The organism is Desulfatitalea alkaliphila (assembly GCF_022968795.1).
GTDB classification, from domain to species: Bacteria; Desulfobacterota; Desulfobacteria; order Desulfobacterales; family Desulfosarcinaceae; genus Desulfatitalea; species Desulfatitalea alkaliphila.
Genome location: NZ_JALJRB010000001.1, coordinates 345,244 through 400,147 on the forward strand (window position 1 = coordinate 345,244; position 54,904 = coordinate 400,147).

57 protein-coding genes and 1 riboswitch (2 of these 58 running past the window's edge) are annotated in these 54,904 nt (G+C 63.0%); of the genes, 30 read left to right on the forward strand and 27 right to left on the reverse strand.

The window, feature by feature from the left end; translation table 11 throughout:
• Positions 1-733 carry the 3' portion of an NADH:flavin oxidoreductase gene (locus tag MRX98_RS01470; protein WP_246902388.1) on the forward strand. It extends 374 nt beyond the left edge of the window, so 733 of the gene's 1,107 nt are visible here — the last part of the coding sequence; its start codon lies beyond the left edge, outside the window; its stop codon occupies positions 731-733.
• Between the two features lie 14 nt (positions 734-747).
• Positions 748-1,614: an SMP-30/gluconolactonase/LRE family protein gene (locus MRX98_RS01475; RefSeq protein ID WP_246902389.1), complete on the forward strand. Its 867-nt coding sequence runs from the start codon at positions 748-750 to the stop codon at positions 1,612-1,614.
• A gap of 40 nt (positions 1,615-1,654) precedes the next feature.
• Here the strand turns inward: MRX98_RS01475 and MRX98_RS01480 are convergent, their stop codons facing one another.
• Positions 1,655-2,740: a patatin-like phospholipase family protein gene (locus MRX98_RS01480; RefSeq protein ID WP_246902391.1), complete on the reverse strand. Its 1,086-nt coding sequence runs from the start codon at positions 2,738-2,740 to the stop codon at positions 1,655-1,657.
• Positions 2,741-2,968: 228 nt separating this feature from the next.
• On the opposite strand from MRX98_RS01480, the gene MRX98_RS01485 reads away from it, so the two are divergent.
• Positions 2,969-3,724, forward strand: coding sequence for a DUF6125 family protein (locus tag MRX98_RS01485; RefSeq protein ID WP_246902393.1), 756 nt, complete (start codon positions 2,969-2,971; stop codon positions 3,722-3,724).
• Positions 3,725-3,778: 54 nt separating this feature from the next.
• Here the strand turns inward: MRX98_RS01485 and MRX98_RS01490 are convergent, their stop codons facing one another.
• Together MRX98_RS01490 and MRX98_RS01495 are read right to left on the reverse strand one after the other, a co-directional pair.
• The gene (locus MRX98_RS01490; RefSeq protein ID WP_246902394.1) at positions 3,779-7,816 is read right to left on the reverse strand and encodes a nitric oxide reductase activation protein NorD; all 4,038 of its coding nucleotides are present in this window, start codon (positions 7,814-7,816) and stop codon (positions 3,779-3,781) included.
• 42 nt (positions 7,817-7,858) lie between these two features.
• Positions 7,859-8,692, reverse strand: a complete 834-nt coding sequence (locus MRX98_RS01495; protein ID WP_246902395.1) for a CbbQ/NirQ/NorQ/GpvN family protein — start codon at positions 8,690-8,692, stop codon at positions 7,859-7,861.
• 233 nt (positions 8,693-8,925) lie between these two features.
• Here MRX98_RS01495 and rpiB point away from each other — a divergent pair, with 233 nt between their 5' ends.
• The 10 genes from rpiB (at position 8,926) to MRX98_RS01545 (ending at position 16,600) form a co-directional block, all read left to right on the forward strand.
• Positions 8,926-9,357, forward strand: a complete 432-nt coding sequence (rpiB, locus tag MRX98_RS01500) for a ribose 5-phosphate isomerase B (RefSeq protein WP_246902396.1) — start codon at positions 8,926-8,928, stop codon at positions 9,355-9,357.
• Positions 9,358-9,440: 83 nt separating this feature from the next.
• Entirely contained in the window at positions 9,441-10,682 is a 1,242-nt protein-coding gene (locus MRX98_RS01505; RefSeq protein WP_246902397.1) for a serine hydroxymethyltransferase, read from the forward strand.
• Positions 10,683-10,710: 28 nt separating this feature from the next.
• Positions 10,711-11,190 carry a deoxycytidylate deaminase gene (locus MRX98_RS01510; RefSeq protein ID WP_246902398.1) on the forward strand — a complete coding sequence of 160 codons (480 nt, stop codon included), beginning with the start codon at positions 10,711-10,713 and terminating at the stop codon, positions 11,188-11,190.
• Entirely contained in the window at positions 11,187-11,642 is a 456-nt protein-coding gene (nrdR, locus tag MRX98_RS01515; protein ID WP_246902399.1) for a transcriptional regulator NrdR, read from the forward strand. The genes MRX98_RS01510 and nrdR overlap by 4 nt, the downstream gene beginning before the upstream one ends.
• Positions 11,642-12,733 carry a bifunctional diaminohydroxyphosphoribosylaminopyrimidine deaminase/5-amino-6-(5-phosphoribosylamino)uracil reductase RibD gene (gene ribD, locus MRX98_RS01520; RefSeq protein ID WP_246902400.1) on the forward strand — a complete coding sequence of 364 codons (1,092 nt, stop codon included), beginning with the start codon at positions 11,642-11,644 and terminating at the stop codon, positions 12,731-12,733. The genes nrdR and ribD overlap by 1 nt, the downstream gene beginning before the upstream one ends.
• Positions 12,734-12,955: 222 nt before the next feature.
• Positions 12,956-13,615 (forward strand): riboflavin synthase, encoded by a 660-nt coding sequence (locus tag MRX98_RS01525; protein WP_246902402.1) that lies wholly within the window; start codon positions 12,956-12,958, stop codon positions 13,613-13,615.
• A 99-nt stretch (positions 13,616-13,714) separates the two neighbouring features.
• Entirely contained in the window at positions 13,715-14,935 is a 1,221-nt protein-coding gene (locus MRX98_RS01530) for a bifunctional 3,4-dihydroxy-2-butanone-4-phosphate synthase/GTP cyclohydrolase II (protein ID WP_246902403.1), read from the forward strand.
• Between the two features lie 58 nt (positions 14,936-14,993).
• Positions 14,994-15,467, forward strand: a complete 474-nt coding sequence (gene ribH / locus MRX98_RS01535; protein ID WP_246902405.1) for a 6,7-dimethyl-8-ribityllumazine synthase — start codon at positions 14,994-14,996, stop codon at positions 15,465-15,467.
• A gap of 2 nt (positions 15,468-15,469) precedes the next feature.
• On the forward strand, positions 15,470-15,946 hold the full coding sequence (gene nusB / locus MRX98_RS01540) for a transcription antitermination factor NusB (RefSeq protein WP_246902407.1): 477 nt from the start codon (positions 15,470-15,472) through the stop codon (positions 15,944-15,946).
• A 27-nt stretch (positions 15,947-15,973) separates the two neighbouring features.
• Entirely contained in the window at positions 15,974-16,600 is a 627-nt protein-coding gene (locus tag MRX98_RS01545) for an MBL fold metallo-hydrolase (RefSeq protein ID WP_246902409.1), read from the forward strand.
• A 31-nt stretch (positions 16,601-16,631) separates the two neighbouring features.
• On the opposite strand, the gene MRX98_RS01550 is transcribed toward MRX98_RS01545, so the two are convergent.
• Both MRX98_RS01550 and MRX98_RS01555 read right to left on the reverse strand, forming a co-directional pair.
• On the reverse strand, positions 16,632-18,329 hold the full coding sequence (locus MRX98_RS01550) for an ABC1 kinase family protein (RefSeq protein WP_246902411.1): 1,698 nt from the start codon (positions 18,327-18,329) through the stop codon (positions 16,632-16,634).
• 117 nt (positions 18,330-18,446) lie between these two features.
• Positions 18,447-18,767 carry a phasin family protein gene (locus MRX98_RS01555; protein WP_246902413.1) on the reverse strand — a complete coding sequence of 107 codons (321 nt, stop codon included), beginning with the start codon at positions 18,765-18,767 and terminating at the stop codon, positions 18,447-18,449.
• A gap of 278 nt (positions 18,768-19,045) precedes the next feature.
• Between MRX98_RS01555 and MRX98_RS01560 the strand changes: the two genes are divergently transcribed.
• From MRX98_RS01560 to MRX98_RS01585, 6 genes are all read left to right on the forward strand, one after another.
• The gene (locus MRX98_RS01560; RefSeq protein WP_246902415.1) at positions 19,046-19,795 is read left to right on the forward strand and encodes an ATP-binding protein; all 750 of its coding nucleotides are present in this window, start codon (positions 19,046-19,048) and stop codon (positions 19,793-19,795) included.
• 162 nt (positions 19,796-19,957) lie between these two features.
• Positions 19,958-20,935 (forward strand): histone deacetylase family protein, encoded by a 978-nt coding sequence (locus tag MRX98_RS01565; protein ID WP_246902417.1) that lies wholly within the window; start codon positions 19,958-19,960, stop codon positions 20,933-20,935.
• An 18-nt stretch (positions 20,936-20,953) separates the two neighbouring features.
• Positions 20,954-21,631: a CBS and ACT domain-containing protein gene (locus MRX98_RS01570; RefSeq protein ID WP_246902419.1), complete on the forward strand. Its 678-nt coding sequence runs from the start codon at positions 20,954-20,956 to the stop codon at positions 21,629-21,631.
• Positions 21,631-22,521, forward strand: coding sequence for a 50S ribosomal protein L11 methyltransferase (locus MRX98_RS01575; RefSeq protein WP_246902421.1), 891 nt, complete (start codon positions 21,631-21,633; stop codon positions 22,519-22,521). Before MRX98_RS01570 ends, MRX98_RS01575 begins: the two co-directional genes overlap by 1 nt.
• Before the next feature lie 51 nt (positions 22,522-22,572).
• A complete protein-coding gene (locus tag MRX98_RS01580; protein WP_246902423.1) occupies positions 22,573-23,373 on the forward strand; it encodes an MBL fold metallo-hydrolase in 801 nt (266 codons plus the stop codon).
• A 17-nt stretch (positions 23,374-23,390) separates the two neighbouring features.
• The gene (locus MRX98_RS01585) at positions 23,391-24,158 is read left to right on the forward strand and encodes an SIR2 family NAD-dependent protein deacylase (RefSeq protein WP_246902425.1); all 768 of its coding nucleotides are present in this window, start codon (positions 23,391-23,393) and stop codon (positions 24,156-24,158) included.
• Between the two features lie 94 nt (positions 24,159-24,252).
• Here MRX98_RS01585 and MRX98_RS01590 read toward each other — a convergent pair whose 3' ends face one another.
• From MRX98_RS01590 to yedE, 8 genes are all read right to left on the reverse strand, one after another.
• Entirely contained in the window at positions 24,253-25,029 is a 777-nt protein-coding gene (locus MRX98_RS01590) for a phosphate ABC transporter ATP-binding protein (protein ID WP_246902427.1), read from the reverse strand.
• A complete protein-coding gene (locus tag MRX98_RS01595) occupies positions 25,017-25,907 on the reverse strand; it encodes a PstA family ABC transporter permease (RefSeq protein WP_246902429.1) in 891 nt (296 codons plus the stop codon). The genes MRX98_RS01590 and MRX98_RS01595 overlap by 13 nt, the downstream gene beginning before the upstream one ends.
• The gene (locus tag MRX98_RS01600) at positions 25,904-26,734 is read right to left on the reverse strand and encodes a PstC family ABC transporter permease (RefSeq protein ID WP_246902431.1); all 831 of its coding nucleotides are present in this window, start codon (positions 26,732-26,734) and stop codon (positions 25,904-25,906) included. Before MRX98_RS01600 ends, MRX98_RS01595 begins: the two co-directional genes overlap by 4 nt.
• Positions 26,735-26,771: 37 nt before the next feature.
• Entirely contained in the window at positions 26,772-27,605 is an 834-nt protein-coding gene (locus tag MRX98_RS01605) for a phosphate ABC transporter substrate-binding protein (RefSeq protein WP_246902433.1), read from the reverse strand.
• Between the two features lie 96 nt (positions 27,606-27,701).
• The gene (locus MRX98_RS01610; RefSeq protein ID WP_246902435.1) at positions 27,702-28,565 is read right to left on the reverse strand and encodes an NAD(P)H-hydrate dehydratase; all 864 of its coding nucleotides are present in this window, start codon (positions 28,563-28,565) and stop codon (positions 27,702-27,704) included.
• The gene (locus MRX98_RS01615; RefSeq protein WP_343217721.1) at positions 28,550-29,116 is read right to left on the reverse strand and encodes a putative Se/S carrier protein; all 567 of its coding nucleotides are present in this window, start codon (positions 29,114-29,116) and stop codon (positions 28,550-28,552) included. Before MRX98_RS01615 ends, MRX98_RS01610 begins: the two co-directional genes overlap by 16 nt.
• Positions 29,117-29,118: 2 nt before the next feature.
• Entirely contained in the window at positions 29,119-29,337 is a 219-nt protein-coding gene (locus tag MRX98_RS01620; protein ID WP_246902437.1) for a sulfurtransferase TusA family protein, read from the reverse strand.
• Positions 29,338-29,349: 12 nt separating this feature from the next.
• Positions 29,350-30,444, reverse strand: coding sequence for a YedE family putative selenium transporter (gene yedE / locus MRX98_RS01625; protein WP_246902439.1), 1,095 nt, complete (start codon positions 30,442-30,444; stop codon positions 29,350-29,352).
• A 298-nt stretch (positions 30,445-30,742) separates the two neighbouring features.
• On the opposite strand from yedE, the gene MRX98_RS01630 reads away from it, so the two are divergent.
• Positions 30,743-31,153 (forward strand): PA2779 family protein, encoded by a 411-nt coding sequence (locus MRX98_RS01630; protein ID WP_246902441.1) that lies wholly within the window; start codon positions 30,743-30,745, stop codon positions 31,151-31,153.
• 7 nt (positions 31,154-31,160) lie between these two features.
• Positions 31,161-32,123: a PA2778 family cysteine peptidase gene (locus MRX98_RS01635; protein WP_246902443.1), complete on the forward strand. Its 963-nt coding sequence runs from the start codon at positions 31,161-31,163 to the stop codon at positions 32,121-32,123.
• A 15-nt stretch (positions 32,124-32,138) separates the two neighbouring features.
• On the opposite strand, the gene MRX98_RS01640 is transcribed toward MRX98_RS01635, so the two are convergent.
• Positions 32,139-32,903 carry an SDR family NAD(P)-dependent oxidoreductase gene (locus tag MRX98_RS01640; protein ID WP_246902445.1) on the reverse strand — a complete coding sequence of 255 codons (765 nt, stop codon included), beginning with the start codon at positions 32,901-32,903 and terminating at the stop codon, positions 32,139-32,141.
• Positions 32,904-32,944: 41 nt separating this feature from the next.
• Positions 32,945-33,046 carry a 30S ribosomal protein THX gene (locus MRX98_RS01645; protein WP_246902447.1) on the reverse strand — a complete coding sequence of 34 codons (102 nt, stop codon included), beginning with the start codon at positions 33,044-33,046 and terminating at the stop codon, positions 32,945-32,947.
• A 136-nt stretch (positions 33,047-33,182) separates the two neighbouring features.
• Positions 33,183-33,394: riboswitch (cobalamin riboswitch) on the forward strand.
• Between the two features lie 96 nt (positions 33,395-33,490).
• On the opposite strand from MRX98_RS01645, the gene cobT reads away from it, so the two are divergent.
• Positions 33,491-34,564, forward strand: a complete 1,074-nt coding sequence (gene cobT / locus MRX98_RS01650; protein ID WP_246902449.1) for a nicotinate-nucleotide--dimethylbenzimidazole phosphoribosyltransferase — start codon at positions 33,491-33,493, stop codon at positions 34,562-34,564.
• 9 nt (positions 34,565-34,573) lie between these two features.
• Here the strand turns inward: cobT and MRX98_RS01655 are convergent, their stop codons facing one another.
• Positions 34,574-35,704, reverse strand: coding sequence for an NADH:flavin oxidoreductase (locus MRX98_RS01655; protein ID WP_246902450.1), 1,131 nt, complete (start codon positions 35,702-35,704; stop codon positions 34,574-34,576).
• A gap of 288 nt (positions 35,705-35,992) precedes the next feature.
• Between MRX98_RS01655 and MRX98_RS01660 the strand changes: the two genes are divergently transcribed.
• From MRX98_RS01660 to MRX98_RS01680, 5 genes are all read left to right on the forward strand, one after another.
• Entirely contained in the window at positions 35,993-36,493 is a 501-nt protein-coding gene (locus tag MRX98_RS01660) for a Spy/CpxP family protein refolding chaperone (protein WP_246902451.1), read from the forward strand.
• 113 nt (positions 36,494-36,606) lie between these two features.
• Entirely contained in the window at positions 36,607-36,951 is a 345-nt protein-coding gene (locus MRX98_RS01665) for an SHOCT domain-containing protein (RefSeq protein ID WP_246902453.1), read from the forward strand.
• Between the two features lie 40 nt (positions 36,952-36,991).
• Positions 36,992-39,445 carry a heavy metal translocating P-type ATPase gene (locus MRX98_RS01670; RefSeq protein ID WP_246902455.1) on the forward strand — a complete coding sequence of 818 codons (2,454 nt, stop codon included), beginning with the start codon at positions 36,992-36,994 and terminating at the stop codon, positions 39,443-39,445.
• A gap of 459 nt (positions 39,446-39,904) precedes the next feature.
• Positions 39,905-40,327 carry a four helix bundle protein gene (locus tag MRX98_RS01675; RefSeq protein ID WP_246902456.1) on the forward strand — a complete coding sequence of 141 codons (423 nt, stop codon included), beginning with the start codon at positions 39,905-39,907 and terminating at the stop codon, positions 40,325-40,327.
• 182 nt (positions 40,328-40,509) lie between these two features.
• On the forward strand, positions 40,510-41,451 hold the full coding sequence (locus MRX98_RS01680; protein WP_246902457.1) for an L-lactate dehydrogenase: 942 nt from the start codon (positions 40,510-40,512) through the stop codon (positions 41,449-41,451).
• Here MRX98_RS01680 and MRX98_RS01685 read toward each other — a convergent pair.
• Positions 41,443-42,210, reverse strand: coding sequence for a hypothetical protein (locus MRX98_RS01685; protein ID WP_246902458.1), 768 nt, complete (start codon positions 42,208-42,210; stop codon positions 41,443-41,445). The genes MRX98_RS01680 and MRX98_RS01685 overlap by 9 nt on opposite strands.
• Before the next feature lie 133 nt (positions 42,211-42,343).
• Complete coding sequence (locus tag MRX98_RS01690) at positions 42,344-43,885, reverse strand: RsmG family class I SAM-dependent methyltransferase (RefSeq protein ID WP_246902459.1); 1,542 nt, start codon at positions 43,883-43,885, stop codon at positions 42,344-42,346.
• On the opposite strand from MRX98_RS01690, the gene MRX98_RS01695 reads away from it, so the two are divergent.
• Positions 43,871-44,653, forward strand: a complete 783-nt coding sequence (locus MRX98_RS01695) for an RluA family pseudouridine synthase (protein WP_246902460.1) — start codon at positions 43,871-43,873, stop codon at positions 44,651-44,653. The genes MRX98_RS01690 and MRX98_RS01695 overlap by 15 nt on opposite strands.
• Positions 44,654-44,726: 73 nt before the next feature.
• Here the strand turns inward: MRX98_RS01695 and MRX98_RS01700 are convergent, their stop codons facing one another.
• The 5 genes from MRX98_RS01700 to yihA form a co-directional block, all read right to left on the reverse strand.
• Positions 44,727-46,226 carry an ATP-binding response regulator gene (locus tag MRX98_RS01700; protein WP_246902461.1) on the reverse strand — a complete coding sequence of 500 codons (1,500 nt, stop codon included), beginning with the start codon at positions 46,224-46,226 and terminating at the stop codon, positions 44,727-44,729.
• Positions 46,210-46,554, reverse strand: a complete 345-nt coding sequence (locus MRX98_RS01705; RefSeq protein ID WP_246902462.1) for an HNH endonuclease — start codon at positions 46,552-46,554, stop codon at positions 46,210-46,212. Before MRX98_RS01705 ends, MRX98_RS01700 begins: the two co-directional genes overlap by 17 nt.
• A 74-nt stretch (positions 46,555-46,628) precedes the next feature.
• Positions 46,629-47,483 carry an ATP-grasp domain-containing protein gene (locus tag MRX98_RS01710; RefSeq protein WP_246902463.1) on the reverse strand — a complete coding sequence of 285 codons (855 nt, stop codon included), beginning with the start codon at positions 47,481-47,483 and terminating at the stop codon, positions 46,629-46,631.
• Positions 47,484-47,505: 22 nt separating this feature from the next.
• Positions 47,506-48,420 (reverse strand): GTPase Era, encoded by a 915-nt coding sequence (era, locus tag MRX98_RS01715; protein WP_246902464.1) that lies wholly within the window; start codon positions 48,418-48,420, stop codon positions 47,506-47,508.
• Positions 48,410-49,006: a ribosome biogenesis GTP-binding protein YihA/YsxC gene (gene yihA, locus MRX98_RS01720; RefSeq protein WP_246902466.1), complete on the reverse strand. Its 597-nt coding sequence runs from the start codon at positions 49,004-49,006 to the stop codon at positions 48,410-48,412. Before yihA ends, era begins: the two co-directional genes overlap by 11 nt.
• 99 nt (positions 49,007-49,105) lie before the next feature.
• Between yihA and MRX98_RS01725 the strand changes: the two genes are divergently transcribed.
• Positions 49,106-49,846, forward strand: a complete 741-nt coding sequence (locus MRX98_RS01725) for an HAD family hydrolase (protein WP_246902467.1) — start codon at positions 49,106-49,108, stop codon at positions 49,844-49,846.
• Between the two features lie 73 nt (positions 49,847-49,919).
• Here MRX98_RS01725 and MRX98_RS01730 read toward each other — a convergent pair whose 3' ends face one another.
• From MRX98_RS01730 to MRX98_RS01745, 4 genes are all read right to left on the reverse strand, one after another.
• Positions 49,920-50,285: a cytoplasmic protein gene (locus MRX98_RS01730; protein WP_246902468.1), complete on the reverse strand. Its 366-nt coding sequence runs from the start codon at positions 50,283-50,285 to the stop codon at positions 49,920-49,922.
• Between the two features lie 123 nt (positions 50,286-50,408).
• Positions 50,409-51,278: a deoxyribonuclease IV gene (nfo, locus tag MRX98_RS01735; protein WP_246902469.1), complete on the reverse strand. Its 870-nt coding sequence runs from the start codon at positions 51,276-51,278 to the stop codon at positions 50,409-50,411.
• Positions 51,275-52,666: an MFS transporter gene (locus tag MRX98_RS01740; RefSeq protein WP_246902470.1), complete on the reverse strand. Its 1,392-nt coding sequence runs from the start codon at positions 52,664-52,666 to the stop codon at positions 51,275-51,277. Before MRX98_RS01740 ends, nfo begins: the two co-directional genes overlap by 4 nt.
• Before the next feature lie 3 nt (positions 52,667-52,669).
• Positions 52,670-54,379, reverse strand: coding sequence for a glutamine--tRNA ligase/YqeY domain fusion protein (locus MRX98_RS01745; protein WP_246902471.1), 1,710 nt, complete (start codon positions 54,377-54,379; stop codon positions 52,670-52,672).
• A 245-nt stretch (positions 54,380-54,624) separates the two neighbouring features.
• Here MRX98_RS01745 and MRX98_RS01750 point away from each other — a divergent pair, with 245 nt between their 5' ends.
• Positions 54,625-54,904 carry the start of an OmpA family protein gene (locus tag MRX98_RS01750; RefSeq protein ID WP_246902472.1) on the forward strand. 899 nt of this gene lie beyond the right edge of the window, so only the first 280 of its 1,179 coding nucleotides appear in the window; the start codon lies at positions 54,625-54,627; the stop codon falls past the right edge of the window.

Below are 54,904 nucleotides of genomic sequence, written 5' to 3' on the forward strand. Positions count from 1 at the left end.
GGCGCTGACCACGGGTGAAATCGAAGCCATCGTCGACAAATTCGGCCAGGCGGCGGAAACGGCGCGCACCGCCGGCTTCGACTTCGTCGAAGTCCACGGCGCCCACGGCTACCTGGTCTGCCAATTCTTTTCGAGTGCCGACAACCGGCGCAAGGACCGTTATGGCGGCAACCTGGACAATCGAATGCGCTTCGGCCTGGAGATCGTGGAGACCATGCGGCGCACCGCCGGTGACGATTTTCCGATTTTCTACCGCCTGGGCGCCGAAGAGCGGCGGCCGGGGGGCATCACCCTGCGCCAGAGCAAAGCCTTCGCCGCGGCCCTGGCCAAGGCGGGGGTGGACGCCTTCGACGTCTCCATCGGCATGCCCGTGGGCCGCAAGCCATCTCCCGGCCGCAAAGCCCGCCCGGGCACCTATGTTCCCCTGGCCGCGGCGATCAAGCAGGCCGTCGGCGTACCGGTCATGGCCGTGGGACGCATTCATACCGCCGCGCTGGCCGAATCGATTCTCAATGAGGGCCGGGCCGACCTGGTGGGCGTCGGGCGCCAATTGATCGCCGACCCCCGGTGGCCGCGCAAGATTATCGCGGGACGTGAAGACGACATCGTGGCATGCCTCTCGTGCAACACCTGTTTCAATCCGTTGCGCAACGACCAGTGGCGCCCGGGCGATCCCATCTGCCAGGTCAACCCCCGCGCAGGGCGGGAAGCTGATGAAGGGCAAAACCAATGAGCCCCGGGAGCCCAATGAAAATCGACACAATTCAAACCATCGGCAGCGGCATCATCCGTCCCGAAGGGGTGATGGCACTGGATGACGGCACCCTTTGGACGGCGGACGCCAGGGGCTGCTGCGCGCAAGTCGCACCCGACGGTCGCACCACCTTCTTCGGCGATCTGGGCGGCGTTCCCAACGGCATCTGCGTGGATACCCACGGCCGTTGCATCGTGGCCAACATCGGCAACGGCCAGGTCCAGGCCCTGCGTCCCGACGGCCGCCACGAGGTGCTGCTGACCCACGCCGACGGGCGCCGCATGCGGGCGCCCAACTTTCCCTTTGTGGACCAGCGGGGCCGCTTGTGGGTATCCAACAGCACCGAACGCGAAAACCTGGAATCGGCCTTGTGGGATCCCACGCCGGATGGGTGCGTGGTGTGCATTGCCGACGGCGTCGCCCGCATCGTGGCCGACGGCATCTACTTTGCCAACGGGCTGACCCTGGATCGCAACGAAACCCACCTCTATGTGGCCCAGACCATGCGGCGCAACATCCTGCGTTATTCCATCGGCGACGACGGTCGGCTCGGGCCCGCCGAGGTGTTCGGCCCCGACCCCCTGGCCGAGGCGGGTATTCCCGACGGCATCGCCTTTGACGAGGGGGACAATCTGTGGATCACCTTTCCCAGGTGGAACGCCGTCGGCTTTCTGACCCCCGCCGGCGAGTTGCGCATGGTTCTGGAAGATCCGGCCCACCGGGTGCTGCAACGCCCGGCCAACATCTGTTTCGGCGGCCCGCGGCGCAAAACCGCTTTCATCGGCAGCCTGGACGGCACCACGATTCCCTTTTTCCCGGTCCCTTACCCCGGTATGCGGCTGGTGCACCAGAAGCGATAGCCCACGTCAATCCCTCAACAAGGCGCCGGCCGAGCCGTCGTCAGCAGGGCAGCGGCTTGGCCAGCGCCCCGATCCGCCCGGATGCCGTTGCCTCGTGAAACGCTTCGGCCAGAAGCCGGCTTTTTTCCACCACATGGCGCCAATAGGCCAGTCTTTGACCGTCGTGGCCGAAAAAACGCTGAAAATCGCTCCGATCGGGAATCTTGCCCAAAGGCAAGCCGGCGACGAAATCGGCCGAAGGCGCCAGCACCACCAACCGATCGCGTGCCGGTGACCTCGGCTTGCGCCAGGTCAGGGTTTTATCCAGCCAGCCGGGAATGATGCGGTCGGTAAAGTGGGGATAGAGCACCAGGGCATCTGCATCACCCCCCAGATAATCCACATCGATGTGGTAATCCACAATTCCGCCGTCCCAATAAGTGCCCACCGGCGCGCCGGGAATGTCGGAGACACCGTCCATCAACAACGGAATGGCGCCCGATGCGGCGGTGGCCGGCAACAGGTTGGCGTCGCAGAGGGCCACGCGGCGGCACGGCATGTCGTCCATGGCCCAAAAGGGCGGCGTGTCCCGCGGATCATGAAACAGGGTGCGTTCGAAAAAATATTGCAGCGCCGAACGCTTGGCCAGATTGGCCACCACCGCGCCACCGAGGCCCATGGTCAGCACCGGTTTGCGCCGGTCGCCGACCAGATGCCGCCCCCGCACCGCCAGCAGACTCAATCGATAATAAGGATGGGACAATGCCTCGGCCGGTGCATGGTGCCCCATCAAACCGGACAGAATCCGCCGACTCTGGGCCGACACCTCTTGCGGCGTGGGCGGACGCGAATAGAACTGCTCGGTATAGGCAGCCGTAAAACGTTGCAGGGCGGCGGCACCCAAAATGGTAGACAGAAAGCGCCAGGCGCCGATGGAGGCCCCCAGCAGGAAGAGCGGCGCCGTGCGTCCGGCGAAAAAATCCAACAAATATAGATCCAGACCGTGCAGCACCAATCCCTTGGGGCCGCCGGCCGCGCCGGCCACCACCTTGATGCGATCCGGACGAAGCCCTTCGTCCCGCAGGAGGGTCAATGCTTTGGGTCCGGCATAGAAGTCGAGTACGGACGCGGATGCGTGGATGGCCATGGTATCGCCTGCTCCTTTGCGCTTGGTGATTGCAAAACGCTTCATATCAAAGCCGAAGCCATCGGGCCAGCGCAAAGCCGCTATTACACTGAACCGTGTTCAGTTAAAGAAGACACCCGCGCCTTTGTGTGGTATGAAAAAGACAATGCAGTGATCCATCAGACCTTGCGCCTGATCGTCTTGCGCGCGGGGCCGCTTTGCAACCCTCACCCGGTGAAAGGAGCCTGTATGACGTCGGATGACACCCCCTCCCGCATCGATGATTTGAGCCCTCCAGAAATGCAAAAGCTGTTGATCGATTTTTTCCACCGCATCGTGGTCCACTACGGCATGTGGTTCGCCGAGGTGCGCCACCAGATGGGCATGCCCGTGGCCTTGCAGATGATGGACCGGGCCTTCGAGCGCAGTCTGGGCATTCAGATGGGCCGGCTGGCGCAGACCTTCGGCTTCGAAATGGTGGACGGCGTGCCGGCGGCCCTGGCCGGCATGGACAAACCGGAGCTGTTGGCGGCCCTGGATGCGGTGGCCAAGAACTGGCTGGTCAACGACGGGGTGTGGTTTCAGGCAGTGGAGTTCAAGGAAGGCATGAACGACGCCAAACGCTGCAACGACAGCTGCTGGGCCCACTTCAGTCCCTTTGAAGCCTGGCGCATCGCCCGTCTGTTGGATCTGGGGCCGGCGCCGGGCCTGGAGGGTTTGGCGCGGGCCCTGCAATTCCGGGTGTACGCACGGCTCAATGTGCAATCCATCGAATGGGAAGCGGACGGTGCCCTGGTGTTCCGCATGAACCAATGCCGGGTGCAGGGCGCACGCCAGCGCAAGGGCCTGGATGACTATCCGTGCAAATCGGGGGGACTGGTGGAATACACCTATTTCGCCCGTACCGTGGACCCCCGCATCCAAACCGAATGCATCGGCTGCCCGCCCGATCCCCATCCCGAGGAGTGGTTCTGCGCCTGGCGCTTCCGCCTGGCGGATCAGTGATGGCCCGGCCGTCCGGCCATCCTTCCCTGTGGATCATGTGAACCGGGCAAGGCTTCAGGTGGTCAGACGGGCGAAAATGGGCGAAATCTTCTCCGGCAGCCGGGCCACCTCGTCGATGACCACCCAGCTGCTGTGGCTGTACATGCGGGGCAGGTAGTCGGGGGCCGTGCGGTCCACGGTGATGCAAAACGTCCGCACCCCCGCCTGCCGCGCTTCGAGCAGCGCCCTGCGGGTGTCCTCGATGGCGTGGCGGCCGGCGTAGGCCTTGTCCACCGGTTTGCCGTCACTGAGCAGAATGATCAGCTTGGTCTGCTCTTCGCGTCCCTTGAGAATGGCGGTGGTGTGGCGCAAGGCGGCGCCGTCACGGTTCTCCAGACCGCAGGCGATGCCGGCGATACGCTGTCGGAGCCGCATGCCGGGGGCCGTTTCGAAATCCTTGATGCGGAAAAAATCCACATTGTCCCGGTTGTCCCCGGAAAAACCGTAGATGGCATAGGCGTCGCCAACGGCTTGCAGCGCTTCGGAGAGGATGATCAGCGCTTGCTTTTCAAAGCCCAGGGTGTCGCCCTTGGTGCTTTTGCTCATGTCCACCAGGATGGCCACGGCCATGTCGCGCTGCTGTTTTTCGGTCCGCTGATAGCAGTTTTCCGAAGGCGAGAGCCCCACCCGCCGATCGATGAGGCTTTCGATGGCGGCGTCCAGATCGATCTCCTCGCCGTCGGGTTGGCGGGTGTGCCGGGCCAGGGCCTCGGGCCGCATGCGCTGAAATTCGCGGCGCACCCGCTTGAGCAGGCCCGCGTGTTGGGTCAAGGTCCGGGCATAGAAGTCCGGATCACCGTCCGGCACCGAACGCTCCCGAACGCGGCACCAGTTCTCCCGGTAACCGTTGCGGCCATCGTCCCACTCGGGGTAGCGGCGGGTTCCCTTTTCGGCTTCCAGCGGACCGGCGTCGCCCTCCGTGTCGTTGCCGCGCAGCAGCGCCGTAATTTGCTCCGGCGCCATGGACCGGATGCGCTTGGCCACCTCATCGGGCGTGCGCCCGGTTTCTTTAAAAAGGCGTCGCAGTGCGGCTTCGATCTGCCGCGCGGACATGGTCATGCCCGTATTGGGTTCGGCGTCCCCCCGGGGATCGGCGGCGCCCCCGGTGTGGCGCTGATCTTCGGCCTCGGCGGTGTTCTCCAAGGGATTGGCGCGGCCATCGGCGCTGCGGCGGGCATGGGGCACCCGGCTCTGGCGCGGTGCTTGGCGGGCTCGGGTGGGATTGTCCCGCGTCGCTTCACCCCGGGTTTCGGCGCCGGCCGCCGTGGCCTGCTGCTGCCCCTCCTGGCGGTGCATGCGGTCGGAAATATCCCGTGCCGTGCGCGCGAAACTGCCGATGGCCTGCTGCATCCGGTGGGGGTCGATGCGTTGCGGGGTTCGCTGCACCGGCCGATAGGGATCGCTGAAAGCCGCGTCGACGGCCTTGTAGAGCGCCATGGCCGCTCTCAAGGTGGCGTGGAAATCGGCTTGCGGGCGCTCCAGCACAGCGGCCCGGGAACGGGCCAGGGCCAGGATGGCCGTCTCGTCGGCCGGCAGATCGGCGGTCGAGGGCGTATCCCCCAGGCAGCGGGCGATGCGTTCCATCACCCGCTGCTTGCCGTTGCGCATCCGGTCGGGCGCACCCCGCTTTTTCAAGTCGTGCCGGCGCACCATGCGGATGGCATTTTGCAAACCGGGATATTCCCGTTGCAGACGACGGGCGATGCGATGATCTTCCAGCAAATGCACCAGATCGTCGGCCAACGACGGTTCCGGAAACAACTGCAGGAACCGGGCAAGCAGATCGGCGGAGGCATCCGCCTCGGTCGACATCCGCCCACCGTAGCGCCGTGCCAGACGATCCAGCAAGGGTTGCAAACGGTGGGGATCGGGATCGAAACTGCCGAACTCCAGGTAGGCTTCCAAATGGGTGGCCATCACCTTGTAATAGGTGAAATTGTGCCCATCGTCATCGAATTCGCGCACCTTGGCGGGCAGTACGATGCGGCGGGCATCGATGTCGGGCCGTTCTCCGGCTTCGATGGACAGACGATAGCCGAGCAGGGCCGCCAGGTAGTTGAACAACACCGGTTGGACCTGCGCCAACTGCAATCCCCGGGGCAGCGTGGCCATGAAATCGGCAAATGTCAGCCCTTCACCGGCGGCGAAACGGGCCGCTTTGTCGCGGTCGATGTTGGCCAGCAGCAAGGCTTCGGCCGCGATACGGTGCAACCCGTCAAGCCCCGCCGCGCCTAAATGGACGGCCGCCTGCTCCACCAGGCGCCGGGCGATGGTTGGATCCTGTTGCGCCACATCGGCGGCCAGGGCATACACCTTGGCCGGCATTTCCGGGCCGCCCAGGGCGCTCAGGGCATCCATCTGCGCGGGGCACGCCTTGATCCCCGCAATCGCCCCGGGCCCGTCGGTCTCGCCCACCGCCGCCCAGAAGGACGCCGCCGCCTGCAAGGTGGACAAACCGGCGCCGGCCAGCACCGATGGGCCGGCATCCAGCAACGCCACGGCCTGCGAGGGGTCGCGCCGCGCCAGGGTCAGCAGTTGGGGGGCCAGGGCCGTCAATGCATCCTGGCCGCCACCTTCGATGAGCACCGGTGCCTTTTCCAACAACCGCACCGCCACGGACCAGTGGATCACCGCCGCCCGGCCGACCAGCGCCAGCACCTGCTCCATCAACGGCCGCCCCCCCAGAGCCAGCAGACGGTCCATGACGGCGGGCGCCTTTTCCAGCAGGCCGACGGCGCCGTAGACATTCTGCCCGGCAATGGTCGCCCCCAGCGCCGCCATACGCGCCACCCCCTCTTCTCCCGCACGGTCGATCAGGTCGGGAGCCGCCTTGATCAGGGCATCGGCGGTGGTCCAACTGTGTTGCGCAAGGGCCAGCACCGCCCTGCCGAAGCGTTCCAGACCGGACGCGCCGATACGCGCCAGCAGGTCGGGACTGGCTTCCAACAGTTTGTGGGCGATCATGGGGTTGCTGCCCGCGGTGCGCTGCGCCAGATCGTAGATGGCCGCCACCCGCTGCGCATCGCCGCCGGCCAGCAGCCGATCCAGCAGCGCCAGGCTCTGTTCCGGAAAACGAACCGCCACACCGGAGCCGTTGCGGGCCATGACGACGCAGAACCGCCCGAAGGCCCACAACCCATCGATGCCCAGCCGATCGTACAGGGCCGCGCTGCGTTGCACAAAACCGGCGGCGGTCTGGGGACAATGGGCGGCGATGACGCGCGCCAAACGAACGGTACGTGCCATCCGTGCCATGCCGATACGCGGCACCAGATCGCAGGCGACACCCAGCAAGGCGAAGGCCGGCGGCCACCCCTCACGGCCCATGGCCAGACCCGAGCGCGCCACCCCTTGCAGCCCGGCCATGCCGATGGCGCTCACCAGGCAGGGGCTTTGCCGAAACACCTGCTCGGCCAGCGCCACATTGACCGGAAAAATGGCGACCACCAGCCGGTACAGCGCTTGCCGCTGCGCCCGACCGGTAACCGGCGGCAGGCCGTCAAGCACTTTGGGCGCCATATCCAAAAGGCGGATGGCGGCCGCTTGGTCCGTTGCGGCGGCGGTAAAGAGGGCCTGCATCAGGGAGTCGGTTTCGGCGGTGCTCAAGCGGACCAGGAGGTCCGGCGCGGCGCGGAACAACCTTGCGACCAGGAGGGGCGCCCGTTGGGCCGCAGGCAGCAACTGCGCCAACAAGGCGCCCGCCTTCTCGCCCGGACCTTCGATTGGCAGCCGGGCCAACGTTTCCGGAGCGCTCTCCAGCAGCTGCACTGCCGCGCCTGGATCGGCGGCGCCGATTCGTCCGGCCAGCCGATACAGGTCCAATGCGGTCTCCCGCCCCGTTTCGGCCACCAGGCGGTCGAGCAGCGCAGCGCTGGCTTGCATCAGGCCCACATAGGTGGGCAGATGGTCACCAGCGATGCGCAAAACGGCGGCGGCCACGGTTTCCACGCCCTCCCAGCCCACCCGTGAGGCCAACGGTGCCGCCAGGGCCATGAAATGGTCATGGGTATCCACTACGCCATTGTGCCGAACCGCCGATCGCTGCTGCGCCATCCTCTGCCCTTCCTGTTCCGGACGATAGGAATACAAGACGGATCATCCCAAATCGAAATAGTTCTTCAACACTTCCAAGATACTGCCCTTCAAATCCTGGTCGTAGGTCAGGGAGGCGACCATGGTGGCCGAAAGGGCCGAGCGTCGCGAAACGCCGCTTTGGAGCAGCGTGGCCGCGTAAACCAGCTCGCGGGTGGACACCCCCTCTTCCAAGCCCTGGTGCACCAGGTTGCGGATTTTACCGGCCGCCTTGACCAGTTTCTCGGCGGTGTCGTGATCCACCCCGGTCTCCTGGTGCAGGATGTGCGCCTCCAACTCCGGTTTGGGCCATTCCAGGGTGATGGCCAGAAAACGTTGCCGCGTGGAAGGCTTGAGCTCCTTGATGATGCTTTGGTAGTTGGGATTGTAGCTCATCACCAGCATGAAAGTGTCGGGCGCCTGGTGGATGCGCCCTTGCTTTTCCACCACCATGTACCGACGGTGGTCGGTCAGCGGATGAATCACCACGGTAACATCCTTGCGCGCCTCCACCACCTCGTCCAGGTAGCTGATGCCGCCATGCTGCACGGCCATCAGCAAGGGCCCGTCGATCCAGCGCACCTGGTCGCCCTGGATGATGTAGCGCCCGGTCAGATCGCCGGCATTCAAATCGCTGTGGCAGGCCACGGTGAACAAGGTGCGCCCCAAGCGCCATGCCATGTGCTCCACCAACCGGGTCTTGCCGCTGCCGGTGGGACCCACCAGCATCACCGGCAATTTGTTCTCATAGGCCGCCTCGAACAGGGCCATCTCGTCCCCCTGGGGCAGGTAGAAAGGCTCCTGCTCGATCATGAACGACTTGCTCTCCAAAACCGTATCCACCGGATCTGCCGCCATTTGCGCTCCTTCTATTAATATTGATAATCGTTTGCAAATTATCCATCCTTCGCCGTTTGGCAAGTGAGTCGGTCAAGGGTTTTTTCCTTGCGGTCCATGCCATATGAAGCTATGTATTGCCGTTGTACCGCTATATATGGCATTGCAACCCATGGCCCATGGCCGACCGTTTCAGCGGACGAAAAAATCGCGCGGGCCGTTCGCATCGCCGGACCGCGCAAAGGGGAATCCGTATGCAAATCATCATCGGCTGCGACCACGCCGCTTTCGGCCTCAAGGAGACCGTCAAACAGCATCTCGTCGACAGCGGCCTAACGGTGGAAGATGTCGGCGCCTTCAGCACCGCTTCGGTGGACTACCCCGCAATCGGCAGGCAGGTGGCTGCCAAGGTATCCGAAGGACGCTACGACCGGGGCATTCTGCTGTGCGGCACGGGTATCGGCATGTCCATGGTGGCCAACCGCTATCCCCACGTGCGGGCCGCTCTGTGCAACGACCTGTTCGCGGCGCTGATGAGCCGCCGCCACAACGACGCCAACATCCTGGTGATGGGCGGACGGGTGATCGGCGACGTACTGGCCTTGGAAATTGTTAATACATGGATGGCCACCCCCTTCGAAGGCGACCGCCACCAGCGGCGGCTGGATCAATTCGATGTCCTGTGAACCCATGGCAGCGCGCCGCGCACCGGTAGCGCCGGTATGCGACGGCACCGCAACGACGGCATAGAATGTAAGGAACAAAGAACGTGGATAAGCTTTTGATTGCCCAGGCGGACCCTGAAATCGCACGGGTGTTGGACCAGGAGTTGGAACGCCAGGCAGGCCACCTGGAACTGATCGCTTCGGAAAACATCGCCAGCCGAGCGGTGATGGCGGTGCAGGGCAGCGTACTGACCAACAAGTATGCCGAGGGATACCCCGGCAAACGCTATTACGGCGGCTGCGAGCATGTGGACACGGCGGAACGCCTGGCCATCGAACGGCTGCTGCGGCTTTTCGAAGCGGATTATGCCAACGTGCAGCCCCACTCGGGATCCCAGGCCAACATGGCGGCCTATTTCGCCCTGCTGCAGCCCGGCGACACCGTATTGGGAATGGACCTGGCCCACGGCGGCCATCTGACCCATGGTGCGCGGGTCAGTTTTTCCGGCCAACTCTACCGCTTTGTGCACTACGGCGTGCGCCCCGAAACCGGCACCATCGACTACGATGCGCTGCGCCGCCTGGCCCTGGAGCAGCGCCCCAAGTTGATCGTGGCCGGCGCCAGCGCCTATCCGCGCATTCTCCATTTCGACCGCTTCGCGGAAATCGCCGCCGAAGCGGGCGCCGCGCTGATGGTGGACATGGCCCACATCGCCGGCCTGGTGGCCACCGGACTGCACCCGTCGCCGGTGTCGCTGGCCGATGTGGTCACCTCCACCACCCACAAGACCCTGCGCGGTCCCCGAGGCGGTTTCATCCTGGCACGCGCCGCTTACGCGGAACGCTTGCGCAGCGAAGTGTTTCCCGGCATTCAAGGCGGTCCGCTGATGCACGTGATCGCGGCCAAGGCGGTGGCCTTCCGGGAGGCCTTGGCCCCCGCCTTCAAACAGTACCAACAGCGGGTGTTGGCCAATGCCCAGGCCCTGGCCGAAGCGTTGCAGCAAGCCGGCCTGCCCTTGGTCTCCGGCGGCACCGACAATCATTTGATGCTCGCCGATCTCTCCACCTGGGACCTGACCGGCCAAGAGGCGGAAGCGGCCCTGGGCCGGGCCGGCATCACCGTCAACAAGAACGCCGTGCCCTTCGACCGACGGGGCGCGCGGGTCACCAGCGGCATCCGTATCGGCACCCCCTACGTGACCAGTCGCGGCATGGGCATCGAGGAGATGCGCCAGATCGCCGGCCTGATCATCGAAGTGCTGAAAAACAAAGACGATACCAGAATATTGGAGCGTTCCCGGTTGGAGGTGGCGGAGCTGTGCAACGCCTTTCCGCTGTACACTTGAACCGTCGCCGCCGCACGAGGCGGACATCATGACCTTTGAAAAATCGCGTCCCCCGTGGGACACCTACTTCATGGACATCGCCTGCCTGGTGGCCCGGCGCGCCACCTGCCTGCGCCGCTCGGTGGGCGCCGTGGTGGTCAAGGACCGCCGCATCCTCTCCACGGGGTACAACGGCGCCCCGAGCCAGGTGCGCCACTGCGCCGAAACCGGCTGCTTGCGGGAGCAACTGGCGGTCCCCTCCGGCGAACGGCATGAGCTGTGCCGGGGCATCCACGCCGAACAGAACGCCATTATCCAAGCCGCCTACCACGGCGTTTCCATCAAGGGGGCGACCCTCTTCTGCACCCACCTGCCCTGCTCCATCTGCGCCAAGATGATCATCAACGCCGGCATCGTTCGCATCGTCTACCAGGACGGCTATGCCGATGCCCTGTCGCGGGACATGCTGGCCGAAGCCCAAGTGGCCCTGGCCCAATTGCCCCAAAGACCGACGGAGGAAGGCCCATGAAGTGCCCGTTTTGCGGAGAAATGGACAACAAAGTGATCGATTCCCGCGTCAGCAAGGACGGGGCGGCCATACGGCGCCGCCGGGAGTGCATCGATTGCGCGCGCCGCTTCACCACCTATGAACAGGTGGAGGAGATGCCCATCATGATCGTTAAGAAAGATGGGCGCCGGGAGGTATTCAGCCGGGAAAAGGTGCGCTCCGGCATGCAGAAGGCATGTCAGAAGCTGAACATCAGCATGAACATCATCGAGGACTTCATCGAGGAACTGGAACGGGACCTGCGCGAAACCGGCGAAAAGGAGATTCCCTCCAAGATTGTGGGCGAACGGATCATGGGCAAGCTTCACAGCCTCAACGACATCGCCTATGTGCGCTTCGCTTCCGTCTATCGAGAGTTCAAGGATGTCAACGATTTTGTCGCGGAACTCAAAAGCCTGCTCAGCGAACGGTGATGAACTACAACGATTACATGCAAATGGCCTTGGACCTGGCAGGCCGGGGCGCGGGGCGGGTATCGCCCAACCCTATGGTGGGCGCGGTGGTGGTGCGCGACGGCCGAGTGGTGGGAAAAGGGTATCACCAAGCCTTGGGCGGCCCCCATGCCGAAGTAAACGCCCTGGACGATGCCGGCCCGCAGGCCCGCGGCGCCACCCTGTATGTCACACTGGAACCCTGTAATCATCAGGGCCGCACACCGCCGTGCACGGAAAAGATCCTGCAAAGCGGGGTGCGCCGGGTGGTGGTGGCCATGGCCGACCCCAACCCCGATGTGCAGGGCGGCGGCAATGCCTACCTGCAATCCAAGGGAATCGAAGTCAAGTGCGGGGTGGCCGAGGGAGCGGCACGACGGCTCAACGAAAGTTTCATCAAGTTCGTGCGCACCAAACGGCCCTTCGTGGTGCTCAAAATGGCTGCCACCCTGGACGGTCGCATCGCCACCCGCACCGGCGATGCCCGCTGGGTGACCGGACCCGAGGCCCGCGCGGCCGTGCACCGGATGCGCCACGCCCTGGACGCCATACTGGTGGGCAGGGGCACCATCACGGCCGACGATCCCCAACTGACCACCCGTCTGCCGGAGGGCCGGGGGGTCGACCCGATCCGCCTGGTACTGGACACCCACCTGCGCACCGACCCCAAGGCCCGGGTGCTGACCCAGGATTCGCCGGCGCCCACGCACCTGGTGTGCGGCCCGGAAGCCGACGCGCAGCGAAAATCGGCACTCACAACGGCCGGCGCGCTCCTGCTGGAAACACCTTTGCATGAGGGGCGCATCGATCTGGACGCCCTCATGGTCCGCCTGGGAGGGCTGCAAATCACCAGCGTCCTGATCGAAGGGGGCGCACAAGTGGCCCACGGCGCCCTGGCGGCCGGCATCGTGGACAAGGTGGTCCTGTTCTACGCCCCCAAAATCCTGGGCGGCGACGACGGCATCCCCATGCTCCACGGCCCCGGCCCGGCCATGATGGCCGAAGCGATCCCGCTTCACAATGTGAGTGTGGCGCGGGTGGGGGAGGATATTGTGATCGAGGGGTATAGATAAAGTGTTAAGTTTTAAGTGTTAAGTTTTAAGCGAAGGTATGCTGTCGATTGGATGGTGGGTGGGGTATTATGAAACGGGTTGGTAATTTCAGCTGAACCTATTGTGGCACCGAACCAATTAATGACTACCTTGGCAGAATATTGGAGTACCAAAAATATAAATCGATGGAACACCTTCCGTAAAACTTAACACTTAACACTTAAAACTCTTTAAAGTAAAAAAATGTTCACTGGCATCATCGAAGGTTTAGGCACCCTCACCGGCATGCGGAATGCAGGCAGCGCCCGTGTTTTGACGGTTGTGGCCGATTTCGACCTGGAGGGGACCCGGATCGGTGACAGCATCGCCACCAACGGGGCTTGTTTGACGGCGACCACCCTGGAAGGGCGCCGCTTCACCGCCGATGTTTCGGCCGAAACCCTGTCCAAAACCACTTTCGGCCAATTGCGGGTGGGCGACCGCGTCAATCTGGAACGGGCCCTGCGGCTGTCGGACCGGCTGGACGGCCACCTGGTGTCGGGGCATGTGGATGGCCTGGCCCGCCTGGAACAGCGGGAAACCGGCGAACGGGCCTGGGTGCTCAGTTTCAGTGCGCCGGCGGCCTTGACCCGCTATATGATCACCAAGGGATCGGTGGCGGTGGATGGCGTCAGCCTGACCATCAATCGCTGTGATGCCGGCGGGTTCCAGGTGGCCATCATCCCGCACACCGCCCGGATGACCACCATCGGCCTCAAGTCGGCGGGCGCCTTGTTCAACATTGAAACCGATCTGATCGGCAAATATGTGGAGCGGTTCGTTACCGGCGCGACAACGGACGGGCAGACGGCCGGCGGGGGCATCGACATGGCCCTGCTGGCCAGATCGGGTTATTTGCGGTAATCGTTGATCGCGCGATGCTTGAAACGGCGCGCACCTTGAATAAACAACCGTTGCAAAACGGACAATGAGTTGAATCGAACGAACGGAGAGTGAACCAAAATGCCACGCATTACCGTCGAGCAGGCCATCGAGGACATCCGGGCCGGCAAAATGGTCATCCTGGTGGATGACGAAGATCGGGAAAACGAGGGCGACCTGACCATGGCCGCCGAAAAGGTGACACCGGCGGCCATCAATTTCATGGCCAAGCATGGAAGGGGGCTCATCTGTCTCTCCATGACCAGCGCGCGCTGCGACCAACTCAACCTGCCGCTGATGGTCAAGGACAACACCTCTCCCTTTCAAACCGGCTTCACCATCTCCATCGAGGCCAAGGAAGGGGTCACCACCGGCATCTCCGCCGCCGACCGCGCCACCACCATCCTGGCCGCGGTGGCCGAGGACGCCAAATCGAGCGACCTGGTGCGACCGGGCCACATTTTCCCCCTGCGCGCCCGGGACGGCGGGGTGATGGTACGCGTGGGGCAAACCGAGGGGTCGGTGGACCTGGCGCGGCTGGCCGGACTCGAACCGGCCGGAGTCATCTGCGAAATCATGGACGAGGACGGCACCATGGCCCGCATGCCCACTTTGGAAGTGTTCAGCGAGCAGCACGGCCTGGGCATCGTCACCATCGCCGACCTGGTGGCCTACCGCATGCGCAACGAATCCTTCGTCAAGCGGGCCGCCGAAACCACCATTCCCACCGAGCACGGCGGCGAGTTCCGCATCGTGGCCTTCGAGAACCATGTGGACGATCAGCTCCACCTGGCCCTGGTCAAGGGAGAGATCGGACCGGACGCACCGGTGCTGGTGCGGGTCCACTCCGAATGCATGACCGGCGACATCTTCGGTTCCCTGCGCTGCGATTGCGGAGACCAACTCCACCGGGCCATGGCCATGATGGAGAAAGAGGGGGCCGGGGTGATCATCTACCTGCGCCAGGAGGGCCGTGGCATCGGCCTGGTCAACAAACTCAGGGCCTACGAACTGCAACAAAAGCAGGGGCTCGACACGGTGGAGGCCAACCGCAAACTCGGGTTCAAGGACGATTTGCGCGACTACGGCATCGGCGCCCAGATGCTGCGCAATTTAGGGGTGCGCCAAATGCGGCTGCTGACCAACAACCCCAAGAAAATGGTCGGCCTGGATGGTTATGGGCTGAGCGTGGTGGAGCAGATTCCCATCGAGGTCGCCCCCAACGAGTACAACCGCTGCTACCTGGAGTGTAAAAAACTCAAAATGGGTCATCTGTTGCATTTTGACGAACAAGAACAGTAGACCATGCATATAACGGGGTCCGCCCGGAGCAGGCCCCATTGCCGGCGGAGGTTCAGTGATGCCCAATGTAATTGAAGCCAAACTTGTGGCCGAAGGAAAGAAATTCGCCATCGTGGTGAGCCGTTTCAACGACTTCATCACCGACAAACTGGTGGGCGGCGCTCTGGATGCGCTGATCCGCAGCGGCACGGACGAGAAGGACATCGACATTGTCAAGGTGCCCGGTGCCTTTGAAATTCCTTTGGTGGCCAAGAAACTGGCCGCCCGTAATGCGCACGACGCCATCATCTGCCTGGGTGCGGTGATCCGCGGCGCCACCCCCCACTTCGACTACGTGAGCGCCGAAGTCTCCAAGGGTGTGGCCAGCGCCAGCATGGAGACCGGCCGGCCCATCATTTTCGGCGTGTTGACCACCGACACCCTGGAGCAAGCCATCGAGCGGGCCGGCAGCAAGGCGGGCAACAAGGGGTGGGATTCGGCCCTGGCCGCCGTCGAAATGGCCAACCTGATGGCGGAGGTGGAAACGATCTGACCATGGGAACCCGCAGACACGCCAGGGAAACGGCCATGCAGGCCCTGTTCTGCATGGACATGAGTTGCGCCTTCACCCGGGAGATGCTCGACGCATATTGTCGCTGCTTCGCCCCGGACGAACCGCAACCGCCTTTTTTTCAACACCTGGTCAACGGCATCATCGACCATCATGACCACATCGACGGTATCATTGAGCAGCACTCCAACAACTGGAAAATCCGGCGCATGGCCTGTGTGGATCGCAACATACTGCGCCTGGCCGTTTTCGAACTGCTCTACTGCGCCGACATTCCGGCCAAGGTGGCGATCAACGAGGCCATCGATATCGGCAAGAAGTTCGGCTCCCCGGAATCGGGGGCCTTCATCAACGGCATTCTGGACAGCATCCGCCTGGCCATCGACCAGGGCCGGCTCTTGCGCCGATCAGCGGTGACGGAAGCCCGCGCCACGGCCCCCAAGGCGGTCAACGGCGGATAGACGACACATCCGAAAGGGAGGACGTTTATGATTATTCGCGCCATGCAGGTCGGACCGCTGCAGGCCAACTGTTACATCGTCGGTTGCGAAGAGACCCGCCACGCCGCCGTGATCGATCCGGGCGGCGATGCCGACAAGATATTGTTGGCGCTGGCCAACGACCGGCTGACGCTCAAGGCGATCATCAACACCCATGGCCATTTCGATCATGTCAGCGCCAACAAGGCCCTGAAAGAGGCCAGCGGCGCCGAGTTGATGATCCATCCCGACGACGCCGCCATGCTGCCCCACCTCTCCCAAGGGGCGGCCCAATGGGGCCTGCGTTCGGAAGATTCCCCCGCACCCGACCGGTTGCTGGCCGACGGCGACACCGTCACCGTGGGCCGCATCACCTTCAAGGTGCTGCACACCCCCGGTCACACCCCCGGCGGCATCTCCCTGGCCACCGACAAAGTGGTTTTCGTGGGCGACACCCTCTTTTCCGGCTCCATCGGCCGCACCGACTTTCCGGGCGGCGACTTCGACACCCTGATCCGCGGCATTCACGCCAAGCTGTTCACCCTGCCGGACGACACCACCGTCTACACGGGGCACATGGAGCCGACGACCATCGGCAAGGAGAAACGCACCAATCCGTTCTGTGCGCTGCGCTGAGGCACCGGCGCGGGCGGCGCTTGTCGTCGCCCTACAAGCGCCCCTTCTTGAGAATCGCCACCAACAGCCAGATCCCCATGAATCCGGCGGCCAGGAAACCGATCAACCCGAGCAGCGAAACGCCGTGGAACAGGGGCGGGATGTTGGAGATGACGATGATGGCCGATCCGATGATCAGCGCTGCGATGATGATGGCAAAGGAGATGCGGTTGCTGATTTGATCGTGGGTGGCGAGCATCTTGTCCAGATCCTTGAGCACCAGGGTGAAGGACATCTTCTTCATGCGCAAGGAACGGCTGATCTCCAACAGATCCTTTGGAAAATCGCTGAGAAAGGCGTACCCCTGCTCCGCCAGGCGGGCCAGATCGCCACTCAAGCGGGCCGGTTTGAAGCGGGCCAGCCGGACCTCCCGGATGAACGGCTTGGCGGCGCCCATTAAATCGAACTCCGGGTGAAGACTGCGAGCGATGGTCTCCACCTGGGCCAGGGCCTTGATCATCAAAAACAGGTCGGGCTGCAAGCGCATGCGGTTCTTGGTGGCCAGCTCCATCAGCTGGTGCAGCACTTTGCTCAACTGCACCTCCTCCAGGGGCCGGTAGAGATGGCGACCCACGAAGTCGGCCACGTCCTTTTCCAGCACCGCCATGCTGGGCTCATCATCCCAATCGGTTAATTTGAGCAGGATTTCCGCGGTCCGCGGTTCGTCGCGGGCCAGAATGCTCTGGACCAAGGCAACGAAATATTCCCGGGTGGAACGATCCAGGGCGCCCATCATGCCGAAATCGATCAGGCAGATCACATTGTCGGGCAGAACGAAGATATTGCCTGGATGGGGATCGGCGTGGAAAAAGCCGTAGGAAAAAATCTGCTTGAACAGAATGTCGGCGCCGCGGCTGGTGATCCGTTCCCGGTCGTACCCTTCGCGCAGCAACTTCTCGGTGTCGGACACCTTGATACCGTCCACGAACTCGATGGTCAGGATCCGTTGGGTGGAGTGGTTGCGGTACACCTTGGGCACATAGACCCCCGGATCGTCCAGGAACTGGCCGGCCACCCGCTCCATGCTGGCCGCTTCAATGGTGTAGTCCAACTCCTTTTCGATACTGTGGGCGAACTCCTCGACGATGCGGATCGGCCGGTGGAAGGCCAATTCCTCGATATGCCGTTCGGCCAGAGTGGCCAGGTGGAGCATGATCTCCAGGTCCACCTCCACCACCTGTTCGATGCCCGGCCGTTGCACCTTGATCACCACCTCGTCGCCGCTGTGCAGACGCGCCCGGTGAACCTGGCCGATGGAAGCCGACGCCAGCGGCTCGGGGTTCAATTCGGCAAAGGCGATGGCATGGGGGCGGTTGAGTTCGCTCTCGACGGTTTCGACAAAGTCATCGAAGCCGAAAGGCGGTACCTTGTCTTGCAGCTTGCTGAACTCGCGCACAAACTCCACCGGCACCAGGTCGGGGCGGGTGGAAAGCACCTGACCCAATTTGATATAGGTGGGCCCCAGCTCCTCCAAGGCCATCCGCACCCGCTCGGCCCGGCTCATTTTTTCCAGCCGCTCGCGCCGTTTGCGGGAAATCATCTGCAGCCCAACCTCGATGTACTGCTCGATCTTGAGGGTATCGATCAGGTCGCCGAAACCGTATTTGAACAGCACCGCCAAAATCTGGCGGTAGCGGTTCAAGTGGCGGTAGGTCCGACCGAAAACACCGATTTTACGGATACTGATCATGGTGGTCCCATGGGTGAAAGGCGCCCGTGAAGGGCGAGACGGCGGCAAGCGGCGGACGCCGTGCCGAGCGGACAAGCCTTACTTTGAAACACACCCCTGGCGCCGGCGGACAAGGGGCTAATCTTTCTCTTTTTTCTGGGTCATGGCGTTGACGATGCTTTTGAGTTCCCGGATTTCCTTTTTCAGCTCCTTGAGCTCGTCGGTGGTCACGACCTTGGTCTTCTTCAGAAAATCCTGCACCGCGTCCTCGACCCGCTTCTCGAGCTTTTCCTGGGTTTCGTCATAGCGCTTCTGCACATCCTTGAGAAACTTGCGCCCCTCTTTTTCGGACATCTCGCCCTTTTTCTGCAGCTCTTCGACCAATTCTTCCACCTCGTCCTTGGTCTTGAGTGCCAAACCGATACCGGCGTACACGCTTTTTTTCATCAGATCGAACATAAGCTCCCTCCTCGGGCAAAAAAGGTATTGTTGTTGGCAGGTTATCCCAATAGTTAGCACATCGGCGCCTGCAATTGCAAGCTGTATAAAACCAGGCGTCCGCCTCATCGAAGCGGCGAACAACATATTCCCTTGACTGTCCGCCCCATCTTCCCTAACTTTAGGATTCTGAACCCAATCGCGGTGACGGGCGGAGGCGTTTGACGACGCGAAGCGGACATGCGGCGCGCCTCGGCCATGCAGTAGATCGGCGCGCAACAACGAGAGGATCGGTTACAATGGCGTTTACCATCGCACTGGCAGGCAAAGGCGGTACCGGCAAAACCACCATTGCCGGATTGTTGATCAAATACCTTGTGGACAAAGGCAAATCCCCCATCCTGGCGGTGGATGCCGATTGCAACGCCAACCTCAACGAAGTGTTGGGGTTGGAAGTCAAGGACACCTTGGGCACCGCCCGCGAGGACATGAAAAAGGGCAAAGTGCCTTCGGGCATGACCAAGGATGTGTTCATGTCCATGCGGCTGGAAGAGGCGGTCGCCGAGGAAGAGAACTTCGACCTGGTGGTGATGGGGCAACCCGAAGGGGCCGGCTGCTACTGCGCCGCCAACTCCCTGTTGACCAACTTCCTGGAACGGTTGGTAGGCAACTACCAGTATGTGGTGATGGACAATGAGGCGGGCATGGAGCACATCAGCCGGCTGACCACCCACAACGTGGATGTTCTGTTGATCGTCACCGACGCCTCGCGCCGCGGGTTGCAGGCCGGGCTTAGGATCAACGAACTGGCCCGGGAACTGAACATCGGCGTGGGCAAAAGCTACCTGATCATGAACCGGCTCAAAGGCGAACCGGAGCCGATCGTGTTGGACCTGCTGAAGAACGATGGGCTGGAACTGGCCGGGACGATCCCGGATGACGAAATGGTTTACAAGTTCGACCTGCAAGGCAAGCCGACCATCACCATCGACACTGACAACCCGGCGGTGCGGTCCGCATTCGCAATTTTCGATAAAGTGCTGGCGTGACCGGCCCCGCCGCCGAAACGCCTGCCGGCGGTTCCCTGCCGGCGAGGTGGCGACTGTAAAGGGTCGGTACCGGAGCAGCCCTAACGCACCCGGTGTTGGTCGGTTCCCATCGCGCTGTACAACGTCCCCGGCATGGCCGGCGGTTGAGAGTGGGGGCACCTTATGAGACGAACGGGTTTTCTTTACGACCAGCAGTACCTGCTCCATGACACCGGCCCGTACCATCCCGAACGGGCCGAGCGCTTGATGGCCATCCATCAGGGCCTCAAACGGACCGGGCTGCTGCCGCAGCTGATATCGGTGCCGGCCCGTCGGGCGGAGCTGCGCTGGATCCGGACCACCCACAGCGATGCTTACATCCGGCGCTTCGAAGAGCGCTGCCTGGCCGGACACCGCACCTTGGACTGCGAAGACAACCAGATGTGCCCGGAAACCTGGGAAGCGGCCCTGATGGCCGCCGGAGGGGTGATGGAAGCGGCCCGCATGCTCATGGCCGGTGAGATCGACAACGCCTTCTGTGCCGTCCGCCCGCCCGGCCACCACGCCGAAAACGGCGAAGCCATGGGCTTCTGCTACTTCAACAACGTGGCCATCGCCGCCCGCTATCTGCAACAGGAGCTGGGCATCGAGCGGGTCGGGATCATCGATTTCGATGTGCACCACGGCAACGGCACCCAGCACAGCTTTGAAGAAGACCCCACGGTTTTCTACTACTCCATCCATCAGCACCCCTCTTTCACCTACCCGGGGACCGGCCGGGAGTTTGAAACGGGCAAAGGCGCGGGGCGCGGTTTCACCAAGAACAGCCCCATCCTGCCCGGCCAGAGCGACGACGTCTACCAACTTATGCTGGAACAGGACCTGCTGCCGGCCTTTGCCAGCTTCAAGCCCCAAGTGATCATCGCCTCCACCGGTTTCGACGCCCACAAAGACGACGAAATGGCCGACATGCGCCTGACCGACGAAGGTTACGCATGGATCATGCGCACCATCGTCGCTATGGCGGACCGCCATTGTGAAGGCCGCCTGCTCTCCGTGCTCGAGGGCGGCTATGCCCTGGAGCGATTGCCCGAGCTGGGCGCCGCGCATGTGCGCATTCTGCTGGAAACGCCATCGGACGGCGCCCCCACTATCCCTTGACAAGAAGGAGGTTGGACGATGTTTGTCAGCCGATCCATGACCCGGAAGGTCGTCACGGTCTCCCCGGACATTTCCCTGAGCGAGGTCCAGGAGCGGATGAAAACCCACAACATCCGTCATCTGCCCGTTGTGGCAAACGACGACCGCTTGGTGGGCATTGTGACCGACAGAGACATCCGCAGCGCCATGCCGCTGCCCCTGATCAAAGGCCAGGACGACCCCGAAAGCCTGCAACGTTTCGCCCGATTGACGGTGGCCGATGTCATGACCCCCGATCCGATGACCATCTCGCCCGCCCACACCCTGCAGGATGCGCTGCTGCTGATCCAGGAAAAACGGGTGGGCGCCTTTCCGGTGGTGGATCAAAACGGCAAGCTCACCGGCATCATTTCGGTGCGGGACCTGCTGCGGGCCTTCATCAATGTGCTGGGCATCGGTCAGCCGGGCACCCTGTTGTGCATCCTGGTGGAAGAGAAGGTGGGCCAGATGAAGCGCATCGTGGATGCCATCACCGAAGAGGGCATCTCTTGCGGCAGCATTCTGGTGGCCCGCTACTGGGAAAAGGACAAGCGCGCCGTCTTTCCCTACCTGCTGACCAACAACGTCATCCGGATCAAACAAAGATTGCGCGATGCGGGCTTCACCCTGCTCGACCCCATGCAGTGGTACCTGGACCAGTTGCCCAAAAACGAATGATGCCCCCCGCCCCATCGCAAACAATCGGCCGGCCGAAGGGCGATGCACCCCTGCCGTGGCCCAAGCCCTACGACCGGCTGTTCGTTTACTATCTCAAGGGGCGGGTGCCCCATGGCGCCCTCCCGGATCAAGCCGCCTTCATCGGCAACTGGGAGGAGGCGGGGGACAGCTTTCTCTTTTTCCACACCCCGGCCGACGCGGCCATTGATGCCCTGGTGCAGCAGCACCCCCGGTTGGTCCTGCAGGACCGCTACGACATGCCCTACGACGAGTGGCAAGGGGAGGCCCCCGCGGCGTTCAAAGTGGGCCGCCTTCAGGTGGTGCCGCCCTGGGATCCGGCCGCTGCCGCGGCAACGAACGACACCATCCTGCTGGACCCCGGCGTGGTGTTCGGCACCGGCACCCACCCCACCACCCGTGACTGCCTCACCGCCCTGCAGGCCGCCTTCGACCGCCGGCCGGTGAACCGCGTGTTCGACATCGGCACCGGCACCGGCCTGCTGGCCCTGGCGGCGGCCAAGCTGGGCGCCAGGGCCGTGGCGGCCGTGGACCTGAACCGCCTGGCCACCGTCACCGCCCGCCGCAACGTCCGCTGCAACCGCATGCAGCGGCGGATTCTGGTGGTCCGGGGGGATGCCTTGAATTTTATGGACCGTCCCAGCGACCTTGTGGTATCCAATATCCATTACGACGTGATGCGGCATTTGATCGCCGCCCCCGGATTCAGCGGACACCGGCAGTTCATCCTCTCGGGTTTGTTGCGCAGCCAGGCCAGGGAGATCGCCTACCGGCTGCACCGGATGGGGGCGCGAATCCTCGGCCAGTGGGAACAGGAAGGCACCTGGTTCACCTTCCATGGGGAGACCGGGGGGCCAAGCGGTACCGGATAGCGAGGGGCCATTATGTTGATACGCTGCTGGGGCTCGCGGGGGTCCATCCCCGTGTCGGGTCAAGAATACATCAAATACGGCGGCGACACCACCTGCCTGGAAATCCGTACCCGAAGCGACGACATCATCATCGTGGATGCCGGCACCGGCATCCGCCGCCTGGGCAACGCCCTGATCAAGGAGGGGCGCTACCAGTACAACTTCCTGCTCACCCACGGCCACTGGGACCATCTGATGGGCTTTCCCTACTTCAAGCCCCTCTTCCTGGAACACCCCGAAATCCGCCTGCACCGCGGCCCATTCCACAAAAAATTCATGGAAACCATGTTTTCCAAGGTGATGGCACCGCCCAATTTCCCGGTGCGCTACTCCGACCTGAAAGCCAAGATCGTCTACCAGGAGGGCAAACCGGAAAAGTTCGACATCGGGTCGGTCACCGTGGTGCCCATTCAACTGAGCCACCCCAACAGCGGCAAAGGGTACAAATTCATCGAGGACGGCAAAAGCTTCGTCTTTCTGACCGACAACGAGCTGGGCTTCGTGCACCCCGGCGGGTTGCAGGCATCCCAATACACCGCCTTTTGCCAGGAGGCCGACCTGCTGTTGCACGATGCCGAATACACCCCCCGCGAGTACAACCTGCTCATGGAATGGGGCCACTCCTCCTACGAGGACGTGCTGGAGCTGGCCTTCAAGGCGGGGGTCAAGCGCTTGGGCCTGTTCCACCTCAACCAGGAGCGCACCGACGCAGAGGTGGATGAAATGGTGGCGGCCTGCCACCGCATCATCGCCGAACGGGGCGAAACCCTCGACTGTTTCGCCGTGGGCGCCGATATGACTTTCGAACTGTGAAACCGGGAGGTTCCCCCATGCAGCCATCCCAAACCCTCATCGAACAAGCCGCCGCGGCCTGCGCCCGCGGCACCAAGGGCGTGGCCCTCACCGGCGCCGGCATCTCCGTGGAGAGCGGCATCCCCCCCTTCCGCGGCAAAGGCGGGTTGTGGGAAAAGATCGACCCCATGAAATACGCCCACATCGACGCCCTGGTAAGCAATCCCGCCGAGGTGTGGGAGGTGCTGTTCCGCGGTATCGGCGAACTGCTGACCACCGCCACACCCAACGCCGGCCACCTGGGCCTGCAACGCCTGGAGCAGATGGGCATTTTGCAGACCGTCATCACCCAGAACGTGGACGGCCTGCACCAGAAGGCCGGCAGCAGCGACGTGATCGAATTTCACGGCACCCATGCCGTGCTGCGCTGCATGGGATGCCACGTGCGCTCCGACTGGCAGGCGATCACCCTGGATCGCATCCCCCCGGTCTGCCCCTGCGGCGCCTACCTGCGCCCGGACGTGGTGATGTTCGGCGAACCCATCGACGTGGGCTTGCTGCGCCGCTCCCAGATCTTGTCCGCCAACTGCGACGTCATGCTGGTCGTCGGCACCTCGGCCACCGTGGAGCCGGCCGCCTACCTGCCCCTGATCGCCAAGGACCGGGGCGCCTTCATCATCGAAATCAACCCCGAACCCACCCCCCTGACCGACCGCGTCAGCGACGTCACCCTGCTCGGCCCGGCCGGCGAGGTGATGGAGCGTATCGTGGCGGCGGTGGCCAACATCCAGGGAAGAAGCTTATAAAACGGCGCTGAAAACCAGATACAAAACCATGCTGGTGGCGGCTATGGGGCGGTGGGCCGGCACCTGAAATGCTAATTTATTTTTGCGCGAGTTCTTAAAAGAACGCCTCCATAACCCGACGGCTGTGTTCCGGGTCTTCAATTTCCGGCCGGGACATGGCTGCAACGCAACGGCCGTCTTGCAACACCATCACCCGGTCCGCCAGGCGGCGCATCTGGCCCGGATTGTGGGTCACGGCCAGGATGGGGTAACGCTGTTTGAGGGTTTGGAACAGCGCCTCGATATGGCGGGTGGCTTTGAAATCCAGCGAGGCGGTGGGTTCGTCCAGCAGCAGCAAGGCCGGCTCCAGGGCCAGCACCCGTGCCAGGCAAAGACGCTGCTGCTGACCGCCGGAAAGGGTCAGGGCGCTGTCGTGCAGCCGATCCTTGACCTCCGACCACAATTGCACCGCTTCCAGGGCCCGTTGCACCCGTAGGAGCGTCTCCTTGGGGTTCATTCCCAGTGAGATGCGCAGGGGCAGAGCCACATTCTTGTAGATGGAAAAGGGCAGCGGATTGGGATGCTGAAACACCATGCCCACCCGCAAGCGCAGTTCGGCCAGGGGTGTGGATGGGGCGTAGATGTCCCACCAGCGGTCCGCCAGACGGATGCGCACCTGTCCTCGGGTGTTGCAATGGGGGTAAGCTTCGTTTAGACGGTTGACGGCCCGCAACAGGGTTGTTTTGCCTGAACCGGAAGGTCCGATGGCCATGACCAGCTCACCGGGATAGAGGTCCAGGTTTACACTCTCAAGGACCTGTTTGCCTGCAAAACGGACGGATAAATCTGCGATTTCGAGCATCGGCTCGGGTATGCGCTTCATCCTTTCCATCGCTTCTCCATGGTGCGTTGGGCCGCAAAGGCCAACCCGAAAAGAGTGCCGGTGAGCATCAACAGCACCAGCGCCGTACCGAAAGCCTGATCCAGTTCGGCGGCGGTGCGGTGTTCGGCGGCCATATAATAGATTCGAAAGGGCAGCGCCTCGAACTTGTCATACAGGCTGCGGGGCAAAAAGGCTTGGGCCACCGCCCCGGTCAGCAAAATGACGGCGGTATCTTCAGCCGCCCTTCCCATGGCCAGGATCACGCCGCTGAGGATTCCCCGACCGGCCGAAGGCAGCAGCACATGGCGGATGTTCTGCCAGGGCGTGAAACCGAGGCTCGGCCCCAGCAGGCGCAGATGGCTCGGCAGGCCGGCCAGGGCGTTCTGGGTGGTGCGCACCAGGTAGGGCAGCACCAGCAGCGCTATACAAACGGCCGCCAACAGCAGACCGGTTTTGGCCCGAGGTACGAAGGTGTGGCGTAGCACGACGATCAGGCTGAATCCGAACAGACCCATGACGATGGAGGGGATACCGGCCATCAAATCCACGGCGAAGCCGGCCACGGCCCGAAATCGGCGCGAGCCATACTCGGAAAGGTAGATGCCGCCGGCGATGCCCGTCGGCACGGCCAGCAGGCAGGAAAGCAGCACCAGCAGGGCCGTTCCCGCCAGGGCCGACCATAGGCCGTCGAAAACCGGCCGGACCCCGCGGACGGCCTCCCACCAGTGGGTTTCCCCGAAAAAAAGGTTCGGCCCCAGTGTGCCGGCGCCGCGGTAGAGCAGAAACCCCATGACCGCCAGTACCGCCAGCATCGTTAAGACGGCGGCGGTCCAGCAGAAGATTGTTGTTGCCAGATCGGAAGTGCGGCGGTTGGCGGTTGGCCTCATGGGGTGAAAGTGCCTCCCAGGCGGCGCAAAATCAGTTGGATCAGCACCATTACCAGGAAAAGAATCAAACCCGCCGCAAACACCGAATGATAAAAGGTGCTCTGGCTGTCGGTGGCCACCACTAGGGCGATGTGGGCGGTCAGGGTGCGCGTGGCGTCCAAGGGCGAAGCCGGCACCATGGGGGCGTTACCGGCCAGCATCAGGGAAATGAGGGTGTCGCCGACGGCCCGGCCAAAGCCCAACACCACGGCGGCCAGCAAACCGCGGCGGCAGAGGGGCAGCAACACATGGCGGATGTAAGCGGGCCGGGAAAAACCCAAAGCCGCGCAGGTGACCCGAGCGCTTCGATCCAACTCCCGCAGCGTGGCCTGCAACACCAGCACGATGGTCGGCAGTATCAGCAGGGATAGGACAATTGTGGCCGTGGCCAAGGAGAAACCGGTGCCGCGGTCGAACCATTGCCGGATCAGCGGCACCAGCAGAAAAATTGAAACGAAACCGTAAATCACCGTGGGAATGCTGGTCATGTAGTGTACCAGGGCCAAGCAAATTCCTTTAATGCGCCCCGGTGCCAGCACCTGCACAAAACAGGCGACCCCCACCGCCAAAGGGGTGGCGACGGCCAAGGCGCCCAAAGCGATGAGCAGGGTGCCCACCACCATGGGCAGGATGCCGAACCGGCCCTGAAAGGGGAGCCACTGCCAGGCGATCACCGACCCCCAGCCGCCGGAAGTGAACAGGGGCAGCACCAGGTAAATCAGAACCAGCAGAATACCGCCGGCCGCCGCGGTGCAAGCCAGCGCGGCGGCCCGCAACAGGTGCGGCATCAGCTTCGCGCCATCCATGCCAAAAGGCGTCGCCGCTTTATTGCAGTGGGATGTAGCCGGCGGCCCGGATGATGCCCGCGCCTTCCGCACTCAGGATGTAGTCGATGAAGGCCCGCGCCAGAGGCTTGGGATCACCCTTGGTGTTCATATAGAGCTGCCGCACCGCCGGATAGGTGCCGTCAATGGCCGTTGCCTGGGATGGCAGGACCCCGTCCACGGCCAGGGGTTTCACGCTGTCGTCGATGTGGCCGATACTCATGTAGCCGATGGCGTAAATGTCTCGGGAGACGGCCACCTTCATTGCACCGTTGGATTGAATGATGTTGGCACTGCCCACGACGGTTTCCTTGTTCAACAATTTCTTCCAGAACACCTCGTGGGTACCGCTGGCCTCTTCCCGGCCGTACACATGGATGGCGGCATCGGGTCCGCCCACGGCCTGCCAGTGGGTGATGCGGCCGGCAAAGATGTCCCGGACCTGCTGAACGCTCAAACCGGCCACGGGGTTGTCCGAATGCACGACGGGCGCCACACCGTCCACGGCGAAGGCGAATGAGCGCAGGCCGAAACGGGCCACCTCCTCCGCGGACAAGGCGCGCCCTGTATTGCCGATATCCACCAGCCCCTCACCGGCCTTTTGGACACCGATACCGGTGCCGCCGCCGGTAACCGTGATGCGGATCTTGGGGTTGGCGGTCATGATGCGTTTGGCCGCCTCGTTCATCACTGGAATATGGGCCGTTCCGCCGGCGATATCCAAAGTGCCCTGGAGGTCGGCAAAGGATTTCAAACTGCCGGCCCAGGCCGGAATCGTCAGCAAAATGGCCATCAACAGTGTTACTGTTCCACACCGAATTAATTTCTTTTGCATGCTGTCCTCTCCATTTTTGAATTCTGCGGCAATGAATGCCATTGTGCTGCCATCTACCTTGTCTTGCATCGATCAGGTGATGCCCTTTTCATATTGTCAGACCACCGCCGGCAGCACGCGCTCAACGGCGCGGCCGATGCGGGCAATGATGTTGGTGACCTGCGTGGCGGGGGTGGGGTTGGCCGCTTGTCCGGCCATCCGGTTGATCCGGGCGGCGGCTTCGGCGGCGGCGGCAATGGGCATGCCCTGGTGCGCCAAGGCGGCGGCGATGCCGGTGACCGTGTCGCCGGTGCCGCCGATGGGCTCCAGGTTGGGCACGTCGGGCGCGTCGATGGTGACGCGAATGCCGGTCGCGTCGGCCACGTAATCCCGGCGCCCTTTGACCAGCAGATGGCGCGCCGCGTTTTGATGGCGGTAGGCCATGGCGATCATCTCCGGGGCCCGATCCGCCATGTGCAGTATAAAGCCGCGGGTGTAGAAGGGGTGGGGCGCCTGCTCGTCGGCCAGAAAGGAGAGTTCGCCGATGTCCGGGGTGAACAGGTCGTAAGCCTCGGCCTGGCCGCTCATTTTGGCCACATACATGAAACCGGCGTCGGCGATGAGGATGGGCCGTGTGGCCATCTCCTCTACGGCGAAAAGTACGCGATTGTGCCAATCCACATCGGGCTGGAGGTAGTGGAACACCAACACTTCGTGGTCGGTGCCGGCGATGTGATCGCTCAGGTGGGCATAGAGCCGACGACTGCCGTCGCCGCGGCCGATGTCACCGACCAGGTAAGCGATGGGCGGCGGCTGGCCCAGTACGCGGCCTGCGGCAATGGCCGCCGCCAGCAGGGCCGGGGTGCCCCGATTGACCGCAAAGCGACGCCCCTGGACAACGATGGTGTCGCCGTCCAGGTCGGCCGGCCCCACCAGCACCGGCACGCTGTCGTCGGGGACGGTGCCTATGATGGCGAGCATTGGCGCACCAACTCCTCGTAGGCCAACTGCAGGGCGTACCCGCAAAGGGTGTGGCCCAGCGCCCGCGGGCTGGGCGCCTCCTCCAGGGTCTTGCCCACCAGCATGGCGGCCAGGTAAGGCACATCCGGGCAACCGCCGCCGGAAATATTGACGATGGTGCGGGTCGCCTTGGCGATGCAGATTTTCATGTTGGCGGCCCGGATCATCAGCCAATCGCCATAATCGGTGGTTTGAAACAGGTCCACCGGCTGCAGCAACGGCCCGGTGACCGGCACTGTTTCCAACGGGGTGAAGCCGGATGCTTCCAACAAGCGGCTGATGTTGAGCCGCTCGATCAAGGGAAAGGCGATCACCAGATCGCAGCCGCGCTGGATCTCGGGCGGCGGCCCCATGACCTGTACGGGCCAACCGGCCGCTTTGAGCAGGTTTTCGGCCTGGATCACCTCGCTGGTGTTTTCGAACACCAGAAACCCGCGGTCCATCCGCGCAGCAGTCTCCGGACCGGTGGCCGACGGTGCGAAAACTTTTTTCAGGCGGGCCAGGAGGGTCATGATCACCCCTTGACAATGGTCAGGCGATAGCCGCCGTCGTCGGGCCGCACATCCTTGACGCTGCACCCCTGGCTTTCGGCCGCCCGGGTGACATTCTCCCGGGAGGTATCGGTATCCACCAGCACGATGATCTCTTTGTCCGCACCTGATTTGATCTCGTCAAGGGTCATCAACACCGGTTGGGGACAGGACAAACCCCTTGCATCCACAGTGGTCGCCATATGCCGTTCTCCTTATCGCGCCGTTTTGCGCATGGTGAAGCCGATGAACAGACAAACCGCCAGACCGACGAAGACGGCGGCGATGCCGTTGGGCCCAACGCCGGCCGGTGAGCTGGCCAAGCCGAAGTTGTGTGCGAAGGCCGCGCCGACAATCATCCCGAACACAAAGACCGCCGCGTCGCCATCTCCCTCACCGGCCATGAAAAGTTGCCGCCCCGGGCAGCCGCCGGCCAGGGCGAAGGCCAAGCCGGCCAACAGCATGCCCATGAAGTTCCAGAGATGCATGGTGTGGGCCACCGGCTGTCCGACAAATCCCGGTTTGAACTGGCCCAACAGCAGGTTGGCCAGAAAGGCGAACAGTACCAGGGCCAGAAAGCCGCTTGCCAGATGGGTCTGGCGGAAAAGAAGCAAGTCGCGGATCGCCCCCATGGTGCAAAACCGGCTGCGCTGGGCCAACAGGCCGATCACCAGGCCGGCCACCAGGGAAACCACCAGCGGCGCATGCATGCTGCCCGGCCCTTTGAGGCTGTAAAAGAGCACGCCGCTTTGCGGTTCGCCGGCCACCTTGGGATAGATCAGCATCAACACCAGGAACCCGGCCATGACCAGCGGCATGAGCCAACCCACGGAGGTGTAGGTGGCCTGGGCCCGTCCCAGGTTGTAGCCCTTTTTGAGAAAGAGCGCGCCGATCCAGATGCCGGCGACCAGGCCGGCCAATCCCAGAATGGCATTGCCGTCACCGCCCGCCAAACGCAGTACCGCACGCCACGGGCATCCGAGAAAAACCAGGGCGCCGATCATGGCGAACACCCCCAGAATGAAGCGTACGATGGGCGCCGAACCGGCCCGGGGGCGGAACTCGCTGAACAGGTAGGCGGCCGCCAGGGCGCCGAGCACGAAGCCGATGATCTCCGGGCGCATGTACTGCACCACCGCGGCCCGGTGCAGCCCCAAGGCGCCGGAGATGTCGCGCTCGAAACAGGCGACGCAGATCCCCATGTTGGCCGGGTTGCCCCAATACTGCAAAAGGGCCGCCAGCACACCGATAAAGGCGCCCACACTGATGATTCCCCAACGACCGGCAAAAAACCGCTTGACAGCATCCATGGTCCCGTTGCCCCCCTTTTGAAGTCTGTGTTCGATCCGCGATCACGCGACGCAAACTTCATACAACAGGCCGATTGGCCGGTCCAATCGGAAATATCGATTTTAAAGATGCTAAGGATTCCTTTTGTCTATGCATTACGCACACACCTTTGTTTGTCTCTCCATCTCCGCCGACCCACCTCATTCCTATTGACATCCACCCCAAAGCGAATAAAGTATTGGCACAATTCAACCTGAAGGCCATCGGTTTCTTTTCAAAAACGCCTCTCTCCCCCTAAGAGAAGGAAGGATTGTGAAAATGAAACAGTCTCATGGCATGAAAAAGGCAGTGGCCGGCATAATGACCTTCGTATTCGGGTTCTTGTGCCTTTTCGTGGCGCCGGCGCAGGCCGCCATGATGGGAACGGGCGACCTGTTACGGCTCCCGGGTTCCGACACGGCCCCTTCGGCCGAAATCCTGAATGACACCCGCCAAGCGCTGGCGCACCAACTCCAGGAGTGGGGCGTTTCCCCGCAGGAGGCCCGGGCAAGGGTCGCCGCCATGACTGACAGCGAAGTGATTCGACTGGCCGAGGCCATCGAGCAAATGCCGGCCGGTGCCGGTGTGCTTGAATTCCTGGCGGTATTGGCGTTGCTGGGCTTCATCACCTTGGTGATCACCGATATCGTCGGCGTCACCGATGTCTTCACCTTCATCAAAAAAATGTAGCCCAGCCGTGGCCGGCGACGTCCGTTGCGATTGCAAACGGGCGTCGCTACTGCTGCTGGTTCTCTTCTTCCTGGCGGGATGTGCCACCCCAAACGGACAATGGTCCTCCCTGTCTACCGACGTCAAGCCGGTACGGGTTCATCTGACCGAGGTGCCGTTCCATAGCCAGGCGGCGTTGCAATGCGGGCCGGCGGCGCTGGCCATGACGCTGCAATGGAGCGGCGTCGACGTCGGCCCGGACACCTTGAAAGAACAGGTCTTTACACCGGGCCGCCGGGGCAGCCTGCAATCCGAACTGATCAGCGCCGCCCGCCGCTACGGCCGCCTGGCCTACCCCGTTGCCGGTCTTGGGTGTTTGTTGGAAGCCGTCCACGACGGTCAACCGGTGGTGGTGCTGCAAAACCTGGGGTTGTCCTGGCTGGCGCGCTGGCATTATGCGGTGGTGGTGGGTTACGATCTGGAGGCAGGCCAGGTGGTGCTACACACGGGCGACAAGGCCCACCGCCCGGTGCGGCTGGCCACTTTTGAAAGGACCTGGCGGCGGGCGGACCACTGGGGGTTGTTGGTCCTGCGCCCCGCCGAGATACCGGCCTGCGCCGATGAAACCGCTTATCTGCAAGCGGCGCTGGGACTGCAACAGGCCGATCGTCCGGCAGCCGCCCGCGTCGCCTTTGAAACCGCCGTCGGCCATTGGCCCGGCAGCGCGACCGCCCGCTTGGCTCTGGGCAATGCCCTGTATGCCGAAGGCCGGCCCGCAGCGGCCATAGCGGCCTTTGAAGCGGCCGCCCGGATGGCACCGGACCACGCCGGGGCATTCAACAACCTGGCCCATGTCCTGGCCGAGCAGGGCCGCCTGGCCGAAGCCGAGGCCGCCGCCCGCCGGGCGGTCGCCCTGGGCGGCCCCCATGCGGCCACCTACCGCCGAACCCTTGATGAGATTCTTGAGCGAACAGGACCGGCAGCGCAATAACAAATACAGCGCGCTCTAAACGGTCACCCCGCCATCGACCACCAGCACCTGACCGGTCATGAAGGCGGATGCATCCGACACCAGGAAAAGCGCGACGCCGGCCACATCCATGGGATCGCCGATACGCCGCAGGGGAGTGGCTTTCAGCCGTTGCTCGCGGTATTCGGGATTGTCCCACAGCGCCTTGGCGAAATCGGTTTTGATCAGCCCCGGCGCGATGGCATTGACCCGGATGTTGTGGGGACCATACTCCGCGGCCAGGTTGCGCACCAAGGCGATCTCGCCCGCCTTGCTGATACCGTAGGCGCCAAGAGCCTCCGACGCGCGCAAACCGGCGATGGAAGACACCACCACGATGTTACCGGCGCGCCTTTGCAACATACCGGGCAGCACCATGTGGCAAAGCCAGTGGGTCGACTTGAGGTTGCTGTCGATGATCTTGGCGAATGCCTCATCCGGGATGGTGGCCGACGGCCCGTGGTGCACATTGACCGCCGCATTGCACACCAGGATGTCCACCTGCCCGTAATGGGCGCTGGTTCTGTCCACCAGGGCCTGGAGCTGATCCTTGTGGGAGATGTTGCAGGGCACCGGCAAAGCACTGCCCGCCCCTTCTCCGACCTTGGCATTGATCTGCCCGGCCGCCGCCTCGCATGCATCGGCCTTGCGGCTGGAGACCACCACCCCGGCACCGTGCAACGCGAACAGCTCGGCAATGGCTCGCCCGATGCCGCGTGTCGCACCGGTGACGATGGCCGTTTTTCCGCTCAAATCGAACATGGCCGCTCCCTTCATCCGCTCCGGGGTGGAACTCGGGACGGTTATTCGGATGGTTTGTTCTTCTTGGCTTTTTTGGGACGGGAGTTGCCGGTGCTGCTGCGCCAGATCTTGCCCCGCTTGGTACGACGATCACCTTTGCCCATTGGTCTTACCTCCTTGTAAATTGAATTCACAGGTCCGAAATCATGCCGCTTACATATCACGGGCCAACCGGCGTGCCAAGCGCGCATTGCGCACCTTGACAGCCGATCCGATTTTGCATAGGAAAAGAAGTCAATTTGAGGACATTCGCTTTTCGGTCCCATTATCGGGCGAACAGGGAAACCGGTGTGAATCCGGTGCGGACCCGCCGCTGTAACCCCGCCCTTTGCGCGTTGTCGCCGCAGAGGGAACCTTTGCGACCATGGGCGCCACTGCTGCAACCGATTGCAGCGGGAAGGCCGTCGCCAAGGCGGGGAAGCCAGAAGACCTGCCGCAAAAGCGTGTGACTTGGTGGCGATGGTAAAGCCCCGAGCTGATGCAGTGTATCGGCTTGGGGCTTTTTTTATGCGGTTATCTGCAAAAGCCAAAAAAGAAGGAGAACGCATATGACATCCCTCTCCCTGCCCGCCATTCTGGCGGCCATCCAACCCCTGGATCGCACTTGGATCGAAAAAGCCCGCCAACGCACGGCCCAACTGGTGATGCCGCCCAGGGCCCTGGGCCGGTTGCACGACATCGCCGAACAGTGCTGCGCCATCCAGCAAACCTTGTCCCCGTCATTGGAACACAAGGCGGTGGTGGTGATGGCCGGCGATCACGGCATTGCCGCCGAAGGGGTCAGCGCCTTTCCCCAGGAGGTCACCGGCGCCATGGTGCGCACTTTCCTGGCCGGCGGAGCCGGCATCAATGCCATCGCCCGCCATGCGGGGGCCCGGGTGCAGGTGGTGGACATGGGCATGGCGGCCACCCTTGACCCGCAAACCACGCCCGGCGGCGATCAGCTCAAGATCAGCAAGATCGCACCGGGCACCGCCTCCTTCGCCCGCGGCCCGGCCATGGCGCGTACCCAGGCCGAAGCGGCCATCATGGCCGGCTTCGCCCATGCCACTGACCTGTTCGACGCCGGTGTGCAGATGTTGGGGACCGGCGACATGGGCATCGCCAACACCACCCCCTCGGCGGCCATCGGGGCCGTTTTGACCGGTTGTACGGTGGACCAAATGACAGGCCGCGGCACGGGCGTGGACGATGCCGGATTGGCACGCAAGATAGCGGTCATCACCGACGGCATCGCCCTCAACCGGCCCGATCCGACCGATGGCCTGGATGTGCTGGCCAAGGTGGGCGGTTTCGAAATCGGCGGCATCGCCGGATTGGTGCTGGCCGGCGCCTACCACCGGCGAGCGGTGGTCATCGACGGGTTCATCTCCACCGCCGGGGCGCTGATCGCCCACGCCCTCTGTCCCACGGTGGCGGACTATCTGTTCGCCGGCCACCAATCGGAAGAACCGGGCCATGCCCTGATGCTCCACCACTTGGGCCTGGCGCCCCTGCTTTCCCTGGGCATGCGCCTGGGCGAAGGCACCGGCGGCGCCATGGCCATGACCATCATGGAGGGCGCCGTGCGGGTCTTCAAGGAGGTGATGACCTTCGACCAGGCCGGGGTGACCGCCGGCTGAACAAGCCGCCTATGGCTGCTCGCCGATGCGTTCCAGAAAGGCATCCCGTTCGGCCTTGGTCCACTGGCTGCAAAAAGCCGGCTTGCCCGTCATGACGCGCTTCATACACAAGGAGCAGGTGGGCTCGCAGACCACGATGGGATCGTTGCTTTCCCCCAAAGCCTTGCGTGGCCAGAGCGGATCGGCCAGCAGCACCCGGGCCAGCCCGATCAGATCGGCGCTGCCCCGCTCGATGATCTCGGCGGCCGTGGCCGGTGTCTGAATGCGTCCGGCGGTGATGACAGGCACTTGGGGCAACTGCGCCTTGACCTGATCGGCGAAGTGCACCATGTACCCCTCCCTTTTTTCGGCCGAATTGTATTCCGGCAGCGCAAAGGCATCGTAGGTGCCGGCCATGACCGACAAGTAGGCGATGCACCGCTCGACCAGCGCCACGGCATAGGGGGTGGTCTCATCCAGGTGCAGCCCATCCTGTTGCCACTCATCGGCCAGAAAGCGGTAGCCCACCGGAAAGGCATCGCCCACGGCGGACCGCACGGCATCCACCACGCGCAGGGGAAACCGCATGCGGTTTTCCGGGGAACCGCCATAGTCATCGGTACGCTGGTTGGTGCGCGGCGAGAGAAACTGCACCAGCAGGTAACCGGTGCCCCCATGGATCTCCACGCCGTCGAACCCGGCGGCTTGAATGCGCCGGGCGGCGGCGGCGAAGGCATCCACCATGGCGTCGATCTCGGCCACGCGCATGGCCTTCGGGGTCACCTTGCCGGTGGGATGGGCGGAGGGCGCGATGCGCTCCGGCCCGAAGGCATAGCGGCCGGCATGGTTGATCTGGGCGAAGGCCAGGGCCCCCTCGCCTTTGATGGTGGCGGCCAGCTTGGCCAAGCCCGCCACAAAGCGGTCGTCGTCCGCCCGCAAGGTGAAGGGCGAACCCAGCCCCGATGGATCCACCACCACATTTTCCACCACGATCATGGCGGCCCCGGAGGCGGCCATGCGGCGGTAGTGATCGATCAGCAGATCGCTGATGGTGCCGTCCGGTTGCGCATAGCCCAGAAACAGGGGCGCCATGGTCAAACGGTTCTTCAGGGTCAGCGAACCGATTTTAAAAGATTGTGCGAGGGTTTCGGCGGGGGTCATCACATACCTCCTTAAAGCTTCTGGTGAAAGTGCATCCTAATTACCCACCCGGGCGGCCAAGACCATTTTTAGCTGTGGAAATTTTACCCGCTCCGGAGATTAAGAAAGCGCCAAGCAAAGCCGCGCAAACGGTGCGGCCGCCTGTTCGGATTATAATTTGTTTACGTTTCGGCATGTTGCAAATGCTCAGGCCGACCGCGCCAAATCTTGGCACACGGCTTGCTCAGTATCAATGGCAACGGAACAAACTCTTAACGGAATGTAACACGAAAGTGAAAGGAGAAAAACATGAGATCCAATCGCATTAAAAAGACCTTGTTGATCAGCACGGTGTTGTTGCTCGCGGGCGCTTCCTTGGTCTTTGCCCGGGGAGGTTCCTGGGGGGATCGCGGCGGCCACATGATGGGACCCGGCTATGGCATGGGACCCGGTGCCGAGTATGGCTATCGGGGCCAGGGGTACCCTGCGAACTTGACCGATGCGCAACGCGCCGCCGTGGACGCGGCCCGGGAAAAGTTCTTCAATGAAACCGAAACACTGAGAGGCGAGCTGCGCCAGAAGCATCTGGCCCTGCAGGCCGAGCTGGCCAAGACCGATCCCGACCCGGCGGTGGCCACCCAGCTGCAGCGGGAGATTTCTCAGCTGCAATCCACCTTCGATGAGCAACGCATCCGCCATCGCCTGGAAATGCGCCAACTCCTGCCCGATGAAATGGGTCCCCGCGGATATGGCCGCGGCTTCCACCGAGGCGGTGGCTATGGCGGCGGTTACGGTTACTGCTGGCGGTAACAACAACCCATCCAACAATACCGCACGACGGCCGGAGGCGGCATAAGCGCCGCTTCCGGCAATTTTTTTCGCTGAACCGACAATTTCCAACCACACTCAAGATTGGAGGCATTATGAAACGCATGACCACTACTTGGATCGGCATCGGCATAACGGCTGCCCTTGTTGCGGCCGGTTTATGGTTTTTATATGGCTGGGGAACGGGCTACGGTTATGGCGGCGGCAGCCGGCTGATGCCCCATGGCATGATGCCGGGGGGCGGCATGGGACTTGTCATGATCCTATTCTGGGTTATTGTACTGATTGCGCTTGCGTCCATCGTTTCCGGACTGTTGGCCGATCGCGGAAACCCGCGGGATGACCCGCCGGATGCGCTGGAGCTGCTCAAACGCCGATACGCCCGCGGTGAAATCGACAAGGAGACGTATGCATCCATGCGACGCGACCTGAACATGTAGTCCCCGGGCGGTCCATTGCCGAGAAAGGAGTATCTTGCCCATGGCCGACCGCACCGTATCCCTGCCGATCACCGGCATGACCTGCGCCAACTGCGCGGCCAATATCGAGCGCGGCCTGTCCAAGCTCGAAGGCGTGCGCCAAACCAATGTCAACTTCGCCAGCGAGCGAGCGGAGGTGGCCTACGACCCCGCGCAGGTGAAAGTGCCGGAGCTGGTGGCACGAATCCGCAAAAGCGGTTACGATGTACCCACCGCCCGCCTGGAGCTGCCCATCACCGGCATGACCTGCGCCAATTGCGCGTCCAATGTGGAACGCACCTTGAACAAGAAGGTGGCGGGGGTGGTGGCGGCCGATGTCAATTTCGGCAGCGAACGGGCCCAGGTCACCTACCTGCCCGACCTGATCACCGTGGAGCAGATGGTGGCGGCCATTGAAAAGGCCGGTTACGGCGCCATCGCCCCGGATGCGGCCGATGAGGACGGCACGGACGCCGAAGCGGCGGCGCGGCAGGCTGAAATCGCCGATCAAACCCGCAAGTTCATCGTGGGCGTGATCTTCGCCGCGCCCCTGTTCGTTTTGAGCATGTCCCGCGACTTCGCCCTCCTGGGCCCCTGGAGCCATGCGGCCTGGGTCAACTGGCTCTTCTGGGCCCTGGCCACGCCGGTGCAGTTCTACACCGGCTGGGACTATTACGTGGGCGGCTTCAAAAGCTTGCGCAACGGCAGCGCCAACATGGATGTCCTGGTGGCCCTGGGGTCCTCGGTGGCCTATTTTTATTCCCTGGCCCTGCTGCTGGTGCCGGGCATCGGCGATCACGTTTACTTCGAAACCGCCGCAGTGATCATCACCCTGATCAAACTGGGCAAGCTGCTGGAAGCACGCACCAAGGGCAAGACCGGCCAGGCCATCCGCAAGTTGATCGGCCTGCAACCCAAAACCGCCGTCGTGATCGAGGATGGCGAAGAGCGGGAACTGCCTTTGGCCCAACTGGGGAAAGGGGTGGTGGTGATCGTGCGGCCCGGCGAACGCATGCCGGTGGACGGCGAGGTGCTGGAAGGCACCTCGGCGGTGGACGAATCCATGCTCACGGGCGAGCCCCTGCCGGTGGACAAAGGGCCCGGCGACACAGTGGCCGCGGGCACCATCAACGGCCAGGGACGGCTCAAATTCCGCGCCACGCGCGTGGGCCGGGAAACCGCCCTGGCCCAGATCATCCGCCTGGTGCAGGAAGCCCAGGGCAGCAAGGCCCCCATTCAGGCCCTGGCCGACCGGGTGGCGGCGATTTTCGTGCCGGCGGTGATGGGCATCGCCCTGGCGGCCTTCGCCATTTGGTGGACGGCCACCGGCGATTTCGTCCCTTCCATGATCCGCCTGGTGGCCGTGCTGGTGATCGCCTGTCCCTGCGCCCTGGGACTGGCCACGCCGACGGCCATCATGGCCGGCACGGGCAAGGGCGCGGAAAAGGGCATCCTCTTCAAGAAGGCTGAAGGACTGGAGCGCAGCACCCACCTGGATGCGGTGGTGCTGGACAAGACCGGCACCATCACCGAAGGAAAACCGGCCGTGGTGGCGGTGCATGCGCTCAACGACACACTGGCCTCGGCGCAGGAGGCGCTTTTTTGGGCCGCCGCCGCCGAGCGGGGTTCCGAACATCCCCTGGGCAAGGCCATCGTCCGCGCGGCCCGGGAAAAGGACCTCCATCCGCCGGAGCCGGAGGATTTCCAGGCCGAAGGCGGCGCCGGTGTGTCAGCGGTTGTAAATGGCCGGCGGGTCCGGGTGGGCAAGCCGGGCTGGTTCGACGAAGCCACGGCCCAAGGCCTGCAAGCCGCATCGCAACAGGTGCAACGCATGCAGTCCGAAGGGCACACGGTGATGGTGTTGGCTTTGGACGATAAAGCAGCGGGCCTGATCGCCGTGGCCGACACCCTCAAACCCGACTCCCGTGAGGCCATCGATGCCCTGCACCGCATGGGGCTGAAGGTGGTGATGCTCACCGGCGACAACCAGCAGACCGCCCGTGCCATGGCCGACCAGGTGGGCATCGACGAAGTGTTCGCCGAGGTGCGCCCCGAGGAGAAGGCGGCCAAGGTCCAGGAGCTCCGCGACCAGGGCCTGCGGGTGGCCATGGTGGGCGACGGTATCAACGATGCCCCGGCCCTGGCGCAAGCCGATCTGGGCATGGCCATCGGCACCGGCACCGACGTGGCCATCGAAACCGCCGATGTGATCCTCTCCAGCGGCCGCCTGACCGGCATTCCGCGAGCCATCGCCGTGGGCCGCCGGACCATGGCCACGGTGCGCCAGAATCTTTTCCTGGCCTTCATCTACAACGTGACGCTGATCCCCGTAGCGGCCGGCGTGCTGGCACTGGTGGCCGGCATGCCCCAAATGCTGCGCGAACTGCACCCCATCCTGGCCGCTTTGGCCATGGCGTTGAGCAGTATCTCGGTGGTGTCCAACAGTCTGCGTTTGTATAAGGCGAAGATAGATTAAGAGATCGGGTTTGTTGAGTTTATCGGCGATCCAAATCGTCGTTCGCGTACTCAGCCCCGAAGGGGCGGTTCTCGTACGCGTACTCGAAAAGGTGCAAAATGTTCGACCATGAAAGACTTGACGTATACCGTGTCAGCATGACTTTTGTTGCCCGGGCATATCGTTTGTGCAAAAGGCTCAAGGGTATTGATCGCCATGCCAGGGATCAACTATTGCGTTCCTCTCAATGCTGGGAAAGATGTCTCGGCACCGATGCAGGTTCGTGAGAGTAGCGATTACGAGTACGCGTACGAGAACGAGTACGAGAACGAATAATTCGGAAGAACGTCGCCAATCAATAGCTGGAGGCGACGTAAAAAAGCGGCGCGCTTCAGCTTGGTGTTGGGTGATCCAAAATCGTCGTACGCGTACTCAGCCCCGAAGGGGCGGTTCTCGTACGCGTACTCGAAAAGATGCAAAATGTTCGACCATGAAAGACTTGATGTATACCGTGTCAGCATGACTTTTGTTGCCTGGGCATATCGTTTGTGCAAAAGGCTCAAGGGTTTTGATCGCCATGCCCGGGATCAACTATTGCGTTCCTCTCAATCGATTCCACTGAATATCGCTGAGGGCAATGGAAAGCCCCCTTCAGCGGATCGTAATCGGTTTTTCCGAATTGCTCTTGGCTCTGCACTCGAATGTGCTGCCACAATAGATGTTTTGATTGCATGCGAAGCAATTGATTCAAAAACCGGTAATGATGGTAAACGTCTTCTTGTTCGTATCGTTTCGATGCTGGTAAAGATGTCATCGGTGCCGATGCAGGTTCGCGAGAGTAGCGAGTACGCGTACGCGTACGAGTACGAGAACGAGTACGATAACGATAACGAGAACGAATAATGTGGAAGGACGTCGCCAACCAACAGCCCCGAGGCGACGTAAAAAACGGCGCGCTTCAGGTTGGTGTTGGGCGATCCAAAATCGTCGTTCGCGTACTCAGCCCCGAAGGGGCGGTTCTCGTACGCGTACTCGAAAAGGCGCAAAATGTTCGACCATGAAGGGTTTTTTGGGTTGGGGGTGTGATGATTCAGACGCATACCATCGGCATTGTGGGGACCGGTCAGGTGGGGATGGCGGCGGGGTACGCCGTTTTCTTGCTGGGTTTGGCCAACGAGATCATCCTGATCGACAAAAACCGGCAGCGGGCCGAAGGCGAGGCCATGGACCTGATGCACGGGCAGGCCTTTGCCGGGCGGGTGACGGTGCGGGCCGGTGATTATGGCGATCTGGCGGCCGCCCAGGTGGTGATCGTCACGGCCGGTGTGGCCCAGCAGCCGGGGGAGTCGCGGCTGGACCTGCTCAACCGCAATGCGGCGGTGTTCCGGGAAATCGTCGGTCAACTGGACCGCCACTGCCCCAAGGCGGTACTGATCATCGCCAGCAATCCGGTGGATGTGCTGACCTACGTAACCCAGGCTCTTTCCAACCGTTCAGCCAAGCTGGTGATCGGCACCGGCACCATGCTGGACACGGCGCGGTTCCGCGCTTTGCTGGGGCAGCACTACGATGTGGATCCCCGCTCGGTGCACGCTTATATTTTTGGGGAACACGGCGACTCGGAGGTGCCTGTCTGGAGCTCGGCCACCATCGGCGGCGTTCCCCTGGTGGACCACACCATCGCCGGCAAGCCCTTTGACCGGGAGGCCATGGCGCGGCTTTTCGGGAATGTACGCGATGCGGCCCAGGAAATCATCAGCCGCAAGGGATACACCAACACCGCCATCGGCACCGCCATAGCCCGTCTGGTGCGGGCGGTGCTGGAGGATCAGCGGTCGGTGCTGCCGGTGAGTCGACGGCTGGACGGACAGTACGGGATTGACGATGTGTGCTTGAGCATTCCCACCATCGTGGGCCGCCATGGCGCGGCGGATACGTTGCTGCCCAAGCTCGATGATGTGGAATCGGCCGGTCTGCGCCGCTCGGCAAAGATTCTGCGGGAGCGCCTGGACGGCATCTCATTGTGACGGGGCACCCACGCCGGGCGATGCACCGTCGGTCTGCCGCGGGCCCCGTGGATCAACAACCGGCCGAAGGTGGTCGGGCCATTTGCGCAACACCTCCCCCACGCCGTGGGCGGCCAGCTCATCGGCGTTCAGCCAACGCAGCCCCATGCGAATTTGTTTCCTGGCCTGAAAGAGATCCTCCAGGACCGTTTGCTGCGTGGCGTCGTAAATCTCGCGCCACAGCAAGCGTCCCGTGGCGGCTTCGACGGCATACAGGGCGAAGGCCACCGAGGCGCCGCCATCCGGCCGCTCCGCCACGACGCCCCGTTCACGATAGCGCCACACGATGCCGATGATCACCACCTCGGCCTCCACCAGGCGGCCGAGCCGCCGCGCCAGGTCGATGGGCGTGTCCCGGCCCTGGTCCAGCGCCATTTGCATTTCCGCCGCTTGCACCTGCGCGCGGCCGACGACCCAGGGGGTGAATCGGCTGCGCAGCTTTTCGTTCACCAGGCGGGTCAGGGTGATGCCGGCATGGGGCAGAATGGTGGGATCGTCCTTGCAGATTTCTCCGATGGGGCAGCTCAGGGTCAAGTCCATGCTTTCGTCCATGTGGGGCTTGTGCCGCCCCACCAGGAAGGAAGCCACGGCCACCCGTTGAAAAACCATCGGCTCCGGCTGGGCCGCGGTGCCGCCATCCTCGGCCGCGGCCGGAAGGCATGTCATTGCAACGGCCACAACACCGATCATCAAGGGAATGATGACAACTCTGAAAATCATGGACCACCTCTTGTCTTTCTAAACGGCCGATCCCGCCGCCCCACCCGGCATTGCCGATGTGGGACGCCCGTCGCGGGACGCCTGTGGTTGACGGATCATAGGCCTTGTCCGCCTCGCCTTAAGGCAACAATAGTCATGGTCGGTCGAAAGTCCCGTCACCGAGCGTCCCTTGCCGCCGCTGCCACTCATAGAGCGCCACGGCGGCGGAGGTGGCGGCGTTGAGGGACTCCACGACCGGGCTTAGGGGAATCCGCACCGCCTTCGAGCGCCAGACAGCGGGCAGCCCTTGTCCTTCCAGGCCGGCCAGCAGGCCGAAGGCCGGCGGGAAAGCGGCAGCGGCGATATCCGTTCCTTCCGCGGAGAGGGCCACCAACGGCAGATCGGGCGGCAAATCGGCCAGGAACGGTCCCTGACGCAGCGGGAGCCGCAGGGCAGCCCCGGCCGAGGCGCGCAGGGCTTTGGGATGAAAGGGATGGGCGCTTTCGCCTAGCAGGATGACTTGGCGCACACCAAAGGCGGCGGCCGAGCGGATGACGGCGCCGATGTTCTCCGGGTCCTGAAAGGGCACCAGCAGGCTGCACCCCAGTGGAAAGCCTTCCGCCGGGGACCAGGGCGTGATGGCCGGCGCTTCCAGGCACAGCAAGGGCGCACGGGTGCCGAAGATATCCAGGGTTTGGTACAGGGGTTCGGCCAGTTGCAACCACTCCATATGGGACGGTGCACCTTCCGGCGGCGGATCCTGGGTGTCGCGGGTGATCCACGCCCGGCACCGTTGGGGCAGCGCCGCCATGGCCTCGTGAACGGGTCGGGCGCCGGCCACCAAGACCATGGCCCCCTTTTTGATGCCCCGCCCGGTGAGCATCTTTTTCAAGGCCTTGAACCGGCTGTTTTGATCGCTGGTCAAGGCCGTCACCCGATGCCGCCCTGCGGCCTGCGCTGCCACGGCATGGCGCGGCGCGTCCAGACGCTCGAAAACCACCAGGCGCCGTTCGTTAGAGGTTCCGCCGATCCGGTAGGCCGTATCGGCCACCAGGGCGAAACGGCCGTCGAAACGTTGCTGCGCCACTGCGATTTCAGGATCGCAGCCCGGCCCTTTCATCAAAATCACCCGCCCGCCCTGCGCCAGGCAGCCCTGCACCCGCGCCAGGGTATCGGCGATCACCTCCACGGCCCGGGTGATCACCCCGGCCACGGGCTGTTCAAAGGCAGGGGTGATATTGCGGTCCACCACCGTGGTTGCATCGAGGCCCAACTGCGCCACCGCCTCCAGCAAAAAGGCGGCCCGTTTGGCCCGCCCCTCGGCCAACACCATTTGCACTTGCGGGTGCATGATCTTCAACGGGATCCCCGGCATGCCGGGACCACTTCCCAGATCCATCAAGGGGGACGGCAGGTCTGTCATACGGCCCGGCAGCACGGAATCCACATAGAGTTTGAGCACCATTTGGTTGAAGTTGTGAATGCGGGTGAGATTCAACGCGGTGTTGTGATGGCGCAGCAAGCCGTGATAGAGCCAGAACTGTTCGATCTGGCGTTCGGTCAGGATCAGACCGCAATCCTGAAACAACGCCGCCAGCGCCGCCGGGCCGGGTTGATCCTCGCGCGGTCGTTGCGCCGTGCGTCGGGTGTGCTCGGTTTTCTTGCGGGAGGACGATGCCCCATGACCTTTTTTCATCCGCGATGGCCCGTTTTTTATGAGGATAATCACCTGCTGGTGCTTTATAAACCAGCGGGTTTGATAATGCAACGCGGGCCGGCGCACAAACCCAACCTGGTGGATCTGGCCAAGGCCTGGCTCAAACAGCGCTATGCCAAACCCGGGCGGGTCTTCGTGGGCATGGTGCACCGGCTGGACGGGCCGGTGGCGGGGGTGTTGGTGTTGGCCCGCACCTCCAAGGCGGCGGGACGACTGAGCGCCCAGTTTCGCGACGGCACCATCGAAAAAACCTATCTGGCCGTGGTGCAAGGCCGACCACCGGCCACCGCCGACCGCCTGGTACACCACTTGGTGCGCCAGGGTCGCTACAGCCGCCCGGCCCAGGCCGGTAACGCCGGCGCCCAAGCCGCCGCCCTCCACTACCGCCTGTTGGAACGCCAACCCCAGCGCAGCCTGCTGTCCGTCACCCTCGAAACCGGCCGCCGCCACCAGATCCGCTGCCAGTTGGCGGCCTTGGGATGCCCCATCTGGGGCGACAAGGCCTACGGCGCCGATCAACACCTGCCCCACGGCAGCATCGCCCTGCTCTCCCACCGCCTGGCCTTCGATCACCCCACCCGCCCAGCCCACTTGCAGTTCGAATGTCCACCGCCCGAAGGTTGGCCGTGGTCCCCGACGACGGACCCGGCGGCGCCGCTTTGGTCCATCGAGGGTTTCTATGCGCAACAATTGTCTTTGCCGCGGGTGGCGGAAACACAATGGATATCCAAGGGCGGGAACCAATGAATGCCGGTGAAACCGCGCTGCCAATCGCGAGGCAGTGCGCCGTCATGTCAGGGGAAAAAGTGAATGGGGTTATCTACAGGTCGGCTTCCGGTAACGGCAGCAGCACCGCAAAGGTACTGCCTTTATCGGGAATGCTTTCCACCGTGATGCGACCGCCCAGGGCATCCACAAGGCCCTTGACGATGGGCAAGCCCAGACCGGTGCCGGTGATGTAGCGCGTCTTTTCGGTCTTGACGCGGTAAAAGCGCTCGAAAATCTTGCCCAGGTGACGCGCTTCGATGCCGAAACCTTCGTCCCGCACGGCGATTTGCACTTGGGTGTCGACCCTTTGAACCGTGACCTCGATGGTGGTGCCGGCCGGCGAATAGTTGACGGCATTGGTGATCAGATTGCCGAAGATGCTCTCCAAGGCCAATGGATCGGCCTGGATGGCGGGCAGTAGGGACGATGCGCGGCGCAAGGCGATGGTCTGCTGCTTGGCGGCCGCCTTGGTATTGAGAAAGACGATGATGTTTTCCAGCAGCTCTTCCACTTGCACCGCCGTCGGCGTGCGGCACACCACGCCCGATTCGATGCGCGACAAATCCAGCAAATCGCCGATGAGGGCGATCAACCCCTGGGTCTTCTCCTTGGCCCGCGACAACAGATGCGCATCCGAGGGGGACAACTGCCCCACCAGATCACTGAGCAACATGGCCAACTGCTCGTGGATGGTGGACAGCGGTGAACGCAGTTCGTGGGACACCTTGGCGACAAACTCGCCGCGCAACCGGTCCAGCACCTTCATGGCCGTGATATCCACCAAGGTCACCACGGCCCCCAGGCATTGGCCCTGCTCCCCCACCACGGGACGGCCGCGGGCCAGCAAAAAGGTCTCGCCACCCGTGCACAGCTCGTAAGCAGTGCCCTCTTCGCCGTCCGTGGCGCAACCGCCGGACAGCGCCGCGATGCGGCTGCGCAAACCGTCGTCCCGGACATAGCGCGCCAGTTCCCGGCCGGGGGGCGTGTCCGCCGGTAGCTCCATGAAGCTGGCAAAGGTGGGGTTGAACAGAACAACGCCCCCCTGGTTGTCGGTAACCAGCACACCGATGGGCAGGGTGTCGAGGATGGCCCGCAACCGGCTCTGCTCCAGGGAGAGGTCGGCCAGGGTGCGCAGCTTTTCCTGCTGCAGATGCCGCGCCTCGGCTTCCAGGGCCATCTTCTCCCGCGCCCGGTTGATGGCCAGGCGCAGCTGGGCGGGGTCGAAGGGCTTGGGCAGCAGGTCGTAGGCGCCGCTGCGCATGGCTTCGGCGGCCGTTTGAACGGTGCTGAACCCGGTGATGATGATCACCACGATGTGGGGATAGCGCTCGCGAATGCGATGCAGAATCGCCATGCCGTGCATGTCGGGCAACTGCAGATCGAGCAGGACGATGGCCACGGGTTCACGGTCCAACACCGCCAGGGCCGCCTGGCCGTCGGCGGCCGTGCGGACGCAATAGCCCATGGGATCGAGCACCCGCCGCAAGCTCTCCCGGATGCGCGGCTCGTCATCCACCACCAGGACACACACCCGCTCAGGATCCTTGGCCATCCAGCGCTCCTTCATCGCCACCGCGCATTGCCCGCACAAAGGCCTCCCACTCCATGGGCAGCATCTGCTTCTTTTTGGTGTTGCACGATTTGCAGGAAGGCACCACATTGCCCTTGGTGCTCTTGCCGCCCCGGGCGATGGGCACCACATGATCCATGGTCAAGGCCTTGGCCGGCGTGGCGCTGCCGCACCAGTGGCAAACCCCTTTGGCGCACTGCCGTTTCCACCACTGGGAGGTGCGCAACTCCCGCGCCTTGCGCTTCTCGGCCGCAAGGTCCGTTGCCTCCAAATCATAGGCAAAAGGCGCGAAAGAGCGATTTTTGGCCATATTCCCCGTCCATTTCATCAACATGCCCAGCAAGCCCCGGAGTGTAACCGAATAGCCAAAAAAATCAAGGAGAACTAATTCATCGTGCCGGATAACCGACGCCGCAACCCCATTTCCGCCAACCAATGGTCCACGGCTTCCGCCAGCATTTGGTAATAGGCCTCCGAGCCGCCGAGGCCGGTGCGGCCGAAAAAGTAGTTGATCTCCAGCATCAGGGGCGCCACGCGGCCGGCGGCCAGGTTGTGTTCGGCAAAAATGAGATCGCAACCGGCCAACTGCAAGCCGGTGCGCCGGCAAAAATCCCGCACCACGGCAACACCGGCGGCTTGCAAGTGGGGATCGGCGGCGCCATCGATACGGGCGCCTTGGGCCAGGCTGGTGCCGAAGCGGTCCGGCTGGGGCTGGATGCGCCAATAGGCGACCAACCGGTGGCCGATGACGGTCACGCGGAGGCACCGTTGCCGGTGTGGCAGATAGGGTTGCAGGAGAAACCCCCGCTGACCGGTGCCTTCGCAGGCGCGCAGGTGCGCAAGCACCTTTGCCAATCCTTGCTGATCGTCGATTTTGAACACCGTTCGCCCTTCGCCGCCCCAATCCAACTTGATCACCGCCGGCAAAGGGATCGCATCCCCGTCTTGCCGGAACGCCGCAACGCTGCCGTAGAGACGGGTGGGGGGATGGGGGATACCCAATTGGCGAAACAGCGCGATCTGACCGCGTTTGCCGGGATGGTCGAAGCGCACGTCGAGGTTCGGAAACAGGTGGGGGCCGTTTTCACGGGCCAAACGATAAAGCTCCGGGCCGCACCCCTGGGGCAGAATCACGGCCGCGGCCCGGCGGATGGCCGCCGCATCGGCGGCATCGGGCAGGCGGCCGGCACACAAGCGGTTTTCATCGGCAGTGATGATGGGATGGAAGGAGAGGATCATGGGCCTTGCATCGACCCTTCGCTCAGTAGCCGAAACGGGCCATGGCCTTACTGTCCCGCGACCAGTTTTTCTGTACCCGCACGAACAGTTTCAAAAAGACCCGGCAACCCAACATGCGCTCGATTTCGCGGCGGGCGGCCTCGCCGATCTGTTTGAGCTTGGCGCCGCCCTTGCCGATGACGATCCCCTTTTGGGAGTTGCGCTCCACATGGATGGTGGCATGGATCTTGACCAGGCGCCCGCCCTTCTCCTCCTTGAAAGCGTCGATGGTCACGGCCACGGCGTAGGGCACCTCCTCGCCGGTCAGGCGGAACACCTTTTCACGAATCATCTCGCCGGCAATGAACCGCTCGGGCAGATCCGTGAGGCTACCGGGCGGAAAGAGGGGCGGCCCTTGGGGCAACACCTGGATCATGGCGTCGACGAGACCATCCAGCTGGGTCCCCTTAACCGCCGATACGGGCACCACGGCGGTAAAATTGTGCGCCCGGGACCAACGCTCGATCAATGCCAGCAACTGTGGTTTGTGAATCAGGTCGATCTTGTTCAACGCCAACACCGCCGGCGTCGCGCGGGCCGCCAGTTTTTCGATGAGATAGTTTTCCGCATCACTATCGGGCGCGGCCGCATCCATCATCACCAACACCAAATCGGCATCCGCCAGGGTGGACAAGGCCACATCCACAATGCGCACATTGAGGGGTTTGCCGGCCCGATGCACGCCGGGGGTATCCAGAAAAATCAGTTGGGCCCCGGGTCGATCCATCACTCCCAGGATGCGGTTGCGGGTGGTCTGGGGCTTCTTGCTGGTAATGGAGATCTTCTGGCCCAGCAGGCGGTTGAGCAAGGTGGATTTGCCCGCATTGGGGGCGCCCACGATGGCCACCAGGCCGGATTTGAAATCGCGATGGGGTTCCAGGACATTGTCAGGTGTCATCGGTATGCGCGAGTATCCCTTCCAGCCGCTGCCAGAGGGCCTCCTTGCCCAGTCTTGATTTGGCCGAAAAGAGGATCAGGGCCTCCTCCGCCATATCGAGGGCCTGGGCGGCGGCCCGGCGCTGCTTGATCAATTCGGTCTTGGACAGTTTGTCCGCCTTGGTCAGCACCGGCACCACCGCCACCCGGTGTTGGCGCAGCCAGTCGATCAGATTCAGCTCTTCCACCTCCGGCCGGCGCCGCGCATCCACCAACACCACGGCCCCCTTGAGGCTGGTGCGCCGGGCGACATAGGTCTCCACCATGGGCCCCCACTGCTTGCGCACCGCCGCCGGCACCTTGGCATAGCCGTATCCGGGCAGGTCCACCAACATGAGATCGCCGTTGATCAGGAAAAAATTGATCAGCTGGGTACGGCCGGGCGTGGAAGAGGTCTTGACCAGCCGTTTGCGCCGTACCAGGGTGTTGATCAAGGACGATTTGCCCACGTTGGAACGACCGGCAAAGGCGATCTCCGGATGGTCGGGGGGCGGATAGTGCGCCGGTTGGACGGCGCTGGTGATGAATTCGGCCGATTTGATGATCATGCCTGCTGCTTACCAAATCGGGCGGACGATTGAAACCGATTTTGTGCGATGGTAAGCTTGAACAAACACACCGCATACGGGAAAGGACGATCGCAAAAAATGCTGCAAGCTATATTGCTGGACCTGGACAACACCCTGGTGCTGTTCGACGAAACAGGCTTCTATCTGCGCTACATGGAACGCATCACGCCCTGTTTTGCCGACCTGATGCCCGCGGAAGCGTTTCGCGACCGGTTGTTGCGAGGCATCCGCGGCCTGGCGCGCAACGACGGCTCGCGACCCAACAGCGACCACTTCATGGAACGCTTCTGCGAAGGGCTGGACGGCGCCCGCGAAGCAGTCTGGGAGCGGTTCATGACTTTCTATGCCAGCGAGTACGACCGCATACCGGTGACAGTGAAGCGGCCCGCCGGCCTGGCGGAGCTGCTCGACCGGCTGGAAGGGTGGGGCCTGCGCCTGGTGGTGGCCACCAACCCGCTGTTTCCCGAGCTGGCCCAGACCAAGCGCCTGGCATGGGCCGACCTGGCGCCGGAACGGTTCGAGCTGCTCACCCACCTGGAAAACATGTCCTATGTCAAACCACGGGCCGATTACTACCGGCAAATTTGCAAGAAACTGGACCTGACGCCGGAACAGTGCCTGATGGTGGGCAACGATGCGGTCAACGACATGGTGGCCGGCACCGTCGGCATGACCACCTACTTGACCACCGAGGCGGGGGTCATCGATTACGGCGCCGTCACCGAGGGGCGCCGGGTCAGCCGCGGCACCAGCCACCCGGCCGACTTCAGCGGGCCTTTGTCAGGCGTGGCGGAAGTGGTGGCCCGGTTGCGCGGGTAATTCCGCCCGGCCTATGCGACCCGCTTACCCGGATCAAGCAGCGGCCCGGCGGCATCCCAAACCGTGATGCCGATCAGCGGCCGGGCACGATGATGCGGGATTCATCCTTTTTTTGTTGGGATTGCTCCTGGCGCATCTGCTGCAATTGGGCCACCATTTCGTTGAGCGCCTTTTGCATGGCGCCGGGAAATTCCGTGAAGGCGTCGGCCAGGGTGGTGGCCTGCAAGCGTGCCTGCAGCGGCAAGGGGCCTTCCGGCGTCATGAGCTGGGAGCTGGCCAGGAAGATGGGCGTGCGACTGCTGTCATCGCTGCCGTCGGGCAGAACAGGCACCAGGCGGCGAATGGAGGCGACCTTCAGGTCGGTGATGGCTTCTTCGCGGTACAGATGTTTCTGATCCACGGTGAAATCGATTTCCCGGGGGTCTTTGAATTGTGACATGGCTTTACTCCAAGAGGGTTGTCGCTCGGTGAGCGGTTATGGCGGTTGGGGTTTGCCCTTCGGCGGACCGTCAGGGCACCCGGCAATGGTATCGGGCCAACTAATCCCATGGCGGAACGGTTGTCAATCTTTTAAGGGGCGGGGCGAAGACGCTTCGGCCATGCCCCGCAGCAGGGCGATCTCCTCTGCCCAGCGCGTTTCGTCCGGGGTTTCCAGGATCAGGGGGATGTCGTCCAAGCGCGGATCCTGCATGATCCAGCGAAAGGGATCGAGTCCCAGGGTGCCTTCGCCCAGACTGGCATGGCGGTCCACGCGGCTGCCCGTATCCTTTTTGGAATCGTTCAAATGCATGCCTTTTAAATAGCGCAATCCCACGATGCGATCGAAATGCGCCATGGTCTCCTTGAAACCCGTCTCGGTTTTGATCTCATAGCCCGAAGCGTAGGCATGGCAGGTGTCCAGGCAGACGGCGACCCGGCCCTTGTCTTCCACCTGGTCGATGATCTCGGCCAGGTGCTCGAAGCGGTACCCCACATTGGTGCCCTGACCGGCGGTGTTCTCGATCACCGCCGTCACCGAACGGGTCCGGTCCAGGACGATGTTGATCGACTCGGCGATCAGGGCCATGCTGCGGCTCTCGGAAATCTTGCCCAGGTGGCTGCCGGGATGAAAATTGAGCAGCTGCAACCCCAGCTGTTCGCAACGCCGGAACTCATCCAGAAAGGCGGTTCTGGACTTCTCCAATCCTTCCTTTTCCGGGTGGCCCAGGTTGATCAGATAGCTGTCGTGGGGCAGGATATGGCGCGGATCGTATCCCGCCTCCCGGCAATTTTGGCCAAAGGCGGCGATGCTCTGTTCGCTCAGCGGCTTGGCATGCCACTGCCGCTGGTTTTTGGTGAACATGGCGAAGGCCGTGGCGCCGATGGCCTTGGCGTTGAGGGGGGCGTTTTCCACCCCCCCACCGATGCTGACGTGGGCGCCGATATATTTCATTTGCCGATCTCCCCTCGTGCCATGGAAAAGTAAATGCCAAAAATACACATCCCTGCGAAAATCGCCAGCAAGATTTGAAGACTGCCGAGCAGTTGCGGGTAGTTGGCCGGCGCGATGGCCGCCTGGCCGATAGTGATGGCCAGCACCACCGCGGCAACGGCCATGCTGATCATCTGCCCCAGCAGCCGCATGGTAGCCACCGCGCCGGAAGCGATGCCGTATTGGTGCTTGGCCACCGATCCCATGATGGCACTCATGTTGGGCGATGAAAAAAGGGCGAAGCCCAAACCGAGCAGGGCCAGGTTGACGACGATGCGCCCAATGGCCACATCGGGGTGCAGGAACAGCAATCCGACCAGCCCCAGGGTGGTGAGCAGCATGCCGGCGCTGGCGATCCAGCGCGGCTGGATGCGGTCCGCCCAGCGTCCGGCCAAGGGCGAAAAGAGGGCCATCACCGCCGGTTGGGCCACCAGCACCAGGCCGGCCGTCTGGGGCGGCAACCCTTTGATATACTGCAAGAAGAGACTGAGCATGAACGTAATGGCGAAGGTCGCCGCATAGTTGATCAAGGCGGCCAGGCTGGAAAAAGCAAAAACCCGATTGGTGCGAAACAGGGAAACATCGAACACCGGGTGGGCGATCCGTGCCTGCCGCCGGGCGAACAGCAACAGGCCGACGAGGCCGCCCAGCGCCAGCAAGCCCCCGGCCGCGGACGGCAGCGCGGTACCGCCGTAGACCAGGGCGAAGATGGCGCCGGCGTAAAGCAGACTGCCGACGATGTCCAACGGTTCGCCACGGGCTTCGGCCCATTCGCCTTTGAGGAAACGGAGTGTCACGCCCACCGATACCGCGCCCAGGGGCAGCATCAGGGCAAACAGGCTGCGCCAGCCCACGTGCTGCACCAGCAGCCCGCCGGCAAAGGGTCCCACCGACAGACCGATATAGACCGCCGCCACATAGATGCCGATGGCGCGACCGCGCCGTTGGGGCGGAAAAACGGAGGTCACGATGGCCATGCCGGTGGTGACGAACATGGCGGCGCCGATGCCCTGGCCCACCCGCAGGGCGATGAGCCATGCGGTGGTGGGCACCAGGGCGGCCAGGGTGGAAGCGATGGTGTAGACGACCAGACCGGCGGTGAAGATCCGCTTGCGGCCATGAATGTCGGCCACCCGCCCCGCCGGCACCAGCACCATGGCCATGGCCAGCAGATAGGCGGTGGGAATCCAGCTCAACTGCACCGCGCTCATGCCCAACTCGGCTTGGATGGACGGCAGGGCCACATTCACCGACGAAATCATGAACGGCCCCATGAAGGAGGTGAGGGTCGCCACGAACAGGGCCGACCGCTCACGGGCGGCAGCATCATGGTCGCCGTCGGCGGGCATGGATCAAGGCGCCTTTCGGGAGCTTTGCTGGGCGATCCGCGCCCAGGTGTCCTTGAGGGTCACGGTGCGGTTGAACACCAGCCGCGTTCCGGCGGTTTCCCGGCTGTCGAGACAGAAATAGCCCAAGCGCTCGAACTGGTAGACCGTATCCGGCACGGCGTGGGCCAGGGCCGGCTCCAGGCGGCAATCGGGCAGAATTTCCAAGGATTCGGGATTGAGAAAATCCTTGAAGGTCCGACCCTCTACTTTTTCGTCGGGGTCCGGTTTGCTGAACAGCCGATCATAGAGCCGCACCTCGGCCGGTGCTGCATGGGCGGCCGACACCCAATGCAAAGTCGCCTTGACCTTACGCCCGTCGGGGGCATCGCCGCCCCGCGTGGCCGGATCGTAGGTGCAACGCAGTTCCACAATCTTCCCCGTGGCCGGATCCTTGACCACCTCCTTGCAGGTGATGAAATAGGCGTAGCGCAACCGCACTTCCCGGCCCGGCGCCAGGCGGAAGAACTTTTTGGGCGGGTCCTCCATGAAATCGTCCTGCTCGATGTAGATCTCCCGCGAAAAGGGAACCTCGCGGGTGCCCGCGGCCGGATCCTCGGGGTTGTTGATGGCCGTCAACATCTCCACCTGATCCGCGGGGTGGTTTTCGATCACCACCTTCAACGGTCGCAGCACGCCCATCATGCGGGGCGCCACCGGGTTCAAATCTTCCCGAATGGCATGCTCCAGCAAGGCGATGTCCACCACGCTGTTGGCCTTGGCCACCCCGATGCGATCACAGAAATTGCGAATAGCGGCGGGGGGGCAGCCCCTGCGGCGCAGGCCCGAAAGAGTGGGCAGTCGCGGATCGTCCCAGCCGCTCACATGACCCTCTTCCACCAGCTGGATCAGCTTGCGCTTGCTCAAAACGGTGAAATTGAGATTCAAGCGGGCGAACTCGTACTGCCGCGGACGGCAGGGCAGGTCCAACTGATCCAGGATCCAGTCGTAAAGCGCACGGTTGTTTTCAAACTCCAGGGTGCAGATGGAGTGGGTGACGCATTCGATGGCGTCGGAGAGGCAGTGGGCAAAGTCGTACATGGGGTAGATGCACCAGGTGTCGCCGGTCCGATGGTGGGCCGCCTTGCGGATGCGATACAAGGTGGGATCGCGCATCAACAGGTTGGGATGGGCCATGTCGATCTTGGCGCGCAACACATGTTGGCCGTCTGCGAAGGCACCGTCGCGCATCTGCCGGAACAAGGTCACATTCTCCTCGACGGAGCGGTTGCGGAAGGGGCTCTCACGACCCGGTTCGGTCAAGGTACCCCTGTGTTCGCGAATCTCGTCGGCACTCAGGCTGTCCACATAGGCCTTGCCGTCCTTGATCAGCCGCAGGGCCAGATTGTAAAGCTGTTCAAAATAATCCGAGGTGAAATGGGCCTCTCCCGGCCAATCGAACCCCAACCAGCGCACATCGGTTTTGATCGCTTCCACATAAGCGGTTTCTTCTTTGGTGGGGTTGGTGTCGTCGAAGCGCAGATTGCACTGGCCGCCGAAGATGCGCGCCAGGCCGAAGTTGAGGCAGATGGATTTGGCATGGCCGATGTGCAGATAGCCGTTGGGCTCCGGCGGAAAGCGCGTGACCACTCGCCCGCCATGTCGATCGGCCTTGAAGTCCTCTTCGATGATGGTCTTGATGAAATTGGGCGGCCCCTGGTTATCCGTTTCGGCCATGATCACGCTCTCCTGAATGAGGGTTGGCGCACATTACATTGGTGTTCCATGGGACGCAAAATAGCCAAAGCGTGCAGGGGTGTCAAATGGGGATTGCTTTCTCTGCTTTTGGTATTATTATCTTTAGATAGTTCCTGCCAGAGAACCCATGCAGTACGACTGCCGGGTCGCCATGTGGCGCTCGGTATGTTCGTGTTGTTCACTAAATCGGAAAACCATTAAACCCGGAAACGAAAGGAGCATCCATGCAAAGAAAATCGTTGTTTTTCGCGGCGGCCGCGCTGTTGTCCCTGCTGGCGATGGCCTGTGCCACCACAGTGCCACCGGACATGACCGTACGGGACCTGGCCCGCGAATACCAGGCAGACCGAGTCAAGCCCAAGGTGGACAATTTCCTGGTGGTGCTGGACTCCTCCGCCTCCATGGAGGACAGCGACGGCACCCACGTCAAATTCGACACGGCCAAAGCCGTTGTCTACCGCATGAACAACACCCTGCCCCCCATGGACATGACCGCCGGTCTGC

What these genes read in the sequence shown, in the direction of transcription:
- MRX98_RS01475 (WP_246902389.1), top strand. Translation starts at nt 748, where the DNA reads ATGAAAATCGACACAATTCAAACCATCGGCAGCGGCATCATCCGTCCC.
- MRX98_RS01480 (WP_246902391.1), bottom strand. Translation starts at nt 2,740, where the DNA reads ATGGCCATCCACGCATCCGCGTCCGTACTCGACTTCTATGCCGGACCC.
- MRX98_RS01485 (WP_246902393.1), top strand. Translation starts at nt 2,969, where the DNA reads ATGACGTCGGATGACACCCCCTCCCGCATCGATGATTTGAGCCCTCCA.
- MRX98_RS01490 (WP_246902394.1), bottom strand. Translation starts at nt 7,816, where the DNA reads ATGGCGCAGCAGCGATCGGCGGTTCGGCACAATGGCGTAGTGGATACC.
- MRX98_RS01495 (WP_246902395.1), bottom strand. Translation starts at nt 8,692, where the DNA reads ATGGCGGCAGATCCGGTGGATACGGTTTTGGAGAGCAAGTCGTTCATG.
- rpiB (WP_246902396.1), top strand. Translation starts at nt 8,926, where the DNA reads ATGCAAATCATCATCGGCTGCGACCACGCCGCTTTCGGCCTCAAGGAG.
- MRX98_RS01510 (WP_246902398.1), top strand. Translation starts at nt 10,711, where the DNA reads ATGACCTTTGAAAAATCGCGTCCCCCGTGGGACACCTACTTCATGGAC.
- nrdR (WP_246902399.1), top strand. Translation starts at nt 11,187, where the DNA reads ATGAAGTGCCCGTTTTGCGGAGAAATGGACAACAAAGTGATCGATTCC.
- ribD (WP_246902400.1), top strand. Translation starts at nt 11,642, where the DNA reads ATGAACTACAACGATTACATGCAAATGGCCTTGGACCTGGCAGGCCGG.
- MRX98_RS01525 (WP_246902402.1), top strand. Translation starts at nt 12,956, where the DNA reads ATGTTCACTGGCATCATCGAAGGTTTAGGCACCCTCACCGGCATGCGG.
- MRX98_RS01530 (WP_246902403.1), top strand. Translation starts at nt 13,715, where the DNA reads ATGCCACGCATTACCGTCGAGCAGGCCATCGAGGACATCCGGGCCGGC.
- ribH (WP_246902405.1), top strand. Translation starts at nt 14,994, where the DNA reads ATGCCCAATGTAATTGAAGCCAAACTTGTGGCCGAAGGAAAGAAATTC.
- nusB (WP_246902407.1), top strand. Translation starts at nt 15,470, where the DNA reads ATGGGAACCCGCAGACACGCCAGGGAAACGGCCATGCAGGCCCTGTTC.
- MRX98_RS01545 (WP_246902409.1), top strand. Translation starts at nt 15,974, where the DNA reads ATGATTATTCGCGCCATGCAGGTCGGACCGCTGCAGGCCAACTGTTAC.
- MRX98_RS01550 (WP_246902411.1), bottom strand. Translation starts at nt 18,329, where the DNA reads ATGATCAGTATCCGTAAAATCGGTGTTTTCGGTCGGACCTACCGCCAC.
- MRX98_RS01555 (WP_246902413.1), bottom strand. Translation starts at nt 18,767, where the DNA reads ATGTTCGATCTGATGAAAAAAAGCGTGTACGCCGGTATCGGTTTGGCA.
- MRX98_RS01560 (WP_246902415.1), top strand. Translation starts at nt 19,046, where the DNA reads ATGGCGTTTACCATCGCACTGGCAGGCAAAGGCGGTACCGGCAAAACC.
- MRX98_RS01565 (WP_246902417.1), top strand. Translation starts at nt 19,958, where the DNA reads ATGAGACGAACGGGTTTTCTTTACGACCAGCAGTACCTGCTCCATGAC.
- MRX98_RS01570 (WP_246902419.1), top strand. Translation starts at nt 20,954, where the DNA reads ATGTTTGTCAGCCGATCCATGACCCGGAAGGTCGTCACGGTCTCCCCG.
- MRX98_RS01575 (WP_246902421.1), top strand. Translation starts at nt 21,631, where the DNA reads ATGCCCCCCGCCCCATCGCAAACAATCGGCCGGCCGAAGGGCGATGCA.
- MRX98_RS01585 (WP_246902425.1), top strand. Translation starts at nt 23,391, where the DNA reads ATGCAGCCATCCCAAACCCTCATCGAACAAGCCGCCGCGGCCTGCGCC.
- MRX98_RS01590 (WP_246902427.1), bottom strand. Translation starts at nt 25,029, where the DNA reads ATGGAAAGGATGAAGCGCATACCCGAGCCGATGCTCGAAATCGCAGAT.
- MRX98_RS01595 (WP_246902429.1), bottom strand. Translation starts at nt 25,907, where the DNA reads ATGAGGCCAACCGCCAACCGCCGCACTTCCGATCTGGCAACAACAATC.
- MRX98_RS01600 (WP_246902431.1), bottom strand. Translation starts at nt 26,734, where the DNA reads ATGCCGCACCTGTTGCGGGCCGCCGCGCTGGCTTGCACCGCGGCGGCC.
- MRX98_RS01605 (WP_246902433.1), bottom strand. Translation starts at nt 27,605, where the DNA reads ATGCAAAAGAAATTAATTCGGTGTGGAACAGTAACACTGTTGATGGCC.
- MRX98_RS01610 (WP_246902435.1), bottom strand. Translation starts at nt 28,565, where the DNA reads ATGCTCGCCATCATAGGCACCGTCCCCGACGACAGCGTGCCGGTGCTG.
- MRX98_RS01615 (WP_343217721.1), bottom strand. Translation starts at nt 29,116, where the DNA reads ATGACCCTCCTGGCCCGCCTGAAAAAAGTTTTCGCACCGTCGGCCACC.
- MRX98_RS01620 (WP_246902437.1), bottom strand. Translation starts at nt 29,337, where the DNA reads ATGGCGACCACTGTGGATGCAAGGGGTTTGTCCTGTCCCCAACCGGTG.
- yedE (WP_246902439.1), bottom strand. Translation starts at nt 30,444, where the DNA reads ATGGATGCTGTCAAGCGGTTTTTTGCCGGTCGTTGGGGAATCATCAGT.
- MRX98_RS01630 (WP_246902441.1), top strand. Translation starts at nt 30,743, where the DNA reads ATGAAACAGTCTCATGGCATGAAAAAGGCAGTGGCCGGCATAATGACC.
- MRX98_RS01640 (WP_246902445.1), bottom strand. Translation starts at nt 32,903, where the DNA reads ATGTTCGATTTGAGCGGAAAAACGGCCATCGTCACCGGTGCGACACGC.
- MRX98_RS01645 (WP_246902447.1), bottom strand. Translation starts at nt 33,046, where the DNA reads ATGGGCAAAGGTGATCGTCGTACCAAGCGGGGCAAGATCTGGCGCAGC.
- cobT (WP_246902449.1), top strand. Translation starts at nt 33,491, where the DNA reads ATGACATCCCTCTCCCTGCCCGCCATTCTGGCGGCCATCCAACCCCTG.
- MRX98_RS01655 (WP_246902450.1), bottom strand. Translation starts at nt 35,704, where the DNA reads ATGACCCCCGCCGAAACCCTCGCACAATCTTTTAAAATCGGTTCGCTG.
- MRX98_RS01660 (WP_246902451.1), top strand. Translation starts at nt 35,993, where the DNA reads ATGAGATCCAATCGCATTAAAAAGACCTTGTTGATCAGCACGGTGTTG.
- MRX98_RS01665 (WP_246902453.1), top strand. Translation starts at nt 36,607, where the DNA reads ATGAAACGCATGACCACTACTTGGATCGGCATCGGCATAACGGCTGCC.
- MRX98_RS01670 (WP_246902455.1), top strand. Translation starts at nt 36,992, where the DNA reads ATGGCCGACCGCACCGTATCCCTGCCGATCACCGGCATGACCTGCGCC.
- MRX98_RS01675 (WP_246902456.1), top strand. Translation starts at nt 39,905, where the DNA reads ATGTTCGACCATGAAAGACTTGATGTATACCGTGTCAGCATGACTTTT.
- MRX98_RS01680 (WP_246902457.1), top strand. Translation starts at nt 40,510, where the DNA reads ATGATTCAGACGCATACCATCGGCATTGTGGGGACCGGTCAGGTGGGG.
- MRX98_RS01685 (WP_246902458.1), bottom strand. Translation starts at nt 42,210, where the DNA reads ATGATTTTCAGAGTTGTCATCATTCCCTTGATGATCGGTGTTGTGGCC.
- MRX98_RS01695 (WP_246902460.1), top strand. Translation starts at nt 43,871, where the DNA reads ATGACCTTTTTTCATCCGCGATGGCCCGTTTTTTATGAGGATAATCAC.
- MRX98_RS01690 (WP_246902459.1), bottom strand. Translation starts at nt 43,885, where the DNA reads ATGAAAAAAGGTCATGGGGCATCGTCCTCCCGCAAGAAAACCGAGCAC.
- MRX98_RS01700 (WP_246902461.1), bottom strand. Translation starts at nt 46,226, where the DNA reads ATGGCCAAGGATCCTGAGCGGGTGTGTGTCCTGGTGGTGGATGACGAG.
- MRX98_RS01705 (WP_246902462.1), bottom strand. Translation starts at nt 46,554, where the DNA reads ATGGCCAAAAATCGCTCTTTCGCGCCTTTTGCCTATGATTTGGAGGCA.
- MRX98_RS01710 (WP_246902463.1), bottom strand. Translation starts at nt 47,483, where the DNA reads ATGATCCTCTCCTTCCATCCCATCATCACTGCCGATGAAAACCGCTTG.
- era (WP_246902464.1), bottom strand. Translation starts at nt 48,420, where the DNA reads ATGACACCTGACAATGTCCTGGAACCCCATCGCGATTTCAAATCCGGC.
- yihA (WP_246902466.1), bottom strand. Translation starts at nt 49,006, where the DNA reads ATGATCATCAAATCGGCCGAATTCATCACCAGCGCCGTCCAACCGGCG.
- MRX98_RS01725 (WP_246902467.1), top strand. Translation starts at nt 49,106, where the DNA reads ATGCTGCAAGCTATATTGCTGGACCTGGACAACACCCTGGTGCTGTTC.
- MRX98_RS01730 (WP_246902468.1), bottom strand. Translation starts at nt 50,285, where the DNA reads ATGTCACAATTCAAAGACCCCCGGGAAATCGATTTCACCGTGGATCAG.
- nfo (WP_246902469.1), bottom strand. Translation starts at nt 51,278, where the DNA reads ATGAAATATATCGGCGCCCACGTCAGCATCGGTGGGGGGGTGGAAAAC.
- MRX98_RS01740 (WP_246902470.1), bottom strand. Translation starts at nt 52,666, where the DNA reads ATGCCCGCCGACGGCGACCATGATGCTGCCGCCCGTGAGCGGTCGGCC.
- MRX98_RS01745 (WP_246902471.1), bottom strand. Translation starts at nt 54,379, where the DNA reads ATGGCCGAAACGGATAACCAGGGGCCGCCCAATTTCATCAAGACCATC.